Source organism: Gilliamella sp. G0441 (assembly GCF_050589305.1).
In the GTDB taxonomy this organism is placed as follows: domain Bacteria; phylum Pseudomonadota; class Gammaproteobacteria; order Enterobacterales; family Orbaceae; genus Gilliamella.
The window spans coordinates 57,672-111,320 of record NZ_JBNRJF010000009.1 but is presented as its reverse complement, the minus strand read 5'-3'; the positions used below and the strand labels follow the sequence as shown (position 1 = coordinate 111,320).

Genomic DNA, 53,649 nt, shown 5'->3' with positions numbered 1-53,649 from the left:
TAGCGCGGTGGTCCCACCTGACCCCATGCCGAACTCAGAAGTGAAACGCCGTAGTGCCGATGGTAGTGTGGGTATTACCCATGTGAGAGTAGGGTGCCGCCAGACTTTTAAATAAGTGCGAGAGCCCAGCAGAGATGCTGGGCTTTTTTGCTATCTATGGTTTAAGAAATTAAAATCAACGTAATTGTGCAGAGAGGGATATAGTAGTCTGGAAATGAGCTCATTAATCGCTTTTAATAAACCATTTAAAGCGGTATCTCATGGAATAATATCAAACAGCAGGGATCTACCTAATGCTTATTACAAATATTAATAAGTTTGTTTGATGTTAATAACATGTCTATTATCTACATTAAGTCGTCGATTACAAAATTCCATTAAATATCTATTGTTATATCAGTGTAATGTCGTAGTTCAATTTTCATAGCATAAAAAATATTAATCTGTAGATTTAACCTGCCCAATGAGTGATAAATTTGTTTGATGCTAATAACATATCTGTTATTTAGACTAGATTGTTGATTATAAAATTCCATTAAAGATTAAATGGTTAACACTTAACTGGCGAATAGCCAAGCCAAGTGCTCTCTATAATAACAATGAGTCAAATTTATGCTCTTTATTGGAAAGATATTGAATCGAAGTTAATGTCTGTAGATTAAATATTTAAAAAAAAGCATAAGCTAAGGTACTTTATTATTGACCATCCATTAATATGGAAAAGTGATCTTTAAGTAGCGTATGCTTTGATAACATTGTGTGAGTAATTGAAAGAGCTTAAAGTTTGGAGAGTTTGATTGGACAGACAAAAAGAGAAAGCAATACTCCTAATAAGGAATATTGCTTGTTTGTTAATATTAACCTAAAAGTAAGGCATCGTCGGTAACTTTTTCACCGCGTGTTTTTTCAAACATAGCTAATAAGTCATTTACTGTCATCTTATCACGTTGTTCACCAGAAACATCAAGTACGACTTGTCCCTGATGAAGCATTACGGTCCTGTTTCCGTATTCTAGAGCTTGTTTCATTGAATGTGTTACCATCATGGTTGTTAACTGGTTTTTGCCCACTATTTCATTAGTCAGATCTAGAACGAATTGAGCTGTTTTAGGATCAAGTGCAGCGGTGTGTTCATCGAGTAACAAAATTTTAGATGGCTGTAAGGTCGACATCAATAAACTTATTGCTTGTCTTTGTCCTCCTGAAAGTAACCCCATCATATCGGATAAACGATTTTCGAGACCTAAATTTAAAGTCGCAAGCTTTTCCTTAAATATGGACTGAATTTTGCGATTAAGTGCAGGGCGTAATGTAAAACAACGTCCACGATTATAAGCAATAGCAAGATTTTCTTCGATGGTTAAATTTTCACAGGTTCCCACCATCGGATCTTGAAACACTCTGGCAACCATTCCTGCTCTTTTCCAGGCAGGAACTCGTGTTACATCTTTGCCATTGATGATGACATGCCCTGAGTCACTAAGTAAATCTCCGCTAATAATATTAAGTAACGAACTTTTACCCGCACCATTACTACCAATAATCGTAACAAACTCACCTTCTTTTATATTTAAATTTAAGCCACGTAATACGTGATTTTCAATAGGTGTACCTTGGTTAAAAGTTAATTGCAATTGTTCAACGTTAAGCATGTTTATTTCCTCTTTTTTTCGAGTATTTTTTTAATTGCTTAGGTAGTACAAGAGCAAGTACAACCAATATTGCGGTAATAAGATTTAAGTCTTCTGTGCCTACGCCTATTTTGTGCAAAAACTCATTACTAAGTGCAACAGCTATGAATAAACGATAAAGAATAGCGCCTAGAATAACTGCCAGCATAATTGCCCATATACGTTTTGTTGGGAAGATACTTTCACCAATGATAATAGAAGCAAGACCAATAACGATTGTCCCCACACCGATGGTAATATCAGCACTGCCTTGGGTTTGCACAAATAATGAACCACCTAATGCGATTAAGCCATTGGAAATAGCCATACCTAAAATGGTGATGCTGCCCGTTGGGACACCTTGAGATCTAGCCATTCTTTGGTTTGTACCGGTAGCTCTCAATGCCAATCCCATTTGGGTGTTTAAAAATAAATGTAGCAATAACCAAACCACAACAACAAAGCCAAAAACCATAATGGATTGAACAATATATTGGTTACTGTAGTCTTCTGAAATAAAGGGTGAAAAAATAGTTTTAGCATCCAATAACGCAAGATTCGGTGATCCTGAATATTCAGTTGTTTCGTGAGTAATATAACGTCCAAGACCTAATATCCTTAAATTGATTGAATACAAACCTATCATGACAATAATACTGGATAATAATTGCAAAATATTGAGCTTAACATAAAGCAAGCCAGTCAAACTACCGGCGATACACCCCGCAAACATACCTAAAAGTGTGGCAATCCAAGGGTCAATACCAATATAAATACATAAACCACATACTGCGCCACCTAACGGGAAGCTAGCATCGGCTGTAAGATCCGGAAAATCGAGTAAACGGAAAGATATAAAAACACCTAAGCTCACAATGGCATAAATAAGTCCAATTCCCAGCGAGCCTATTAAAAATTCAAAAGACATGAAAAAAACCTATTAAAATTAACCGCTAAAATTAGCGGTATCGTGATAAAATTAAAAAACTATTCAACAATCTTCGTTGCTGATTTCAATACATCTTCAGATAATACGACGCCTTGTCGCTCAGCTGCTTTTTTATTGATTGTTAACTGTGTAATGCTACCTATTTGTGGCGGAATATCGCCAGGTTTTTCACCATTAAGAATGCGGATAACGATTTTACCAGCTTGGCGTCCTAAGTCATAATAACTCATTCCCAAGGCCGCGATGGCTCCGCGTTCGGCTGAGTCAGGATCGGAGGCTAACAAAGGTATTTTACTTTCATTAGCGACTTTTGCTAAAGACTCGTAAGCCGAAACGACATTGTTATCGGTAGTAGTATAAATCAGATCAACTTTACCTTTTAAACTTCTTGCTGCTGTAGAAATATCTGAAGTACGTTGAGCAGGGGCTGCGATAATTTGCATACCACGTTTTTCCAGTGCTGATTGTAATTGTTTAAGTACAATAGTTGAATTGACTTCGCTAGGACTGTAGACATAACCAATGTTTTTCGCATCTGGTTTGATTTTTAACATCATATCTATTTGCGCATCTAACGGTAGTGCATCAGAAACACCGGTCACATTGGTTTTTGACGCTTCCCAACTAGGGGTTAATCTTGCGGCAACGGGATCTGTTACAGCCGTGAAAATGATTGGAATACGTTTAGTCGTCGCTAATAAAGCTTGTGAGCTAGGTGTTGCGATTCCGACAATCACATCGGGTTTATTGGCAGCAAATTGTTTAGCGATTTGAACAGCATTAGCACTACTGCCTTGAGCGCTGGCATACTGTAATTTTAAGTTTTCACCGTTGATATAACCATTATCTTTTAATTCATCTTCCACCCCTCTTCGAACATTATCTAATGCAGGATGTTCAACAATGGCTGTAATAGCAACATACTTTTGTTCCTTTGCTGTATCAGCAAACGATGAAAAAGTAAGGGTTGATAAACAGAGTAGCATAATAAGTTTACAAATACGATTACGCATATAGGTACCTTTGTAATAATTTTTTTACAACTTAGATAAATATGTGTTTACTATAAATCATATTTAAATAATTTTCTAGGAATATCACTTTATTTAGCTGTAAATTTTTAATTACAATCTGTTATAACTAGTGATTGTAAAGCACTTTTAATCGACAAAAATTGGGTGTATTTTGCTTCTTTTATAGATAAAAAAAACGAAAATAATCATTCGTTCGAGAGTAAGCGAGTTCTGTTGATAATAGGGGTATGCTCTGCTGATTGATTCAGCAAAGCATAAATGGGATTATGTTATTCACCAATGACTTTATAAGAGGACTGAATAACTTCAGGCGATAATGTTGCGCCTTGTTTTTTCGCGGCTTCAATATTGATAACCAGTCGTAATGCTTGTCCAATTTCTGGCGCAATACTGCCGGGTTTTTCTCCATTCAAAATGCGAACAACAAGTTTGCCTGATTGACGACCAACATCATAATAACTCATGCCATAAGCCGCAACGGCGCCTCTTTCAATTGCATCAGGAAAAGATGCTAATAAAGGAATTTTGTTTTCATTAGCAAATTTCACTAATGATTCATAAGCAGATACAACATTGTTATCGGTTGTCGTATAAATCAAGTCAACTTTGCCTTTTAATGAATTTGCCGCAGTGGAAATATCCGCAGTTCGTTGTGCGGGCACTGCAACCAATGAAATATTTTGTTCTGCAAGTTGTGCTTTCAAATTTTTCATTACCACAGTGGAATTGATTTCACTTGGACTGTAGATGTATCCTACCGATTTTACATTCGGGACAATTTTTTTCATAAAGTCGATTTGAGGCCCAATCTCTTGAAAATCAGATACACCCGTAATATTAGTATTGGTTGGTTCCCAATTTTTAACTAGCTTTGCGGCAATGGGATCAGTAATTCCTGCAAATACGAGTGGGATTTGTTTAGTTACTGCGGCTGTTGCTTGTGCACTTGGTGTTGCAATAGCGACGATAACATCGGGTTTATCGGCAATAAATTGTCTGGCAATTTGTGCTGCAGTCGCGCTACTGCCTTGGGCGCTTTTGTACTTAACCGTTAAATTTTCATTTAATAGATAACCACTGCTTGTTAATTCATCTTTTACACCATCTCGGATTTGATCTAGTGATGGATGTTCAACAATTGCAGTTATGGCAACACTTTTTACCGTATTTGCTATACACATAAAAGGGGTAATTAACATCAAACAACTGAATAAAAAAAAGCGTTTCATAAAAATAAACTCGCAAACTAGTACAATAGTATTATTCTAAACTGATTCAACCAAAATGTTAAGGTGTAATTGGACTTTTCTGTCATTCTCATTTTTTAAAAGGATGAGGCATTATCTGATTAATATAAAAATACGCTAAAATTTCAAGCAAATTAAGAATATAATAATCAGATTCTTGGTTTTTTATCCTGCTTTTCATGAAAAAAAGCTAAAAATAGCTGCTAATATTGTTCAGTTACCTATTCAAGGTTAATTCTAAATTTATTCGAAGCTAAATTCTTATTGTGCAAATACAAAGGGATTGATACCACTTTTTGCAAAACCTTCTTCTTCGGTTTTGATATCAAGTATTAAAGAGGCAATATCATCAGCAATAACTTCAATATGCGGATCTTTATCCTGATCAAAGATTTTTAAATAGCTGTGGCAAGCATCACAACATTCTGTTTTAGTCGCTGATAATTCACTATCTAGCGAAAAATATTCAATATTTTTCATATTATCACAGCTGGTACATTTTACTCTTGGCACATACCATTCACTCTCACATAAACTACAATGTAAATAACGCAGTCCATTATGACCACCCAGTTGAATGACGCTGGCAACCGGCATGCTATCACATACGGGACATAGCCAATTTTTATCACTATTTTCGGATACTGCTTTACCTTTTATTTGGCTAGCTAGCTGGCTATAGTAAACAGAGAGTGCAGACCAAATAAATACGGCTTCATTGCCATCAACTGCGTGGAATTCGCCTTTAAGTAAATGCAAAGCCTTATTTTGTAATTGCTCAATACTGTTTTTATCCAGTTGTTCAATCACGATTGAAATTTGATCGGTTAAATTTGATGATGATTGTAATAACGCCTTTAAATAATCCTGCCAAGAGTAGGGTAATGAAAAGTTTTCTATACTCAGTGGTGGTAAATCATTATTTAATGGCTCGAATAGCTCTTTATTTAGTGGTTTTTGGCTAACTAAGTCTGCTTGCGTTTGCGCTAATTGAGCACAAAAACAGAGATAGTCACTAAATGGACTATTTTTTGCTAATCCTTTTAGCCTGTTAGCTCGATGCAAATAGAGCGTTGTTGGTGAAGGATAAAAAAGTAAGGGAATTTGTCTGATAACGGAATTGATATTTTGTTTTTCAAGTTGAACTTGTGGGATGATTTTTATACTCATTATTGGTTACCATTCATGATTATTTTATCCATAATCGATTTCGTGATTGAGATAATTCCGCTGATAAGTATCAGCGGATAAAATAGATATATTTTAGAAACAACTATAAAGCTGTTTTTTGTTCGACTTTTGTTGTTTGCTTCACGTCTAAAGGTTTATCTGCTTCCAGTTCCTGTTGATAGATTTTTTGCATTTCTTCTTCATACCATGAAGAGTGGTTTTTTCGAGCCCAAGCTCGAGATACATACCCTGTAATCATCCCTTTAATTGAACCTTTAACCCAGATAGCCATATAAGCATGACCAATGGCGAGTAAGATTAAGCAAATAGCTGCAAACGAGTGGAAAAAGATTGCAATACGAACAATTTCAATTGAAAAATAATCTGAAACATATCTTCGCCACATAATCATACCGGTTACGAATAACACAGTGATTAAACTCATGATACACCAAAATAAAAATTTCTGACCAACATTATATTTGCCAATGGGTATACCTTCTTCTTTGCCCATGATGACGTGTTTAAAATTCTTGATCCATAACATATCATTTTTATTAGGGATATTATGATGAGCAAGCTTTACAAACATGAACATCAGCAGTATAAAGACGATGCATCCAATTAGGGGATGTAACGCTCTAACCAGTTGAGGGGTTCCAAGAAAAAGCCCAAATAGTTTAATGGACGGAAAAAATAACGATAAACCAGATAATGCCGTTAAGATGAAAAGACACACCATACACCAATGGCAAAAACGTACAATAAGTGGTGTTCTAAGAATCATTCCTTTTTTATTCATGATGTTCCTCCTTTTGTGGTATGTCGGCACTATTATTACGACCAAAAATAGGTAATCCTAATCGTTTTCTTGCTTGTTTATCCGCTTGTTTTTCCTGTTCGATATCTTCTTCGTCTACTTCAATTGCACCGACGCCCATGTAATGGAAAAGTAATCCACCAAAAGTAGCAATAAAGGCGGCAGCTGAAAGTGGTTTCCAAGGGCCTTTCCAGAATCTAACCAGTTCACTGATATGGGGTTCATCTGGCAAACCGTGATACAGATCGGGTTGATCAGCGTGATGTAATACATACATGACATGCGTTCCATTGACCGCTTGAGGATTATAAAGCCCTGCATGTTCAAACCCCCGTTTTTTTAAATCGGCTATTCGGTGCTCAGCATGTCGAATCATATCTTGTTTAGTCCCGAAATGAATAGCACCAGTCGGGCAAGTTTTAACGCAAGCCGGCTCTTGTCCAACCGAAACACGATCAACACATAAGGTACATTTATAGGCTCGATTATCTTCGTTACTGATACGAGGAATGTTAAACGGACAACCTGCTACACAATAGCCACAACCAATACAATGTTCTGACTGAAAATCGACTATTCCGTTAGCATATTGAATGATAGCACCTTCAGAAGGGCAAGATTTTAAACAGCCAGGCTCAGAACAGTGCATACACCCATCTTTGCGAATTAGCCATTCAAATTTTCCGTTAATTTCAACTTCAGAATAGCGCATTACCGTCCATGCTTTAGGCTCCAAATCAGCGGGATTATCGTAAACACCGACCGTATTGCCTACTTCTGCTCGCAGGTCATTCCATTCGCTACAGGCGACTTGGCATGCTTTACAACCAATACAGGTGGTGACATCAATTAATTTGGCCACCTCCTGTTGATAATCACGTGCTCGCGGCGCAGGCGTTAAATCATTAGTTGCAGAACGACGAATAATATCTTGAGTTTGTAATGACATAATTAATCCTCCTGCCTATGCCACGGTGGTAACTTTTTCGATGTTAACTAAAAATGATTTATATTCTGGCGTTTGTGAATTTGCATCACCTAAATGAGGAGTTAATTCATTGACCAAAAATCCTTTCTTAGTTTGTCCAGTGAATCCCCAAACAATTGGGATTCCAATGGTTTCGATCTCTTTACCGTCTACCGTTAACGTAGGCAAGCGTTTAGTTACTACCGCTTTCGCTTTTATATAGCCTCGATACGAAGTCACTTTAACGGTGTCGCCTAATTTGATTCCTTTTTTATTGGCAAGATTTTCGCTTAGTTCGATAAATTGTTCTGGTTGCGTAATTGAGGCCAATCTTGCGTGTTGTGTCCAAAAGTGGAAATGCTCTGTAATACTGTATGTTGTTCCCACATAAGGAAATTCATCTGCTGAACCTAAACGCGCTAAATCTTCTTTAAATGCTCGAGCAACCGGATTATTGATTTGTTCTGGATGCAACGGATTATTGGTAATTGGCGTTTCAAATGGTTCGTAGTGCTCAGGGAAAGGCCCATCAACCAGACGATTTAAGCAGAATAATCCACCTAAACCATCGTTATTCATAATAAAGGCGCCTGCACCAGAACTTGGAGACAAGGTAGCGGTAAAGTCAGCAACATCATTGCCATCCCAATGAGAACCATTCCATTTTATCAATACTCGGTTTGGATCCCATGGATTGCCGTGTTCATCTGCCGATGCCCGATTATAGAGTACACGTCGATTCATTGGCCATGACCATGCCCAACCAGCATGGATACCTTTACCAGATGGATCTGTTGGATCACGTCTTGCCATTAAATTACCTTGTTCAGTCCACGAACCACAGAATATCCAGATACCTGAAGAGGTGGTACCATCATCTTTAAGCTGAGAAAAACCACTTAATAATTGACCTTTTTTCAGAATCACATTACCGTTGGTATCCGTAAGGTCAGCAAGAGCACGACCATTACACTCTTGGGCTAATTCTTCCGCTGCTGGCCCTTCTGGATCTTGGTAATCCCAAGAAAGATTATTAATTGGTTCATGATAAGCACCGCCTTCTTCAGCATAAAGTTCTTTGATTCTTAGAAAGATACGTGAAATGATTTCGGGGTCATATAGCGATTCATAAGGAGGCTTTGCTGCTGCCCAATGCCATTGCAATAAACGAGATGAATTGACAATCGTACCGTTTTCTTCAGCGAAACAGTTAGTCGGTAATCGAAAGACTTCGGTTTGAATTTTGCTTGAATCGACATCGTTTGACTCACCATGATTTTTCCAAAATTCGGCTGTTTCAGTGGGTAATGGGTCAATGCTCACCAAGAATTTGAGTTTAGATAAACCTTCACGAATACTATTTTTATCAGGTAAGGCAGCAAGTGGGTTGAATCCTTGGCAAATAAAACCATTGGCTTGACCATCACGCATCATTTTACTAAAGCGTAAGATATCGTAAGTTTTATCCCATTTAGGTAACCAATCAAATCCCCATTGATTGTCTTTAGTCGCTTTATCACCATACATCGCTTTCATAAAACTGATAAAGAATTTGGGATAGTTACCCCAGAAGTTCACCTCATTGGCGCCTAACGGTTTAGGGGTTTTTTCATCCAGATACTGTTCAAGCGAAACTTGCGAGTCTTTAGGTAAATCCAAATATGCAGGTAAACGATTGGATAAGAGTCCGACATCGGTTAAACCTTGAATATTTGAGTGTCCACGTAAGGCATTAATTCCCCCACCCATGACACCCACATTACCTAAAATAAGTTGAATCATGGCAGCAGTACGAATAATTTGGGTACCATAAGTATGTTGTGTCCAACCTAAGGCATATAAAAATGTTGCTGCTCGGTCATTGGTTTTCGTGCTGGCAAGAGATCGACAAACATGTAAAAATCCGTCTATCGGGCTTCCGGTAACTTTGTTTACCATTTCTGGTGTATATCGACTTACATGTTGTTTTAACAGATTCCAAACACATCGTGGATGCGTGAGTGTTTTATCTCGAAGCGCATAACCCTTTTCATCTTTTTGATATGTCCAGCTGGCTTGATCATATTGGCGATTATCAGCGTTATAGCCACTAAATAGACCACTATTTTCATCAAAATTAAAGTCATCACTCACAATTAAGCTAGCGTTACTGTGTGTGACTAAATATTCAAAATTAACTTCGTTATGGGTAATGAGATAATTAATAATACCTAGTAAGAAGGCAATATCCGAACCTGCACGAATCGGAACATATTTATCGGCAACCGAAGCCGTGCGGTGAAAACGAGGATCAATAGCGATAAGTTCAGCGCCATTTGTGATTTTAGCTTCAATCGCCCACTTAAAACCAACTGGATGAGCTTCAGCGGCATTTCCACCCATAACGATGACGACATTGGCATTTTTAATGTCATTCCAGTTATTTGTCATCGCACCACGCCCATACGTTGCTGCAAGACTTGATACTGACGGGCCATGACAAACCCTTGCTTGAGTTTCAAGACTTAGCATACCTAATGAGCGAGCTATTTTGAACGCTAGCCAACCCGTTTCATTACTCGCAGCTGAAGTAACCAACCAACCGGTTGATGTCCAGCGATTCACGGTTGTACCTTGTTCATTTTTCTCGATAAAGTTTTTATCTCGGTCTTCTTTCATCAATCGAGCAATACGATCAATCGCTTCATCCCAACTGATACGTTGCCATTGATCAGAGCCAGGAGCACGATATTCGGGATATTTAACACGTTGTTCACTTTTGATATAGTCTAGCACTCCAGCACCTTTTGGGCAGAGTGAGCCACGACTAACCGGATGATCAGGATCGCCTTCTACATGGAAAATGGAAGATTCGGCATTTTTAGCTCCATCACCTCGACTATAAAGTAACATTCCACAGCCAACCGAACAGTAGGTACAGTTATTGCGGGTTTCTTTCGATTTTAATAATTTGAATTGGCGAGTTTGTGCAAGCGCCACATTGGGAGCAAGTCCAAGCGTGGCAACTGTTGTTCCTGCCATGCCACCAGCGCAGATCTTAAAGAACTGTCTACGGTTAAATAGCATATGAACTCCTTAAAAGCTGACATTACATTTTAATTTATTATATTGATAGGTACTAATATCCCTATTGGATAATAATTCATAATAATCGTTTATCAATTGGAAATAAAGGAAAAAACAGATATCAATGATTAAAATTTGACATTAATCAAAAAAACAGAAGAAAAGATCCGATAATTTTTATTAAATTTTATCTAAAATTGTTAGCAGCACTTTGCAATAATTATGTAAAGCTTATCTTAACAAAACTTAAAATTATTATCAATATACAAGCTATCAAGTGAATCGATTGGTATTGTGGATTTTGCTATATTCAACAATATTGATAGAGCTTGCCACTGATAAAAGGGCAAACTCTATCGATACCAACTCGTGATTAAGGATTAATTTCCTCAATTGTTTGCAAGACTCGATGAGTAATGAGAGGTTTTAGGATGTTATTCATGTTTTCAATTTTTTGAAAACTGGCACTATCTTGATCATCCAGATAACCTTGTTCTCGTAGTGATGCAACCAGTGTTGAAAAGACCCCTTTATCAAAAAATTCTGGCGCATTGATTCCATGTAATACCGATAATCTTTCCGCAATTAATCGACCTTCTTTTTCTAAATTAGCTCGACTAATTGAAGGGTCTTTTTGCAAAAGCGAAAAAGCAATCGCGTAACGTTGTAAGGTATCTTTTGATGACGAAGCAATTAACTGTAAACCAGACATTTTTGCATAATTGAGCACTAATTTATCTGACGTACAACTAATTAAATTTAAGTCACAATAGGTGGCGATAATTTGATTTACATATTCAACTAACTGCGCTTCATTATGATATAAAAACAGTTCAGATTTAATTAATGGGAAAAGCAATTTTACCTGCTCTAAAACCGCTTCTGAGGAGATGCGATTATTCTTCACAAGAATTCTGGCAACGATTGCAGGAATGATCAGCAAATGTTGAATATTATTACGATAATAAGTCATTAAAACCGCTTGTTCAGTGGTTAAACCGACAATTTCGCCAGCCTCATCGGTTGTGATAACAAATTTACCCATCTGTTTAGCATGTTCAAATAGTTCATCTGCGCTTTGAGCGGGAATCGTTATCAAATCAGAATAAGGAATATTTTTTAATAATGTAAGAAGATAATTAATATGTTCTATGAGTTTAACTTTAGTTAATGCCCGTTGATCCGCTGCCAATAAGATAGAGCAACATAAATTCATGGCGTTAATAGCTGCTGAGGCATTGATACGCTCCATGATCTGTTTTGCCAGAACATTGGTAGTGGGTGTCAACCAATTTGGGCGAGCGGTGCCAGTTGGTTCAATTGCATCACGCCATTCTGGTATTTGTTGATTTAAAAATTGGTTCAGTGGGATAGGTTGACCAAAATTAACATAGCCAAAACCTAATTTTTTTAATTTTAAAAAGGCTTTTAGCGTACGCCATAAACTCTCTTTTTCTTTTTTTGCTCCGCGTAATTCATTGGCATAAGTCGCCACTTCTAAAACGTGTTCATAACCAATATAAACCGGTACAACGGTGATAGGTCTTGCATCGCCACGCAATAACGTTTGAATGGTCATCATGAGCATGCCTGTTTTCGGATCGAGCAATCTACCGGTACGTGAACGCCCACCTTCGATAAAATATTCAACAGCATAGCCTCGAATAAATAACTCAGCTAAATATTCACGAAAAACGGAAGTATAAAGTTTATTTCCTCTAAACGAACGACGAATAAAGAAGGCACCTAGTCGTCTAAAAATCGGACCAGCAGGCCAGAAGTTCAAGTTGATACCAGCAGCAATATGAGGTGGTACTAATCCTTGTCGATAAAGAACATAAGATAATAAAAGATAATCCATGTGACTGCGATGACACGGTGCATAAACAATTTCATGTCCATTTTGTGCCAGTTCTCGAACTGGATCGGCATTGGTTACTTTTAAACCTTGGTAAAGTCTGTTCCATGCCCAAGTTAAAACAATATCGGTAATTCTTAGCATTCGATAAGAAAAATTAGCGGCAATTTCGTTTAACATTGCCAGTGCATTTTTTTTCGCTTTATCAAGACTAATATTTTTGCTTTTGGCTTCTTCTTGAATTGCATCAGAAAGGCTAGGATTAGTTAATAATTTATTCAGCATTTGTTGCCGTACAGGCAGTTTAGGACCCACTGATGCCATTCTTTGTTTGGTAAAATGAATACGTGCAACACGAGCAAGCTTATGGGCTAAGACCGAAATATTTTGTTGATTATTGATTTCAATATCTTTTAATGACACGGTTCTTGAAAAACGGGTATAGCAATCTCGACCTGAAACAATGATTTTATATAATTTATAAGTTGCTCCCAGCACTTGTAGAGAAGGGCTTTTTTTGCCTTCTTTATCTGGACTGCGTCCGAACATCACCGAAACCGGTAACATTTGAATATCCAACTCGGGATTTTCTTGATGAGCAGAAATATATTCTCTTAAAATGTCAATTGCTTTTGTTTTTTGTTGATTAGAGGCAAAAATACCCGGGCCTTTATCAATAAAAATATATGAAGGAACCATATTACCATTAATATCGATGCCTTCTAGCGGATCAGGTAAGCCGAACTTGGAACATAAAGAACGAACAACCATAAGATCAATCTTAGAATTATAGGGCAAAACATATAATATGGGTTTATTAGTATCAAGACCTAATTCAGAAACCGGATCTGCTGGTATAGGTTTACTTTTAACAAATAATTTAATTGGGATTTGGATTAGTGAAAAAGAAACTTTAGTCCACCACGAAAACATAAAAATAAACCTCATCGTATTTCGCTAATTATAGGCTTAAATAATGAAATATACTTAATCAAGCTAATACAGAAATTAGTATTTAAATCATAATAGTGAATCTCTCTTATTGTTTAAATAAGAGAGAAAACACTAAGTATATACTTGTTATCATTTAAACGTTAGCTAATTTGCACAATCTTTCGTCGATATAGTTTGAGTTAAATAACTCTATTTATAACGATAGTTGAAAGCATTATAAAGGTTTATTGATATCAACTCCACGAATCTCTTTGTTTTTTATCCTCTCCAATCGTTGGATCAGGGTAATAACATCTCGTCCTTCACGCATGCCATCGATAAGTTTACGAGCTTGTTTACAATCGCCAATTTTATGATAAACATAGTTATTTTTAGTTGCATGTTCAGAAAAAGCTTGGCTAAAGGTGTTTTCACTTAGCATTCCTAAACAGACAAAACCATAATCGAATTCTAATTTAAATTGGTGACCATCTTTATCTTTAACTAAAAAGTGATTTTCAGCGACTTCCAGTAAAGTTGTAGAAAGATGAACATCAACCTGATTATGTTTGAGCATGGTCATCATAGAAATGCGACCAATATAATCCAAATCTTCAGCCATAGCAGGCTTCATTTCAACAATGGAAACCGCCTTGGCGTTGTTTTCAGAAAAATATTCAACGACATCCAGCCCGACAGCTCCCCCACCGATGACAACCACTTTTTTATTAGCAATATCGGTAAATTGATTGAAGTCTTCCATGATGTCAAAAATCGAAAATACTTGTCTGTTTGGTGCACTAAGCTGATCGTGTAATCCTTTAATAGGGGGTAATAAAGGTTTTGAACCGGTTGCACTAATCACTAAATCGGGTTGTAATTTTTCGATTATTTCAGGCGTTGCTCGTGTATTAAGATTGATTGTGAGATTTTTTAAACTTTTGGCACGGTTGATAAGAAATTTAGGCAAATCGGCAATACGTTGTTTATATGGAAATCGAGAAATCATCATTGACAGACCACCCAAAAAAGGCTTTTCTTCATATAATGTAACATTACATCCGACTTCTGCTGCTGTGCATGCGGCTTCAAGTCCAGCCGTTCCGCCTCCCACTACAACAACATTAAGCGGGGTTGAGATCTGATAGCGTTTATAGTCTTCATAACTGATAATATCCGGATTAACTGTACAGCGAATTGGTTTAGATCTCGCAATGCGATGATCTGCACAACCAATATTACATGAAATACATTTTCTTAATGTGTCGATTTCGTTATTTTGTACTTTTTCAACCCAATAAGGTTCGGCAATTAGCCCTCGTCCTAAAACGACAAAATCAGCAATCCCTTCTTCAATTGTTTTGGCGATGATTGATGGGTCTCGAAAGTTACCAGACGCAATGGTCGGTTTATTAAATTTATCTCGCACAGCTTTTGCCATGTAAGAACGCCAACCGTCTGGGAGATTCATCTGATCAATCTGAAATTGGATAGTATCATTTTGTGCGGCAGATACATCAAAAACATCCACACCCTCACTCAGGTGTTCTAAAATAGCTAAGGTATCGTCTAAAGTATTTCCTCCATCTACAAAATCGACCGCACTAATCCGTAAAAGGATTGGAAAGAAAGGGCCGACTTTGCTACGCATTTCATCAATAACCAAACGAATTAATCGTGCTCGGTTTTCGATACTGCCTCCAAATTCATCTGTACGGTTGTTATACAGTGGTGATAAAAATTGACTCAGCAAATATGAGTGTCCGGCATGAATTTCAACAGCATCAAAACCGGCTCTTTGGGCTCTGTGAGCTGCTAGTCCATATTGTTTAACAATATCATGAAGCTCTTCAATCGTTGCTGGTCTGGGAATATTGCCACCTGTTTTAGACGGTATATTGGATGAAGAAATAGGTTGCAAGCCATTTAAGCGACCGGGGTAAGCGGATGCGCCTGCATGATTAATTTGTACTGCGACCGATGCCCCATGCTTGTGCATACGTTCAGTAAATTTATACAATCCGGGAATGTATTGATCGTTGTCGATTCTCAGTTGTGTGGTACCGTTAGTACCATAAGGAAAATCTACGCATACGTTTTCAAGGATAATAAGCCCAGTTCCGCCTTTTGCTCGTTGTTCATAGTATTGAATATGGTCATCCACCATTTCGCCATGTAATGTGGCAAAGTTAGTCCCTATCGGTGGCATGACAATTCTGTTGCGTATAGTTGTTTTATTAATTACAAACGGTTCAAATATAGCTGAAAAATTGGGCATATTTGTCTCCTTTTTATTTAAATAATTTCTCTATCAAACATTGCAAAATAGTCTTCAAAACGTGTTAAAGTTAATAATAAATCCATTGCTAACTTATGCTGATATTTTATAGATCAAGTTTAATTTATTCATTTTACCTATAAATAGATGAAAACTAGAATGGCTCGCGTTATGTTAAGCGCGAGCCATTATGAGAATTCGTTATCTATTTAATTAGAATTTTTTCGTTTTATACCATTTTCTATCGACTAATTTATTCTCTAAGAATTGTTTAAATTCCATAAAATGAGCAGTCGTATTATGAAACTCAATGGCAGCTTGGTTTGCCCATATTTCTGAGAAAATAAAAATATGTTGGTTATTGGTATCCAGACTGAGTTCATAACGAATGCAACCAGCTTCTTTTCTGCTTTCATTCCGCACTTTTAGGGCAGCTTGTTGATATTCCTTTACCCACTCTGGTTTTACCTCATGTATTGCAATAATATTTAGCTCACACATCGATATTCCTTATGGTTATTCTCTATTTTGATTGTGGTTTTCAAATCCTAAAAAGCCAATTAACCACCATGATCACGGTCGTGAGCTATAAGCCTAATTGACTGATATTTTTTATTTGTTTGATGCTTTCGAAGCTGCATGTTGTTGTTCTGCAAATTGGCGACGACCACCCGGACGAGGAACTAAATCTCCAAGCATCACTTCGTAACCACCATCAACCACAAGCTCAGTACCATTTGAATAATCAGAACGTTTACTTGCCAAATATAAAACAGCATTAGCAATATCAATGGTTTCACCAATACGACGGCTGGCAATCATACGGGTACGACCTTGTTCAACTTCTTTATCTTCATAGAATTTTTTTGATAAAGGTGTTTTGACAAAACATGGACAGACTGCATTACTGCGAATACCAAATTGTCCCCATTCAGCAGCAAATTGTTTAGACATCATCGAAACACCAGCTTTGGTTGAACTGTAAGCACCACTGTAAGTTTCAGGCGTGTGCGACGCCACCGTTGAGATATGCACCATACGACCTGATTTTTGCTCAATCATTAAACGCCCAAAACGTTGAGACATAAGGAAATATCCTGTTAGGTTAATATTAACGGTAGTATTCCATTCATCAAGAGGAAGGTCTTCAATCGGACAAAAACGTAAAATTGCTGCAGTATTAACCAGTACATCACAACGTCCAAATTCTTGTTTTACTTTTGCGACCGCTGCATCTACTTGTGCTTCGTTAGTGGTATTACAGGCAAGACCGATTGCTTTTATACCATATTCATTACTTAACGATTTAGCGAGTTGTTGACATTTTGTTTCATCTAAATCGATAAGTACGAGATTCGCTTTTTGTTTGGCAAATTCACGGCAAATTTCGGAGCCCATGCCACCAATTGCACCTGTGATGACACAAACATCATTTTCTAATCCTAACCAACTTTGGCTCATAAAAACTCCTATTATTCAACTTGATAACTTTTATTTATACTTTCTTCGCATATCTTTATGTTTGATTAAATCTTAATGTCAAAGTAAGTACCAAATTATTTAACCTACTGTTTACTTTGATACAACACATCTAAAATATAACGTAACTGTTTGACATCTAATTGCCCCGGTGCTGAGGCATTTTTAGCTGCTCCAAATGTCATTGCTGAACCAAATGTTGTTCCTGCCACTCGGCTAATTGCCCCCAGCCCTGCCATTGACATGGTAATGATGGGTCTGGTTGCATATTTTTCATTCATTTCTGTGGTTGCCGCTAATAAGGTAAGGACGTCATCTGTGGTCTGTGGCATAACCGCAATTTTGGGAATATCAGCACCCAAATCTTGCATTTTACGTAATCGAGAAATGATATCGTTTTTCGCAGGTGTTTTTTCAAAGTCATGGTTGGATGTGACAACCAATACATTATGTTGATGCGCTACATTAATAATTTCTTTTACGTATTGATCGCCGATAAAGACTTCAACATCGATCAGGTCGACCAGTCCACTCTTAGCTATTTCTTTATTTAATTCGAGATAATCGGTTAGTGGCCACGGTTTTACTCCACCTTCATTAGCGGTACGAAAGGTAAATAAAATAGGTTTGCTCGGTAATAAGGTTGCAATTTTTTTAGCAACAGTTTTCACAGCATCAATATTATCAACTTGGGTGAAGTGATCCACTCGCCACTCCAAAACGTCAAAATCTATCGATTGTAAAAATGTCACTTCATCAAGCAGTTCGGTTTCAGTTTTACCCACAATTGGGACAATAATTTTCGGCGCACCCGATCCTATAACTAGATTTTTGGTTGTAACTGTTTTCATTTTATATCCTGTTGGTAAAAGATTATGTTTATAATGTTTAATCTTATATTGTGTGATGCAAATCAGACAATAACATAAAATAATCTGCTAACTTATTTTTAATTGGATTATTAGGTAAAAAGATTACCTATCGACTAATCATTAAATCCCATTTTTTCTTTTACATACTCAATAGGTGCATCTTCACCCGTCCAAATTTTGATTTGCGCTGCACCTTGCCAAAGCATCATGCCAATCCCATTTAAGGTTTTACAACCTTGCTGTTCTGCGATTTCAAGCAATTTGGTCTTACGTGGGCTATAAATACAGTCTGTTACGACAAGATCCGGTCTTAACATCGTTGGATCGGTAATTAAACTTTGCCTTTCTAATGGTTTCATTCCAACACCTGTAGCGTTACAAAGTACTTCACTGGTGGCAATGGCTTGACGGAGTTGCTCTTTATCAGCAAGGTCGGTCACACTGACTTTACAAGATGTGTTTTCATTTAATTTTTTTGCAATTGCTTCAATTTTTGCATAGCAGTCATCTTTCTGATTGAAGATGGCGATCTCTTTCACACCATCAAGCGCAGCTTGTACTACAATGGCTGTTGCTGCACCGCCTGCACCAAGAATCGTCATTTTTTTACCTATGACATCAATGCCTGCTTCTTTCAACATGCGCATATAGCCAATGCCGTCGGTGTTATAACCGGTTAATATGCCGTTATCATTCGAAATTGTATTGCAAGCCCCACTCATTTCAACCGCAGGTGTTAACTTATCAAGATATTGGCAAACCAATTGTTTATTGGGCATCGATACCGCACTACCTCGCAAACCTAAGGCACGAAGACCTTTTATTGCATCGGGTAATTTTTCTTGATCAACTTCAAAAGCCAAATAAACATAAGGGATATTTAGTTTTGAATAAATAGTGTTTTGCATTTGCGGTGATAAACTGTGACGTATTGGATAAGCCATTAAACCAATCAATAAATAATGGCCGTCAATATTATTTCTCATTAAAAATTCTCCACTACACGCTTTTTTTTCAATAAAGCGTTAACAATTAAGATTGTTCAGCAACACGTTTTAATAATGCACGTGTATCTTCAATATACATTTTAGCGCGTTCAATTGGGGATTTAGATAAAGCTAATTCGTCATTACAACATTCAATTGAAATCGGCATTTCAGGTAAAGCTTTCAACAAAGATACAAGGTCAATACCACCACGCCCCGGCGATAAACGATAATTACGGGCTTGATAAAGTAGTCCTTCTGTGTCTTGAGGTTTTTCTTTGGTACCATCACACAGTTGCATATAACGCCAACAATCTTTAGGTACTTTTTTCAAATCGTCAAGGGTATTTGGACCTCGATCAAAATGCAGGGGATCAATTATCATACCTTGATTGTTTTGATTCGCTTTTTTTAGCAGTTCAACACCGGCATTGACGCCAGGGATGTTCGTCCATGGCATCGGTTCGATATTGATAGCAATGCCAAGGGGAGCGGCAATGTCACAAAGCTGGGCAAAATTATCGGCTAGTCGATTTTGATCGGGATCGTTACCCGCCAAAAGTACCTGACTGGCACCTAATCTTGCGCCCGTTTCCAGTACGGGTAAAAAGTTAATGACACGGGTATCGGGTTTTAAACGGAAGATTTCTATATCTAATACCTTAATTCCTGTCTCTTTTAAACGGCGTTCAATTTCTCGAACCAATGGCGTATCGCCGACGGTCGCATATACCGGTTCAGTTGGCGTAGCCGGTATAAGCCTCAAACCGACATGAGTATAACCCGCTTCTGCTGCAACGAGGACTTGGTTAGCAGGTGAAACATCTAAGACAGTTAACGCTGCCAATCCAATTGGACGGTTAGACATATCTTTCTCCTTAATTAAAAATTTAATTCATCTAAAGCATAAAATTAGTGTAATTTTTAAATAAGCCACATTATGATTCATTATTATATTTCTATAAATATAATGATTTCTATTAAAAATATCTATTATTTAAAATAGCCATTTATTCTGTAATTAGCAAGGATAAAAAAAGGATTTTTATCAAAATGAGATCTTTATCAATAAAAAATTAATCAGACAGTTATAAAAAATATGGGGAGTTTATTGAGCAATGTGTTGATTTTGCTTTTTATTTTAATCTGTCACTTAAAATCCATTTAGACGTCAACTATTTTTAGAATAATCATGGTTAAAAGTCAGCATTTACTATCAATTGCACTTTCTATAGTCATCCACTAAAATAATTAACTTTGTTTATTTAAGAGAATATATCTATGAATACAGTTTTTGAGCTTTTATCGTCAATAAACGCTGTGGTTATTGCGGTAATTTGTATGTTAATTTTATCTCTTTGCCGTGTTCATGTGGTAATTAGCTTAATTATTGGTGCCTTTGTTGGTGGTTTATTTAGCCATTTAACGTTAAAACAAACAATTGATGCATTCAATACAGGTATTAGCAATGGTGCAAATATCGCTCTTTCTTATGCTATGCTTGGTGCTTTTGCGGTTGCAATTTCAAAATCGGGATTGCCTGAATTATTAGCTGATAAAGCGGTTAAACAGCTGACAACGAGCAGTGCTAAAAAACGCATAAAATGGTTATTAATTATTATTATTGCGTTGGTCAGTATTTCTTCACAAAATATCATACCTATCCATATTGCTTTTATTCCACTGTTAATTCCACCACTATTATATGTGATGTCTCGATTACAGTTAGATAGACGAATGATTGCCTGTATAATGACATTTGGACTCATTACACCTTATATGTTCTTACCGGTTGGTTTTGGTAATATCTTTTTAAATCAAATTTTATTAAAAAATATCACTGCATCTGGTATGGATGTTAGTCATGTGAATGTAATGCATGCTATGGCGATACCAGCGCTAGGGATGTTTGTTGGGCTACTTTGGGCAATTTTTGTCAGTTACCGTAAACCAAGAGAATATAAAATTATTCGTGAAGAGACGAATTTAGAAACGGTAAATAGTGTAAATAAGCGTTCACTTATTGTGTCTTTATTGGCGATTGTTCTCTCTTTTGCTATCCAACTTTATACAGGTTCAATGATTTTAGGGGCGCTAATTGGTTTTATTTGCTTTATTGTTTCGGGAACCATTAAATGGGGTGAAGCAGACGGCGTTTTTACTGATGGTATTAAAATGATGGCCATGATTGGTTTTGTTATGATTTCTGCCCAAGGCTTTGCCGAAGTGCTAAAACAAACAAATGATATTGAACCGTTAGTGATTAACAGTGCTGCTTTATTTGCGGGTAATAAAGTTATTGCTTCATTTATGATGATGTTAGTCGGATTGGTGATCACGTTAGGTATCGGTTCGTCATTCTCGACGGTGCCTATTATTGCGGCAATCTATGTCCCACTTTGTATTCAACTTGGCTTTTCACCTATTGCAACAGTCTGTTTAATTGGTGCTTCTGGAGCGATTGGTGATGCTGGTTCTCCGCCTTCTGATACTATTTTAGCAACGTCGGCTGGGCTTAATAGTGATGGTCAGCATGATCATATTCGTGATAGTGTTATTCCAACATTCACCCATTTTAATATCCCTTTATTTATTGCGGGTTGGGTTGGATCGTTAATTCTGTAATAACATCAATAAAGGCTGTCATTGCTTATGAATAACAAGTTATATCAAAATATCCGTGCGGTTTGTGCTCAGGCTATTTTTAATGTGTTGGAAGAAGGGCAATCGCTCAGCTCTGCATTGATGACTTTAAATCCTAAAATTGCCGATAAAGATAAAGCGTTAGTTCAAGAAATCTGTTTCGGGGTAATGCGGGTATTACCTGAACTGAATTTCTATATTCATAGCTTGATGAACAAAGTGCTTACTGGTAAAAATAGAGTTTTACACTATTTATTGTTAGTGGGTGTTTACCAAGTTCTCTATACCCGTATTCCGGAGCATGCAGCAGTAGGAGAAACAGTTAACGCGGTTAAGGAATTAAAAAAAATCGCTCTCAAAGGATTAATTAATGGTGTGTTGCGGGAATTTTTACGTCAACAAGCTGTTTTGACAAACCAATTCACGCAAGAAAGTAAACAAGACACCGCCCGAACTCTCCATCCGACGTGGTTACTAATTCGTCTTAAGCAAGCCTATCCACAGCAGTGGCAAGCAATTGTATCGGCGAATAATCAAAAACCTCCGATGTGGTTGCGAGTGAATCTTAATCACTATTCAGTGAGTGAGTACCAACAACTGCTTACCGAAGCAGGCATTGAATCGCAAGTTTTTACCGATATACCTTCTGCCATTAGGTTATTACAACCTGTTAATGTAAACAAATTGCCCTATTTTTCTGAAGGTGCGGTGACCGTACAAGACTTGTCTGCACAATATGCGGCTTATCTACTTGCCCCGCAAAATGGCGAGCAAATTTTAGATATGTGTGCAGCACCTGGTGGTAAAACTACACATATTTTAGAAGTCGCCCCAAATGCTCAAGTATTAGCGGTTGATGTTGATGCGAGTCGTGCTAAACGGATTAATGACAATTTAACGCGTTTAAAACAATGTGCTGAAGTGAAAGTTGGTGATGGATTAACGCCAGAAAAATGGTGCGCAGGGCGTCAATTTGACCGGATTTTACTTGATGCCCCATGTTCAGCTACGGGCGTTATTCGGCGTCATCCAGATATAAAATGGTTACGTCGTGATAGTGATATAGCCCAACTCACTGAGTTACAACATGCGATCTTAACGAATATTTGGCCTTATTTAAAAACAGGTGGTACTTTAGTCTATGCGACTTGTTCAATTCTTCCAGAAGAGAATAGATTGCAAATTGAGCGTTTTTTACATGAAAATAGTGATGCAAAATTGCAAGGCGAGGTTAAACAGTTTTTACCTACCGACAACGGCGGTGATGGGTTTTTTTATGCGGTTTTAACCAAACATAGCTAACAGAACGTTTAATGTGATGATGTCTGCCTCACGCTATATCATCACATTTTGTCATTAGCAGTAACTTTTTATCAATTCAGCTAATTCCTGTCCATGTTTTAAGGCTTTGGTTCTTATTTCTGTTTTATCATCAAATGGCGATACACCATATAATAATGCTGGTGGAAGATATTCCATTTGTATATACAGAGACGAAAATTTTACTGATTCAAGAAAGTGGTCAATTAAATTTTCACCGTATTCTTGGTAACTTTTTTGCCCTATTGTTAAACTCTGCAATAACTTTTTACCTTTTAATTTATCACCTTGTGAGCCATAAGCAAATTGGTAAGTCAATACTTCATCAAACCATAACTTTAATATAGCTGGCATATTAAACCAATACATAGGATATTGAAGAATAATAAGATCATGTCTTAATAACGCGGCTTGTTCTTGTTCTACATCGATTTGATAATTAGGGTAAAGTTGATGTATATTTCGGATTTCAAGATCGGTAACAGTTTGCTGTAATGTCTCAATAATTGTTTTGTTAGCAATGGATTGCGCCATATTGGGATGGCCTAAAATCATTAATGTCATAGTAATTTCCTTTCCTTTTATGTAAAAAATGCACGTTACTCAATTGTATAAACTATATACTAGTATAAAAATAATACTAGTATAAACTAAATTATAGGTTAATTATTGGTCGCTTGGACAATTTTTAGTAGATGTGGTAAATTCTCGGTTTATTTTGTGTTATAAAGATATTTGTAATGGCTTATACTCTCACCTATAGTGATCTCCCCGAAAATATTCAAAACTGGCAAGGTTTACCATTATCTTTGAATGGTTGTGAAGTGGTTCCGCTTGACTATAATGCAGGTAAAACAGGTTGGATCATCTATGGTAAAAAATTAAATAAAACGATACTGTCAAAATTCCAAAATCAGTTGGCGATGCCAATGGTGATAGTTTCTTCTTGGAAAATTAAAACTTACCAAATTGTCCGTATTGCTGGTGTTATGCCTAAAAAGGCAAAATCTATTTCCCTAGCATTAGGCATTGATGTATCACCTATTGATAATTTACCAACCTTACACTCACCAGGTTTGCTTGTTATGGATATGGATTCCACGGCGATTAAAATTGAATGCATCGATGAACTTGCCAAATTATATGGTGTTGGACATCAGGTAGCGGCTGTCACCGAGCAAGCTATGCGGGGCGAGTTAGACTTTGCGACCAGCTTACGTAAGCGAGTTGCAACCTTGAAAGGAGCTCCTCAAGAACTCTTACAGCAAGTGAAAAATGATTTACCTTTGACTTCGGGACTGACTTATCTAGTTAAAGAATTACAAAAAAGAAATTGGTATGTCGCTATCGCATCAGGGGGATTTACCTATTTTGCCGACCATTTAAAACAAAAATTAAAATTGGTCGATGCTTATGCAAATGAGTTAGAAATCAAAAATGATAAATTAACCGGTAAAGTAACGGGTCAAATAGTCGATGCCAAATTTAAAGCTCGAACATTACAGAATTTAGCTGCATCGTTAGATATACCCATTGAACAAACGGTTGCTATTGGCGATGGTGCGAATGATTTAATGATGATTCGAATTGCAGGTCTTGGTGTGGCTTATCATGGTAAACCTAAAGTGGTTGAAAAGGCACGAATTAGCATTAATTATGCAGATTTAACTGGATTATGGTGTATCTTATCGACCAGTTTATTAAGTGAAGGTTAGGAGATTAAGTTGGCAAAAACCGTTAAACGTGCTTTTGTTTGTAATGATTGTGGTGCAGATTATCCTCGTTGGCAAGGTCAATGTAGTGCATGTCATGCTTGGAATACCATTACCGAAGTTAGGCTGGCAAGTGCATCATCACGCAATGATCGGTTAACCGGTTATGCAGGTAGTGGCGTTGGACAGGCAAAAATTCAAAAACTGTCTGAAATCAGTTTAGAAGCGTTGCCTAGATTCTCTACCGGCTTTTCCGAATTTGACCGAGTGTTAGGGGGTGGTGTTGTCCCTGGTAGTGCTATTCTCATTGGGGGTAATCCGGGTGCCGGTAAAAGTACCCTGTTATTACAAACCATGAGTAAGCTTTCAACGCAAATGAACACCCTTTATGTGACGGGCGAAGAGTCCTTACAGCAAGTGGCTATGCGTGCTCATCGCTTAGGACTACCAACCGATAATATTAATATGCTGTCAGAAACCAGTATTGAGCAGATCTGTTTGCTGGCTGAACAATCACAACCTAAACTCATGGTTATTGATTCCATCCAAGTTATGCATCTTGCTGATATTCAATCATCGCCGGGGAGTGTCGCTCAAGTGCGGGAAACCGCTGCTTATTTAACTCGTTTTGCTAAGACCAAAGGCATAGCCATTATTATGGTTGGACATGTTACTAAAGATGGGTCACTTGCCGGTCCTAAAGTCCTTGAACACTGCATCGATTGTTCAATTTTATTAGATGGTGATGCGGATTCCAGATTTAGGACGTTGCGTAGCCATAAAAACCGGTTTGGTGCAGTGAATGAATTAGGTGTTTTTGCCATGACCGAGCAAGGATTGAAAGAAGTCAGTAATCCATCAGCGATTTTTTTAAGTCGTGGGGATGAAATGCTACCCGGTAGCTCGGTGATGGTGTTATGGGAAGGGACACGTCCATTATTGGTTGAGATTCAAGCGCTGGTAGACCATTCAATGTATGGGAATCCAAGACGCGTAACAGTTGGGCTTGATCAGAATCGATTAGCCCTTTTACTGGCTGTCTTGCATCGGCATGGTGGATTACAAATGGCTGACCAAGACATTTTCGTTAATGTCGTCGGAGGTGTAAAAGTTACTGAAACCAGTGCCGATTTAGCATTGATTGCCGCCTTAGTATCAAGTTTTCGAAATCGTCCACTGCCACAAGATGTGGTTATTTTTGGCGAGATTGGCTTAGGTGGCGAGATTCGCCCTGTGCCAAGTGGTCAAGAGCGGATTTCTGAAGCGGCAAAACATGGCTTTAAAAAAGCGATAGTACCGATTGCCAATATGCCGAAAAAGAGACCTGAAAATATGCAAGTTTTTGGTGTCAAAAAAGTTTCTGAAGCTTTAGATATTTTGAATGATTTATAGCTAATTGGTTGATGCGTCTGTTATTTTGCCGATAAAAAATACCGGCAAAATAACAGTTAAACAAGCTATTTTAGATGATGTGTTAATAACAGATCTCATAACAAGGTTGATAAGCCGTTCCACCCGGTAATTTCATCCGATCTTGTTTAACAAAGCTACGTAATAAATCATCCAACTGTTTCATTATTTCCTTATCGCCTTGTAACTTATAAGGGCCTCGTTCAGCAATTTGTTTCATACCAAACTCCTTCACATTACCGGCAACAATTCCCGAAAATGCACGACGTAAATCAGCGGCTAATAATTCCACTGGCTGATCTTTGTGTAAATTCAATGAAGCCATATTCTCATGAATGGGTTCAAAAGGTTGTTGTAACGAACCATCAATTTTAAGGAGCCAGTTAAAACCGTAAGCATCACCTGTTTTTAAGCGTGAGGATTTTACATGTTTAACCCCTTTTTTCATAATACGCGCAACTTGTTCTGGGGAATCAATAATAATTTGATAAAGCTTGGTGGCTTCTTCGCCTAAGGTTTGACGAATAAAGTCATCGATGGCAGCAAAATAGCCTTCGCATTCTTTAGGGCCAGTTAAGATAAGTGGCAATGTTTGATCTTTATTTGCTGGGTTTAACATAATGCCTAAAATATAGAGCAGTTCCTCAGCAGTACCCGGACCACCAGGGAAGATAATAATACCGTGTGCCATACGGACAAAAGCTTCAAGCCGTTTTTCAATATCTGGCATGATGATAAGCTCATTGACCAAGGCATTAGGTGGTTCAGCGGCAATAATTGAAGGTTCAGTCATCCCAATAAAACGGCTATCTTTATAGCGTTGCTGAGCATGACCAACAGCGGCGCCTTTCATGGGAGCTTCCATAATGCCGGGGCCACAGCCAGTGCAGATATTAAGCTCACGTAGCCCTAACTGCATACCGACTTGACGGGCATAATAATATTCGTTTTCATTAATTGAGTGACCACCCCAGCAAACCACAAGATTAGGCTCTTCGCCGACATGTAGCGCATTAGCATTACGTAAAATCGAAAAAACCAAATTAGTAATATAATAGGAATGATCTTTATCAAGGTTGACATTCGACACTAATTGCTTAACAGCACTGATTTGACTATTTAAAAAAAGAATATCGCGCAACACCGCAAAAAGGTTAGCTTGAATTGAACGGATAATGCGTTTATCCACAAAAGCACTTTCCGGCGCATCGATAAGTTCTAGCTTAACGCCTCGTTCTTTACTAATCACATTAATTTCGAACGATTGAAACCTATCTAATAACTCTTTCGTATTATCGGTTTTACTGCCCGCATTAAGTGTTGCTAATGAGCAATTTCGAAATAATTGATATAATTCACTATTTGCTGATCTTTTCAGAATATCCACTTCAGCTTGAGCAAGTAAATCCATAGATCCTAATGGGCTTATATGGGTGGTAATCATCACAACCTCCATTTGACGGTTTTATCGACAAAGGAGTTATTATATACTCAAACAGATTGAATAAGTAAAGTTTATAAAATGAACTTTTTTCAATTTTATCGTAATTATCCTAAATTGAGAGCTATAAAGTAGAGTAGAATTATTTTTTGATATTGATTATCATGATAGCGAAAAAATAAAGGAATATTTTCAAATGAAAAATGAGTTTTATTTATTAAAAGGAACCGTTAGCCATTTAAGGAAAGGAGAAAAAGATATAGTTGCTTTTCCGTTAATTTGTTCAATAATTGCTTTTTTCTGTTATTTATTTGGATGGTGCCCACAATTAAATGGGAAATATTTTTTTTGTTTTGTTGGCAATAAGCAAGTTGATGGTCGGCTGACAAAGATTGCTTTTAATGATGGTGATTATGTCGAAATAATAGTTAAACCAACGCAAGATGATACCTACCAGGCTTATGCTGTCCGAATACCTCAACAGCATGCAATTATCTTCCCTCATCCTCTTGGAGCTTCAACTTTGGAACTGTTAGAACTCAGTTTTATTATGGTTTCAATATTTATTGTTCCTATATTTTTACTGTTATTAATTGTCGGATTATGTGATGACGCTTCATTTGCTTATTATTTTAGTGTGATTAAAAATAGTTTTTGGGGATGGAGTATTGCAATAATTCTTTTCTTTTTTTGGGGAGGAGGGGGATACTCTTTTTTTTCTAATAAGATTTTTTCATGTTTAGGATATCTTGAGCCTTGGCGATATAGTGCTGAAAAGGAAACAAAGAGATTCAAAAAATTACACTATCGTCAAGATTCGGAAATATTTAACGATCCACAAACACCTGATTTTCAACGATTAAAAATATTTAAAGGAAAGGTTAACTACTATTGTAGAACGCCAATATTACCAGATTGGCTTAAGGTGATTGATGAAAGATCAATAACCAATAAAAATAAAACCTGATAACTTTTTAATTTCAATGAAGTAATTTACGGATAGATGACAAAAATAAAAAATTAAGGAAATATTATGACTCAAAGCACGACAATAAATTCAGAATGAGCATTCAGATAATGACTTAATTGAAGATATTCTGTTAAAACAGTTTTTGAAAGAACAGTCACAAGGTGCATATTGGCTTGCATTATATCCAAAAAAATATGATATACCGAAAGAGGTAATTGTTATTCAGACTGATAAAAATGATGAATCAACTTAACCTTTGAATTTTATTCAGGATGTTTGAATTGATTAATTGATTATAGTCAAAAAATATTGTCTATGTTAGACTAAACCAAACTCTGAAGCTTTTTCACCTAAGTGTTGCCTTGGCCTGTTTCATATGGTGAATTAGCCGCGGTATAGCGCAGAAATGGCTATGCTTCCCGATTTGGATAAGGTGTTTTTTTTATATGCAATTAGTGGATAATTATCAGCGTCGATTTCAATATCTGCGCTTGTCGATTACCGAACTATGTAATTTTAAATGTCAGTATTGTTTACCCAATGGTTATCATCCTAATAAGCCTCACCATTTTTTATCGCTTAATGAAATTGATAATATTGTGTCAACATTTACTGAGCTTGGTGTTCATAAAATTCGAGTTACTGGTGGTGAGCCGACATTGCGCCGAGATTTTACCGAAATTTTGTCGGTTATTTCGGCTTATCCCAGTATTCGTGAGCTTGCAATCACGACCAATGGCACACGGTTATTAAAAAATATCAACTATTGGCATCAAGCCGGTCTAAATTCAATCAATATTAGTATAGATAGTTTTTCCCCTCATATATTCAAACTGATCACAGGTCAAGATAAGCTGAAAGAGCTGATTGCTGGCGTTGAAAAAACGTTAGAAATTGGCATACCGAAAGTGAAGATTAATACTGTTTTAATGAAAGATCTCAATAGCCATTTATCTGATTATTTATCTTGGATTAAATACAGACCAGTTGAGTTGCGTTTTATCGAGCTTATGGAAACCAATGAAAGCCGTAATTTATTTCATCGTTATCACTTAGCTGGTCAATCAATTGAACGTCAATTAATTGAGCAAGGTTGGCAGTTACAACCGAAGCAAGCTCTATCAGGGCCGGCAAAAGTTTATGCGCATGATGATTATCAAGGTAAAATTGGTCTTATCATGCCATATTCAAAAGATTTTTGTAAAAGTTGCAATCGATTGCGAGTGTCATCAATTGGGCAGTTACACTATTGTCTGTTTGGTGATTCGGCGATTGATTTACGTGATTTACTGGTCAGTGCAGACCAAAAAGCACAACTTAAATCACGCATTCTTGCTTCATTGGTAGTCAAACCAGAAAAACATCGATTACACGATAATCTAGTGGGTATGATGCCTAACTTATCTTACATTGGTGGTTAATACTGCATTTTGTTTCGGGATAGTTGAAAGCTGCCAATGTGCTATTGCCCAATCTAACAATTGTTGTTGGGTTGCATCTTGCCAATCTTGTGGTATCTGTTGTCCTAAAAATTGCAGAGCTTGAATGGTTAGCGAGGTTGGATTATCCAATTCGATTGGTTTAGCATGATTTTGTTTCGACAGCTTATTACCATTATGATCTAAGACCAGTGGTAAATGGCAATAGGTTGGAACGGTAAAGCCTAACTGTTGATAAAGTGATATCTGTTTTGCGGTAACCGGTAGCAAATCAGCGCCACGAACAATTTCGGTAATGCCTTGCTGATGATCATCCAGAACGACGACCAAATTATAAGCAAATAGTCCATCTTTTCGGTGAATAATAAAATCTTCTTGCGCACTTGCTGGTTCAACTGTTTGTAATCCAAGAATGTTATCTTCAAATTCAAAGATTGGATGGGTTTGCTTTAACCGAATGGCTAAATGCTGCTGGTGGTTCGGGGTTAAATTTCGCTGACGGCAAAAGCCATCATAAATATGATTGGTAAGATGATGGATTCGTTGTCTCGAACAGTCGCAATAGTAGGCTTGCTGTTTGGATAGTAATGATTGCAATACCGATTGATAACGTTCACTACATGTTGATTGGTATAGAACATCATCATCCCAAAACAGATTGAATATTTCTAATGTTTTTAAAATGAGTGAGGATGCACCTTTGACTTCGCGTGGTGGATCGATATCTTCAATACGGACTAACCATTTACCTTGATAAGCTTTAGCTTGTAAATAGCTACCGAGAGCCGTCACCAACGAACCAAAATGTAATGGTCCGGATGGTGAGGGAGCAAAACGACCAATATAGCACATGGGCTTATCTGGTAGTGTAATGTTTGAGGAAAGTAATTAAAATTACATTCCCATTTGTTTTTCGCGAAGTTCCGCTAACGTTTTACAATCGATACATAGATCCGCCGTAGGTCTAGCTTCAAGGCGACGAATACCAATCTCAACGCCACAAGATTCACAAAAACCAAAATCATCAGTTTCAATTTTCTTTAATGTCTTTTCAATTTTTTTGATCAGTTTACGTTCTCTATCGCGTGCTCTTAACTCTAGACTGAACTCCTCTTCTTGAGTTGCTCGGTCAGCTGGATCTGGAAAATTTGCAGCCTCATCTTGCATGTGCGAGACTGTTTTGCCCATTTCGCCTTGTAATTGCGCAAGCCATGCTTCTAAGATAAGTTTGAAATGTTTCAATTGCTTAGGGTTCATATACTCCTCGCCTTTCGCCTCTTTATAAGGCTCAAGCCCAGCAATTGAAAGCAGGCTAAGAGAAGATGTATTAACTTTTTGTTCCTTTTTCACAGCAATCCCCTTAAGTACAGATTATTTGCAAGCGCTAAACTATAGCAATAAATTAGCCATTGGCAAAATTTTTTTATGATTTTTTTTACATAATTAGAGCAAATTAACATAACTATATGTATTAATGTATATAATTATGCTATCCACTGTTTCATGTCATTTTTAGGACACTTAGCAACAAGATCTGACAATTTGTCATTATCGGGAAAGACGAGTTCTGGCTCAATATCAAAGAGTGGATAAAGGACAAACTCTCGGTTTTTCATGTGGTAATGCGGTATGGTTAATCGTTCACTATTGATAATCAAATCATCATATAAAAGAATATCCAAATCTAAAGTTCTTGCTCCCCAACGATTATCTTTGCGAACTCGCCCTTGTGATTTTTCAATCGATTGTAAGGCATCTAATAATTCAATTGGTGAAAGGCTTGTTATTAACTTAATCACTGCATTGAGATAATCATTTTGATCTTGTGGCCCTAAAGGTTTACTGCGGTAAAAAGGCGAGACTTCAATCAGTTGAGTATGAGGCAATTGAGTTAAAGCGGCTATTGCTCGATTTGCTTGAGCAAAAGGATCGTCAAGGTTACTTCCTAACGCGATATAACAAGTTGACATAATTAGATAAGTGAAATTTTAGGTTAATCATTTGTCATCTATATTAGCATACTAATGATGAGTCAAAAATAGTTATATGAAGGGAAAAAGACGACTGCTTGATGCAATAGTATTAAGTTTAGTTATTAAAATATAACTAGATAATCTTTAACTTAACGCTGATTTTACGCTATTTTGGTCAAGTCTATTTATGATAGTTTGATGAGTGAATATATGATGAACTTGAACCAACAATTATGCTTGTTAATTAAAAATACGCCTATTCTTAGTGATTCGACTGTTATTAATAATGCGATTAATGGCATCGTCGATTATTTTGCATGTTGTTTACAAGCTCGTCAGGATATGAATGTTCAAAGATTACTCGCTTGGATAAAAGAAGAAGGCGGGCATGAGCGGTCTTGGCTGATTGGTCAAAAAAAGTTAGCTACACCACGTCAAGCGGCATTATTCAATGGCTTTCAAGCCCACTGTTTAGATTATGATGATGTTCATTCAGATATACGAGGCCATCCTTCAGCGGTGATTTTATCGGCACTGTTCGCCAGTATTCGATTAGATCATATGCCATTCAAGATTGATGGACGGCGATTTTTAACGGCTTATGTTATTGGTATTGAAGTCATGGCGTTGCTGGGTAAAAGCGTCAATCCACAACATTATGAAAAAGGATGGCATGCCACTATTACGCTTGGTGGCATAGCAGCCACAGCTGCAATTTGTTATTTGTATAATGAACCTTTTTTATCGCAAGCATTAGCACTTGCAGCAACCCAAGCTTCGGGTATGCGCTTGTTAATGGGCACACCCATAAAATTTTTACATGCAGGACTGGCTGCGCAACATGCCATCCAAACTGTTGATTGGTTAAGAGCAGGACTACAAGCAGATCAAAATTTTTTAGATGAAAATTTAGGATTTCTCGCCATGTATGGACAAGGGAATACGGCGTTGAATTTAACCAGTTGGGCAAAGCCTTGGAAGATAATTGACCCTGGATTGTGGTTTAAAACTTATAGTTTTTGTTCCGCTGGAGCCTATATCGCGGATGCAGGACAATTACTTTCTCAACATCCGCAATTTCGTGTTGAGAATGTGGCTAACATTACCCTTTACTTTGCGCCACCCAAGAGTGATGCTGCATTAATTTATCAACAGCCAACCCTTGCTGAGCAAGGGCGCTTTTCTGCTGAATATATTTTGGCCTTAATTTTATTAGGTTTACCCACTGATTTTAAGGCATTTTCGGCAACGCCAATCGCTGACAACATTAAACAACTGATGCAAAAAATGCAACGCAGTTATCACATCACCCTAGCACCACATCCTCAAGCTTATAACGGTCGTTATGTGGTTGTTGAAATATTACTTAATAACGGTCAAAAAATCAGTCAACGCATCGACCTTCCCAAAGGATCACCAAAGAATCCATACAATCAAAATGAAATGACAGCAAAACTCGTAAACGCTATTGATGATCAATCAACTGCAATAGCGCTAAGCCAAGATATCCAAGCATTTGCAAAAGGGTTAGATGTCAGCGATTTTATAAAGCGTTATATTGTTCAGCTATAGTAGAAAAGTCTGGATTCACTTAAAAGAATGAAAGTTGAAGCTTGTTAATAAGGTGATTTTTTAATTTTGCGTGAATTCTAAATAGGGGGGAACGATGCAAAATCCCCCAATTTCTTGTCTTGATATAAGCATTTAATGAGCGAACGATTTTTTCTTTATTAAATTTCGAAATTAATATCATCGGTTAGCTGACGCAAAAAACGTTGAGTTAACTCGTTTTGTGGATGATCGATAAGAGTTTTAGCATAGCCTTCTTCTACAATGACGCCATTTGCCATAAAGATAATTCGGTCAGCAACATATTTAGCAAATTCCATTTCGTGAGTAACAATGATCATCGTGATATTTTCTTTAGCAAGCTGTAACATGACTTGCAGCACCTCGTGTACACGCTCTGGATCGAGTGCCGATGTCGGTTCATCAAATAATAGAACTTTAGGTCTAACCGCTAATGCTCTGGCAATAGCCACCCGTTGTTGTTGCCCACCGGATAAAGTTATGGGGTATTGGTCAGCATAAGGTAACATGCCCACCCGCTTTAATAGCATTAATCCTTGTTGTTTGGCTTCGCTTTTATTGATTTTTTTACCCAGAATCAAAGGATAAGTAATGTTCTCTAACGCCGTTTTGTTTTTAAATAAATTATAGTGTTGAAATACCATCGCTGATTGTTTGCGTAATTGTACTTCTTCTTTATGACGATAATGTTCACTATCCAGAATGACATCACCTATTCGAATTGTACCCGTATTGGGTTTTTCTAATAAATTCAAACAACGTAATAACGTGGATTTACCTGAGCCTGAAGGTCCAATAATGGCGACAACTTCACCTTGTTTTACATGAAGGTTTATCTCTTTTAATACTTGATGATGACCAAACCGTTTAGACAGATGTGATACAGAAATCATGAGCTTGCTCCTTAACGGTAATACGGTTTGCTTAATTTATGTTCTAACTGTTTTTGTAGCCATGAATAAGCAACAACCGTTAGCCAATAAACAATGCCGACCGCTAAATAGGTTTCAAAATAGAGAAAGGAGCTCGCCGTTAGCATTTTGCCTGCTGCTAGCAGTTCTTGTACGCCAACAAAAAAAGCGACAGACGAGTCTTTGAGTAATGAAATAAACATGTTACCGGTATTAGGCAAAGCATTGACCAATGCTTGTGGCAAAATAATGTTTCGGTAAACCTGAATCGTGCTTAGTCCCGAGGTTAGTCCTGCCTCTTTTTGTCCTGGGTCGACTGACGCCAGACCAGCACGGAAAATTTCGGCTAGATAAGCAGAATATTTTAAGCTAAAGCAGACAATAGCGGCGGTTGTTGCACCCATGTGCTTTAATACAGGAAAGATCTGCGGTAAACCGTAATAAATAATAAAGAGCAATACCACCGAGGGAATCCCACGAAATAGCGAAATAAACAGCGAAAAAATTGCGTCAACAATGATGATTTTATTGTTACGTAACAATGCGATAGTCAGACCTAACACCATAGCAAATAAAATTGACACAACTGCAATAAAAAGTGTGACCGGTAGATACGGTAATATCTGAGGAAACACACTTAAAAAATAGTTTACATTAAAGTTCATGAGGTAATATCTTCACCAAAATATTTAATCGAAAGATTTTTTAACGTGCCGTTATTGCGTAACTTGTCCAAAGCTTGATTAAACTTTTGACGTAATGCTTGACCTTTTTCATCTTTACTAAATGGAAAAGCAACTTGCTCAATCGTTATTGGCTCGCCTACTAATTTAAATGGAAGATTTTTACGTTTGATTTCAGCCAGTAAGATGGGTTTTGAATTAACATAACCTTCAACCCGTTGATATTCGGTATCATACATGGCTCCGTCACGGGTTTCATAAGTTTTAATTGTCACTTCATTATTTGGAAAGGCTTTTTTCAAATTATTGATATGATTTGAACCTAACACGCCAGCAATGGTTTTACCTTTAAAATCAGATAACGTATTAATATCGTTATTTTCTTGATGGGTAACGATCTGGCTACCGTAAAAACTATATGGCTGAGAAAAATCATACTTAGCTTGGCGAGCAGGTGTGATTGCAACGGCATTGGCAATGGTATCTAAACGTCCAGAATCAAACTGTCCCATTAATCCTCCAAATTCAGCGACCACCCATTCGACTTGATAACCCAGTTCATTGGCAATGGCTTCTGTCAGTTCAACATCAAATCCGATTAATTTATCTTGTTGTTTATATCCATTTGGATAACTTTGACCGGTTGAACCGACTCTTATGATCGGCTGCTTTGTGGTCGAATCTTGGCTATTTGTATCGCATCCGAATAATAATGTTAAACTGGCGAGTAGTATCGCAGAGAAAATAGTTCTGATTGTTTTCATTGTTTGTGATTCCTTTTTTTCCATTCAGTGTAGTTTTTATAATTAAAAATTTTTTCAAAATAGAGTGTGGTGTGATCAGGGGTTAAATCGGCTTGCCCAATAGGTTTATAACCTTTGTTGATATAAAGTGTGGCTAACCATGGATGATTTGCGGCTGTTCCTAATGTCGCCGCAGGAAGTCTTAATTGTTTAATTAAGATTTGTTGTTCAACAAAATCCCATAACGCATGACCATAGCCTTGACCTTTATATTGTGGGTCAGTGGCAAACCAACCTAAATGCGGTAATCCATAAGGCCCGGGATTATTGCCCCATGGAAAACGAATCGTTAATGTTGAAATTAATTTACTCTGTTTTTCATAGAGATAAACAGCATTTGATTCAATATGATCGGCAATTTGTTTTTGATTAACTGTCGCAGCAGCAAAATGGATACCAAGTTGTAGGGTTGCTTGATAAGCATTATGCAATAGCGTTTGATAAGCTGGGATATCATTTTGCGTCATTAGGCGGAACGTCATACTAAGACTCCACTTTGATCAGCATACCGGATTACTTGTTCCACTTTTTCAGGTGCTAAACCAACATAATTAACAGGTTCTAACCAACTATCGAGTTCATCTTCGGTAAACTCTTTATTCAATATAGGATCAGCTAATAACACTGCTTTAAAGGTTTTATTTTGCTCAAAAGCTTGCATGGCGCTTTGATAAACCAAACGGTGAGCGGTCTGTTTGCCTAATCGCTTGCCTATTTCAAACATCACTTTTTCAGACAGTAGTAAACCATTTTGTAAGGTTAAGTTAGTTAACATGCGTTCAGCATTGACTTTTACCCCTTGTAGTACAGCTAATGCCGTTTGTAGTTGTGAAGAAAGGTAGAGATTAATTTCAGGAAGTGCTATCCATTCCGCTCGCCAACTCATGGCGTCTCGCTCATGTTCAACTTTCATGGATTCATGAATTAAAGCGACACTTTTTAATAATGGTGCGGTTAAGCTAGCTAAACCTTCTAACGCGGCGGGATTTCGTTTATGAGGCATAGTGGTTGAACCGATTTTTCCGTCAGAAAAGGGCTCTTCAACTTCGTTAATTTCAGTGCGCATTAAATTATAAAACTCATTACCCATTTTACCCAGCGTTCCACTGATTAATGCAATGACGGATGCATATTCGGAAAACCGATCACGTGCAGCTTGCCAACCAATGTTGGGTGTATTGAGGTCTAATAAAGTTAATGTTCTGGCTTCAACTTGTACCCCTAATTTGCCCATGGCGGCATAAGTACAAATTGCACCACTGATATTACCCACTAAAACCCGCTGTTTAATTTCACTTAGCCGTTGTAAATGGCGAACAAACTCATCTAACCAAACGGCAAGTTTAAACCCAAAAGTAGTAGGAAGTGCCTGCATACCATGAGTACGTCCAACCATAGGTAAATATTGATACTGTTTAGCTAACTTTTTTAATTCACATGCCACCAGTTTGGTATCACGTTCAATAATGGCAAATGATTGCTTAAGTTGTAAAACGGTTGCCGTATCGACAATATCTTGCGTGGTTGCACCATAATGAATAAATTGACCAGCATCGCCAACTTGATCTTGTAGCGCATTGATCGTTGACATTAAAGAGTGCTTGGCTTCTGCAGCTTGTTTGGCAATTTGTTCAATGGACAGTTTCGAAGCATCGGCCTTAGCAACGATTGCATCAGCGGCATCGCAAGGAATGACACCTAGTTCACCTTGTGCTTTTGCTAGTGCGACTTCTACAGCAACTTGCTTTTCTAAGCGATTTTGTTCTGACCATATCGCTCGCATTTCACTGGTACTAAAATTATTACCTAAAATCAAATAATCAATAATATGTGACGCCACCGAAATATCCTCAAAGATTAATTAATGTTTTATTATTCAATTATTAAAGATTATTCAAACAGCGTCTAATATCCTCTTGGACTATGGATATAACTAAAAAGAATTAAGGTTGTTGGGTTTTGATCACGGGTGATAGAGGAAGTTAATTGTTGAATGTTTATTTCGTTTTGATGAATAGACTCAACTAGGGGAATTTTTTCAAAATTTCTTATTTTTTATTCGTATTATGCACGATACTTGATCTCTTTAATGTTATCATCGTGGGGACAACGTGAGCCTGCTTAATAAAAAGGAATAAATAGTGATGAATAATGAATTATTTAAATTAGTCTGCTTAGGCTCTTTTTTAACCTCTTTTGCCTATGGCGTGATGTTAACGCTGCCGTTATTTTTAACCGACACTTTAAAGCTTTCGTTGGTGATGTCGAGTGAAATTATTTCAATGGGGATCATTGGGGTGGTGGCGTCGATTTTGTCGATTCCTTATCTGTTGAAATCTGTTTCTACTAATGTGATTGCTGCAATGGGGGCGTTAATTTATGCCTTTGCTATCGCATTGATTTTGTATACAGGTGGTGTTTTTCTTTATATTGCAGGTTTGTTGCTTGGTGCAGGGTGGGGGATTATTTATACGTTGGGGCCGATTATGGTGTCGTCAACCAGTAATACTGCCGAATTAAGTCGTCATTTTATGTTTATTTCGGCATTTAATATGTTAGGTGCCGGATTATCGCCAGTGATAGTCAAAACACTGCTCGATTATAATATTGCTATTGAATATATGTTTATGTTTGCTGTGTTGTTGAGTTTGTTAGCCGGTGGGTTATTTTTTAATGTAACCTTATCCAATAAGCAAAATAGCAGTAAATTATCGATTTTGCCAGTAATGAAAACCATTGTTACTTCAAATGCGGTCATTCCGTTGATAATGGTTTTTTTAGGCGCCTGTATTTACATTTCAATGATGAACTTTCAATTTGTGTTTGCTAAAGAGAAGAATTTAAACTTTTCGATATTTTATATTTCTTATACTTTTTCATTATTATTTGCCCGATTCTATCTGGCTAAATTTATTTTAAAACTGTCACAGCAGTTAGCCATGATCGGCTTGTTATTCATTATGTTGATCGCTTTGTGTCTGTTTTTGGTTACGACAAATAATATTTTTTATATTGTACCGTCGTCATTATTAGGCATAAGTTATGGTTTGGTTTATCCGTTAATTCAAACTCAAATGGTTAAAGATATCGATGCTGAAAAGCGAAGTATTTATTTAACTATTTTTAGTTTAAGCTACTTTATTGGCGTGTTTGGCTATCCGTATCTGTTTAGTTTAGGATTAGATTCAAGCGGTGTTTTAGGCTCATTTTTAGTGCTGATTTCACTGTGTGTGTTAGATATTGTATTTGCCTGTTTATTATTTAAAAAATTTACCAGATAAGTCGTGATATCCTTAATATGCAGAGGGATTGATTATCAATCCCTCATGCTGTCATTATCAAAGTAACACAACAGTTAATCAACAATAATGCCTAAAAATTGACTTCATAAAATAGGCTTATAACACCTCAACTATCGATTCACACAGGCGTGACATATTATCAAGGGTCATGCCAGCGACATTGATTCTTCCCGAGTTCACAATGTAAATACCGTAGTCGTTACGCAGTTTCAGTACTTGTTGTTCTGTTAATCCACTGAAAGAAAACATGCCGTTTTGTTTAGCGATGAAGCTAAAATCTTGATTTGCACCTTTATCTTGTAATGTTTTGACAAATAATTGGCGCATACGATGAATACGTTGACGCATACTTGTCAATTCATCGATCCACTCTTCTTTTAATTCCTTGTTATTTAAAATATAAGATACAATTTTGGCGCCGTGAGCGGGTGGATTAGAATAATTGGCACGAATAATGGTTTTAACTTGGCTAAAAGCCCGATCCGCAATCTCCGTATCAGCAGCGATTAAGGTAAAAGCACCAACTCGTTCATTATATAGCCCAAAGTTTTTAGAGTATGAGCTAGCAATTAATAATTCTGGGTGATGATCGGTGAATAGTCGTAATCCATACACATCTTCTTCTATACCTTGACCCAATCCTTGATAAGCTAAATCAAACAACGGTAACCAACCATTTTTTAGGGCTAAATCTGAAATGGCTTGCCATTGTTCAGGAGTTGGATCGATACCGGTTGGATTGTGACAGCAACCGTGAAAAAGTACCGCCTCACCTGCTGCAATTTTACTTAAATCTTGCATCAGTCCATCAAAGTCCAAGCTATGGGTTTGTGCATCATAATAACGGTATTCTCGCACTTCAAGACCAGCAGTTTGGAAGACACTTCGATGATTTGGCCATGAAGGATTACTGACCCAAATACGTTTTACTTTGGTTCGGCGAGCTAAAAAATCGGCCATGATTCGTAAAGCGCCGGTGCCTCCTGGTGCTTGTGCCGTTTTGGCTCGTTCATTTTCGTTACCAAATAATAAGATTTGTGTGGCGATATTAAATTCTTTAATTCCGTCAATGGTTAAGTAACTTTTTGTGGTTTCGTTATTTAATAAAAATTGTTCGGCTTTTTTGACGCTTTCTAAAATAGGTGTTTGGGTGGTTTCATCTTTATAGACACCGACACTTAAATTAATCTTACTGGTGCGTTCATCTTTATTATAAAGATCGGCTAATCCAAGTATCGGGTCGGCCGGTGCTGCTGTTAAACTTTCAAACATAATTCACCTATTTCGTCTAATCACTTTCATCGCATTATATACATAATATTTTATAATACACAATTTCGATACAGACAATTTGTGAATAAATGTTTAGACGATAATCTTGTTAATTTTTATGAATTATTTTTTTACATTAAATTGAAAGATTATTAAAAAATGATGTTAAATTTTCAGCTAATATCGTCAGTTCTCCACTAATGAGATCTTCTTTAACCACTTCGCCAGTTAAATTATTTATGGCGATAATTTCGGTACTTTCATCGGTAGAGGCAATAAAAATAGTTGGTATTCGTTTTAATTTTTTTTGTTGCGACAAATGGGCAATTAAGTTCTGCTCTAAATTTGAGAAATCGTCATCATTCCATGCTTGTAGTAATACTAAATGAGTATCAGCAAAGTTTGCGCTTATATTTCCGGCATATTGTGTGCCATAAAAAACATGAGCACTTTGACACAGATTGATGTTAACGACTTGTTCTACAATAGTTAGATCTCTTGCCGGCTCTAATAAAAAAGGTTGCCAATATACTGCAAGTTGCGCTGTTTTTAGTATACAAGGTGAAGGAATGGCATGTAATTCTTCACTTTTAGGGGCATAATCAAATTGAGTCATCCAACGAGAAGTAAAATCAAGTAAGGCTGTTTTTTCGGGTGATTTCATAAATAAGTTAAGTCTCTTTTTTGAATTTGTTTTATATTTTTCTTCTATTATACAAATTAAGTCTCTTTATGTTCTACTAAGTAAGTTCCAAATTTTTATTTTTCAAATAATGCGTAAAAAAATGTAAAGCAATTTTGGCTTTTTAGTGTGGTTAATATAAATTTTTAATATATCTAATATGATTTTATTGAAATGATAAATATTATTTGTAAATAACTCAAAATATTAATCTAACTATCGATGAAATATGAAGTTTAATTTTCTTGCTATCCTTTGCCGAAACGTGAATAATAAGGGGGGATATTTTTATCCTTGTAATGCAGCAATGGCGTTAGACATTACAGTTTGTCAAAACAAAATAGCGTAAGTAGAATCAAGATAATTAGATAATATGTTTATTTTAAACAATCATATAAAGATTTAGTTTATTTGCTAGAACCAATAAAATGAAGGTTTGCAAATTAACCATTGAAATAATATCAATAAATTATATATTTAGGAATAATTCGGCGTGTCATTTGTACTTTTGAATTTAGCGGTTATCTCCCTAAAATATTATTTTAATGTAGTCAATGTGAAATCGGTGTCACATAAAATAATAACAAAAATAACACAAATAAAATAATGCACACTGTATAGAAATATCGAATTAAGTACTTTTTTTATCATTGTTAAAATAAGCATTTATCAATAATACGATTCTACCTACAATTAATTAAGATTAATGAAGAGTGTAGAATAATGAAAAGAATGCTAATCAATGCAACCCAGCAAGAAGAGCTGCGAGTTGCGCTTGTTGATGGCCAACGCTTATATGATTTAGATATCGAAAGTCTTGGGCATGAGCAGAAAAAGGCCAATATCTATAAAGGTAAAATTACTAAAATCAATCCAAGTTTAGAGGCGGCTTTTGTTTCATATGGTGGAGAGCGAGATGGTTTTTTACCATTAAAAGAGATTGCCGATAGTTATTTTCCATCCAATATGACCGGTCGTCGCACCATTAAACATCTTGAAGAAGGTCAAGAAGTTCTCATTCAAATTGAAAAAGAGATTCGAGGCAAAAAAGGTGCTGCGTTAACGACTTATATTAGTCTTGCTGGTAGTTATTTAGTTTTAATGCCCAATGATCCACGTGCTGGTGGTGTGTCTCGCCGAATTGAAGGTGAAGATCGTGCAGATTTAAAACGTATTATTGACGCTATTGAAAAGCCTAAAGGCATGGGCGTAATTGCCAGAACGGCGGGTGTTGGTAAAAGCCAAGAAGAGTTACAACAAGATTTAGATGCGTTAGTCAATTATTGGGCAGCGATTCAAAATGAAGCTAAGAATCATCCAGCACCAAGTTTAATCCACAAGGAAAGTGATATTATTACCCGAGCATTTCGTGATTATTTACGTGATGATGTGGGTGATATATTAATCGATAATCCGAAAGTCCTTGAGATCGCTAAAAAACGATTAGTTGATTTGGGGCGTGTTGAATACGTTAATCGACTAAAACTTTATGAGGGGGATGTACCTCTATTCAACCATTTTCAGATTGAAGGTCAAATTGAATCTGCGTTTCAACGTGAAGTGCGTTTACCTTCCGGCGGTTCTATTGTAATTGATGCGACCGAAGCATTAACAGCAATCGATATTAACTCCGCTAAATCGATACGGGGCAGTGACATTGAAGAAACGGCCTTTAACACTAATCTTGAGGCAGCTGAAGAAATTGCTCGTCAACTACGTTTACGTGACTTAGGTGGTCTGATTGTTATCGATTTTATCGATATGACACCAATTCGTAACCAACGTGAAGTTGAAAATCGCTTAAAAGAGGCGATGAAAACAGACCGAGCACGCATTCAAACAACACGAATTTCTCGATTTGGTCTGCTTGAAATGTCACGCCAACGATTAAGTCCGTCTTTGCGTGAAGCGACTCATCACATTTGTCCACGTTGTCAAGGAACGGGAACGATTCGTGATAATAATTCATTATCGCTTTCTATTCTTCGATTAATTCAAGAAGAAGCGATGAAAGATAACACAGTCCAAATTGATGTTATCGTGCCAGTGCCAATTGCCAGCTATTTATTAAATGAAAAACGTCGCGCGATTAATAATATCGAAAGAATGCACCCTGATGTAAAAATTGTCATCGTGGGTGATGAAGAGATGGAAACGCCACTTTATAAAGTGATTCGTAAACGTGTTGGCGAAGAGACTGATGTTCTGAGTTATAACTTACCGAAATTAATCCGAGAATTGGAAGAAGAGGAAGAAGACGCAGCGGCTGAAATCATCGTTGAACAAGCGGTATTATCAGGGCCAAAAGTCGAAGCGAACACGACATCGAAAGAAAAGAGCGAGCCTAAAGTTGAAAAATCTGGGGGCTTGTTCAGTGGATTATTCAGTAAGTTACGCAAATTATTTGTTGCTGAAAAAAGTGAACCTGAACCAGAAGTTAAACCAAAACCGACTAAAAGACGTGAAAATAATCGATCGAATAGTCGCCGTCAGCGTAATAGTCGTAATAGCAATGGTGCAAATGCCAATAGCAGCGCAGCAACAGAAGATGTGAAAGAGACAACTCGTAGTAACAGTCGTCGTACTAAGCAAAATAATAGTCATTCGGCGAATGCGGTAAACGCGACTAAAGCTGAAAAAACAGCGAATAGTAATGAAGTGGTCACACCGAAACAAAAAGAAGTGAAACCAAGACGTCAACAACGTTCATTGACAAAAAGCGTACGTGTGAAAAATAGTGAAGTACCGATTCAAGTCAATGAAGAGCGTGTTGTTATTCCATCGTTATTATTACCGGTGATAGTGCCTGAACAGGCTGAGACAACACCTGTTTTAGAGTCACAACCAAAACGTCAACGACGCACTTCCAGACATCTACGTATGAATGGACAACGTAATAAACGACGGGTACGAAGTGGCGATCTTAAAAAATCACCTATGCCGTTACAATTTGCTGCTGCATCTCTTGAATTGGCATTAGGTCGGGTTGCGATTGATTATAGTCAAATCACACAAGATGAACCAAGTAATGTGGTTCCTGTTATTCCTTCACTTTTATTACCTGTTATCGTTAAAAATGAAGTGACAGAAGCCCGTTCTGAACCGACAATTCACACAGCTGATTTGAATGATGTATCCATCAATTCTGAATCAACTCAAGATCATGATGCTGCAAAAGACAGTGAACAAGAAAGTCATGATAGCGATGTGAATACTGATGTGTCTCAAGCTACGGGTCACGCTTCGTCAGTAATGACTAAAGCCCCTGCACCAGAGTATGTAGATTCTGAAATTGGTTTCAAACTACGGGAAGAATCAGACTATCACTTTGAAGGGAAAGGAGAAGCGGGCGGTTTAAGCTCTCAAAACCATGCCTTTGCTAAAGCAAGTAAACCTTCCTATCCTTCAGAATAATAGTTTCAAAACTGATATTTATAAACAGAGTGGTCATCAGACCACTTCTGTTCCTACTTAGACAAATAAAAGCGATAAGATAAACATGATTATTTATATTTTGAAAAAAATAGTCACTTTTGTATTAATTATCTGCATTTTGGCTCAGATCAGCTTTTGCCTTGTCTATTTTTCGCCTCATTCTATGTTTAATCATCTTCATATTGTTGATGCTTACAGTTCTTTCTTTAGGCAATTATTGCAAGGACAATTCACATTAACCTCAGGGGAAAAGGTCTCGTTTCTTTATACTTTATCCGCGACGATTGAACTGTGTATTCTAGCCTTAGCAGTAGCACTAATTGTTGGTTTACCATTAGGTATCTTTTTAGGGCTAAGTAATATTAATTGGTTAAATAGCACGATTCGGTTAGGGTGCTTATTACTATATTCATGTCCTATTGTGATGCTAATTGTGATTGTTATGTTTTGGGTCTCTCCAAATTGGTCTGTATCAATACATTTTGATACCTCTTCCTCCGCTATTGGTACATCGTTATTAGAGATTTTACTGTCTGACAAACAGAATAAAATAGATTTATTGATTGAGCAGTTTCAATATTTGAAACTGCCGATAATCATTCTCGCGATACAGCCTAGCATTATGACTATTCAGCTTATTAGCCAAAATGTCAAAAATACCTCACGCCAGAACTACATAAAAATGGCTGCAATTCGAGAAAGGTCACCTTTAAAAATTTTACGTCGACATTTATTGCCCAATACCATTCCGGCAACTATTCCTCAATTGACTTATAATACGACTACATTGTTGTTTTCAACAATGATTGTCGGAATATTATTTAACCGTGTTGGATTAGGGCAATGGGTCATGGGTGCTTATCATCATCATAGTTATTTTATTATCTCAATTGCTATTTTTGCTTGTGGAACGGTGATAAGCTTTTTAACACTATTGGGCGAAATTACCGCTGTGGCTATTTATCCATTACGTCATAAGGAACATCATGTCTAAGGTAAAAAGGTTATTAAATAGTGTGGCATTATGTTTTAATAAGCTACATAGTAATCTTTATTCAATTGTTGGCTTTTATGGCATTATGGCAATTGTCTTTGTTGCTGTTTCAACAAAGTGGTTTTTTCATGCTCATTTAGATCCTATTTATGCAAGTTCCTTACCGCCAGCATGGTTTATAAATGGCGATATTAATCACATTTTAGGCACCAATGCTAAAGGACAAGATATTTTTGATTACTTATTAATTGGTTATCGCTCAACCTTATCGATGACACTAAAAGCGGTATTTTATGTTGTTGTGATTGCAGGATTAATTAATTATTTAATGTTCTTTATTCCATTTCTACGATCTTTTATTTTATTGATTTTCCGATTTTTTATGGTCGTACCACCTTTATTGGGGGTTATCGTTGTCAGTATGTTATTTGAAGATGACATAACCAATATGTTGTTAATCATTGGGTTATCTTATTCACCACGATTTATATACAATATCCATCAACGAGTGATTAAGGAGTGGAATAAAACTTATATCACGGCTTATCGGCTTGATGGTTTATCCAAAATAACGATTTTAAATCACTATATTTTGCCTAATATTCTGCCGGTCTATTTAACTGAAATTGTATCGTTATTTAGCTCAATTATCTTAGCCATTACCAGCATCACCTTTTTAGGATTTGCTAACGATACCTCCAGACCCGATTTAGGCATGATGATGTTTAAAATGAAAGACATTATTGGTACCAATTACTTGGCCTTTTTATCCCCCGGAATTGCGGTTTCAGCTACCATTATCTTTGTTTATTTATTAAACTTTGGATTAAATGGTCGACGAGCAGGGCATTAATCATGGCATTGTTAGATATTCGTAATTTAACGATTGAGTTTATTACTCCTGACGGTCTGTTACGTGCTATCGACCGGGTTAACCTTAGATTATCAGAAGGTGAAATTCGAGGATTAGTAGGCGAATCCGGTTCTGGTAAAAGCTTAATTGCCAAAGCGATTTTAGGGATCACCAATCACAATTGGAAAATTTCGGCAGATCGCTTTCATTTTAATAATATTGATTTATTAAAACTTACGCCTAAACAACGCCGTAAAGTTATTAGTGCGAATATTTCCATGATATTCCAAGAACCACAATCATGTTTAGATCCATCAATGAAAATTGGGCAACAACTGATTGAGGCAATACCTAGACGCACCTTTAAAGGTCATTGGTGGCAACGGCTATTTTGGCGTAAAAATCGTGCGATTGAACTATTGCATCGGGTTGGAATCAAAGAGCATAAAGAAATATTAAAGTCTTATCCGTTTGAACTGACAGAAGGTGAATGTCAAAAAGTCATGATAGCCATTGCATTGGCCAATCAACCTAAATTACTCATTGCCGATGAGCCGACTAATGCTATGGAAGCCACGACAGAAGCCCAAATTTTTAGGCTACTGGCTAGCATGAATCAAAATATGGGCACCACGATTTTACTTATTAGCCATGATTTGCAAATGATTACAAGGTGGACAGATCGAATTAATGTATTGTATTGTGGACAGACGGTTGAAGTGGCGGATAGCGAAGATTTAATAAAATCGCCTTATCACCCTTATACACAGGCGCTCATTTACGCCATTCCAGATTTTGGTAAGGCAATGCCACATAAAAGCCCGTTAAATACTTTACCGGGTGTTATTCCGTCACTTGAACATTTACCTATTGGCTGTCGATTGGGCCCACGTTGTCCTTATGCACAAAAAAAATGTATTCAAGCACCCGAATTAATCCAAATTAAAGATCACTTTGTTGCTTGTCATTTTCCTTTAAATACTGATGAGTAAAATTATCAATACCAGGACTAAACCATGAACCCAATTTTAAAAGTGCGTAATTTGTCAAAGCAATTTAAAATTCCTAAAGGATTTTTGGGGCATCTATACATTGATGCTGTTAAACCGATATCTTTTTCGATCAATGAAGGAAAAACCTTGGCAATTATTGGTCAGAATGGATCGGGCAAATCAACATTAGCTAAAATGTTAGTTGGAATGGTCAAACCGGATAGTGGTGATATTTGGATTGATGGCACAAAAGTCGAATATGGCGATTATAGTTACCGTTGTCAACTTATTCGCATGATTTTTCAACATGTAGAAAGCTCTTTTGATCCAAGACTTCGCATTGGTCAATTGCTTGAAATTCCACTCAAACACAATACACATTACGATGCGTTTGAACGTGAAAAAATGATAAGCGACGTATTAAAGCAAGTTGGGTTACTGCCTGAACATGCTTCTTATTATCCAGCGGTAATGGCATCGGGGCAAAAACAACGGGTCGCCCTAGCGAGAGCATTAATTCTAAAACCTAAAGTTATTATTTTAGACGAAGCGTTAGCCGCATTAGATATCTCGATGCGTTCACAGATTGTTAATTTGATGTTGTCATTACAAGCCGAGCATAACATCTCTTATATTTATGTGACTCAAGATATAGGGATGATGAAGCATATTAGTGATCAAATCTTAGTGATGCACAAAGGCGAACTTGTTGAATACGGGAATACCGCCGAAGTGTTAGCCTCGCCACTTAGTGATATCACGCAAAAACTCGTTAATAGCTATTTTGGCGAAGCGTTAACCGCTGACTCATGGCGCACCGATACACGGGCTTTTTAACTCTTTCCTTACTTTTGTCAATTATCCAATCTAAAAAAGACCAATGCGAATTTAACGTTATTCGTATATAGTAGTATCATGATTTTCTTTGAGATATTGGATTTAGCTAATCAAAATAAAAACCTCGACAAATAATCTAAAACATCTTATATTTAGCTATACAGATTTCTAGACGTCTATTTTAAGTTTTAAAAGATTGTTGATTATTAGGAGTTTTTGCTATGCCTATTTGTATTCCTGATTCATTACCAGCCGTTGATGTACTTCGTAAAGAAAATATTTTTATCATGACATCTTCTCGTGCAAATACACAAGAAATTCGTCCGCTAAAACTGCTCTTTCTTAATCTTATGCCTAAAAAAATAGAGACAGAAAACCAATTTTTACGACTACTTTCTAACTCATCATTACAAGTCGATATTCAACTATTACGTATTGATCAGCGTGAATCGAAAAATACACCAGTCGAGCATTTAAATAGTTTCTATTGTGATTTTGACGATATACGTGAACAAAATTTTGATGGGCTTATTATCACTGGCGCACCGTTAGGAAAAGTGGCCTTTACGGATGTAGTCTATTGGTCAAAATTAGTTGAAATTATCACATGGGCAAAAGAACATGTCACCTCAACCATGTTTGTGTGTTGGGCAGTACAAGCCGCATTGAATGTATTATATGATTTACCAAAATTTACACGATCACATAAATTATCTGGGGTTTATCAGCATCAAATTTTGGAACCTAATGCCATTTTAACCCGAGGATTCGATGACTCTTTTTTAGCACCGCATTCACGGTATGCAGATTTTCCGATTGAAAAAATAAAAAATTATACTGATCTCTTAATACTGGCAGATTCAGATATCACTGGGCCTTATTTAATGGCAACAGCAGATAAACGGATGGCATTTGTTACCGGGCATCCTGAATATGATTCATTTACTTTAGCCAACGAATATTTTCGTGATCTTAAAGCTGGCATTCAGCCTACTATCCCTGAAAATTATTTTCCTCATAATAATCCAGACTTAACTCCTAAAGCCACATGGCGTAGTCACGCTTATCTATTGTTCAGCAATTGGCTTAACTATTATGTCTATCAATTAACACCATTTGATTTAACGACGCGTAATTTAACAATTGATGAATAAATAAAACAGAAAAACGATATTTCAATTATCAAAAAAATAGAAAATAGGCTAATGCTTATTATCAAAACTGAATTTTATATATGGTGTCTCCTTATTCACGCCTATAACACCACAGTTTATGAATTAGTAAGCTTATCTATACTACTTACTTTATTTAAGAAAAAGATAAAAGATCCTTATCTTGCATCATTTTAGGCATAGTTATATTATGGATAGAGTGCTTTATTATTTAAGGAATGAGTTATGTTAAAATCAATTGATCCAACTACCACTTCATCTTGGAAATCCCTTCAAGCAAGTTATCAAAAGCATCACAATAAGACCATTGCGCAGATTTTAAAAGAAGAGCCAAAACGAGTTGAAAAACTCAGTATTCCGTTTGAGGATGAGTTTTTGGTTGATCTTTCTAAAAATCGTATTACGCAAGAGACTTTAGCAATACTTCATAAGCTTGCTGATGAATGTGATCTTAAAGGTGCAATTTCAGCTATGTATAGCGGTGAAAAAATTAATCGCACCGAAGATCGTGCTGTTTTACATGTTGCTTTACGTAATGTATCGAATACCCCTATTTATGTTGATGGCAAAAATGTGATGGATGATGTCAATGCGGTATTAGCAAAAATGGAATCATTCAGTAATAGAGTCATTAGCGGTGAGTGGAAAGGGTACACCGGTAAAGCGATAACTGATGTGGTAAATATCGGAATTGGAGGTTCAGATCTTGGGCCTGTCATGATTACCGAAGCGTTGCGTCCTTATAAAAATCATTTAAACATGCATTTTGTTTCAAATGTTGACGGTACTCATATTGTTGAAGCATTAAAGGGCTTAAATCCTGAAACAACCCTGTTTTTAGTAGCATCAAAAACGTTTACCACACAAGAAACCATGACTAATGCACAAACGGCTCGTTCTTGGTTACTTGATGCGGCTAAAGATGATAAAGCTGTTGCTTTGCATTTTGTTGCGTTATCCACTAATGCCAAAGAAGTTGAAAAATTTGGTATTGATACAGCGAATATGTTTGAATTTTGGGATTGGGTAGGCGGTCGTTACTCTTCTTGGTCTGCGATAGGTTTATCGATCGTTTTATCTATTGGATTTGATAATTTTAAACAATTTTTGGCTGGTGGTCATGCAATGGATAAACACTTCCAAAATACACCAATTGATAAAAATATTCCTGCATTATTAGCCTTAATTGGGATTTGGTATAATAATTTTTATGGTGCTGAGACAGAAGCCATTTTACCTTATGATCAGTATATGCATCGATTTGCTGCCTATTTTCAACAAGGCAATATGGAATCAAACGGTAAGAGTGTCGATCGTAATGGTCATAAAACAACTTATACTACTGGCCCAATCATTTGGGGTGAACCGGGTACCAATGGTCAACATGCATTTTATCAATTAATTCATCAAGGAACCAAACTTATTCCGTGTGATTTTATTGCGCCTGCAATTAGCCATAATCCGGTTAGTGATCATCATCCTAAATTGTTATCTAACTTTTTTGCTCAAACGGAGGCATTAGCATTTGGTAAAACCAAAGAACAAGTTGAACAAGAATTTATGGCTGCTGGAAGAACGCTTGATGAAGTTAAAGCAATTGTTCCGTTTAAAGTGTTTGAAGGAAATAAACCGACCAATTCAATTTTAGTTAAGAAAATTACCCCGTATAGCTTGGGTGCATTAGTTGCGATGTATGAGCATAAAATCTTTACTCAAGGTATTATTTTGAATATATTCAGTTTTGACCAATGGGGTGTTGAGTTAGGTAAGCAATTAGCTGGTCGAATTTTACCTGAATTAGCGAGTGATACGCCAGTAACTTCACATGATGATTCTACAAATAATTTGATTAATCAATATAAAAAGTGGCGTTAGTAGATTAAACTAGACAGTTAATGAATTGAGCAGAAAAACCTTCAGTAAAACTGAAGGTTTTTTTTATGATTATTTTTTCACGCGCATAACAGGTGTTTTACCTGCTTCTACGGTACCAGATAGTTTTGTCAGCTCGACAATACTATCCATATTAGAAATGACAACAGGTGTTAACACTGATTTTGCTTTACTTTCAAGTAGTGGTAAATCAAATTCAATAATAGTATCACCAACTTTTACTTGTTGACCTTCTTCAGCAATACGGGTAAAACCTTCGCCTTTTAATTCAACAGTGTCAATTCCAAAGTGTACAAATAGCTCAATACCATCATCTGATTCAATAGCAAATGCATGATTAGTTTCAAAAATTTTGCCAATTCTACCGTTTAATGGCGCAACAATTTTATTACCAGCAGGTTTAATTGCAATACCATCACCAACGACTTTCTCTGCAAAAACGACATCTGGCACATCTTCGATTTTAACGATTTCGCCACTCAGAGGTGCAATAATTTCGATGCTATCATGGCTATCATCAGATTTGATGAATTGCTTCATGAATTGCTTCAATTTATCGAATAACCCCATTATTTTCTCCTAACAAATTTGCTTTTCAGCGTTATATTTTTCGATTAAATCCATAATTTCTTTAGAAGTTGCTTTTTCAAGCGCATTGTCGGCAAGTTTTTTCGCTTCTTCAAAATGTGTATTACGAATTAATTTTTTGATTTTAGGAATTGATACCGCACTCATGCTGAATTCATCAAGTCCCATACCTAGTAATAAAATCGTTGCTCGTTCATCACCAGCAAGCTCACCACACATTCCTGTCCATTTACCTTCTTTGTGAGAAGCATCAATGACTTTCTTAATGAGTGTTAAAACAGATGGTGAAAGTGGGTTATAAAGATGAGAAATTAATTCGTTACCACGATCAACCGCTAATGTGTATTGTGTTAGATCGTTGGTTCCAATACTAAAGAAATCAACTTCTTTCGCTAAATGATGAGCAATGACGGCAGCAGCAGGCGTTTCAATCATTACACCAACTTCGATGTTTTTATCAAACGCTTTACCTTCGGCAGTAAGCTGTTCTTTAAGAATATTAATTTCAGATTTTAAGATACGGATTTCTTCAACCGATATGATCATCGGGAACATGATACGTAATTTACCAAATGCTGATGCGCGTAATATTGCGCGTAATTGTGCATGGAGTATTTCTTTGCGATCTAAACAGATACGAATTGCACGCCAACCTAAGAATGGGTTTTCTTCTTTCGGTAAATGCATATAAGGTACATCTTTATCGCCGCCAATATCCATTGTTCTGACAATAACAGATAAACCATTCGTTGATTCGGCTACCTCTTTGTAAGCTTTGAATTGTTCGTCTTCGTTAGGATAGGCATCACGATCCATAAATAAAAATTCAGTACGATAAAGACCGACACCTTCATAACCATTGCGATCCGCACCGGCGATATCACGAACCGTACCAATATTTGCACAAATTTCAACTTGGTGACCATCAAGCGTAACGGCTGGTAAGTCTTTTAATTTTGCCAACTCTTCTTTATCGGCAATATATTTAGCTTGAACTTGTTTGAGTTTCTCTTGAGTAGCGTGATCTGGATTGATATAAATGGCATTATTTATGGCATCCAAAATAACAAAATCACCTTGTTTTATTGCTTGCGTTGCGTTTGATGTACCAACAATAGCTGGAATTTCTAGTGAACGAGCCATAATTGAGGTGTGAGATGTACGACCACCAGCATCTGTGATAAAACCTAATACCATATCTAGATTTAATTGTGCTGTTTCAGATGGAGTAAGATCTGTTGCAACTAAAATACAAGGTTGGTTAATTGCACTTAAATCAACGATTTCAATCCCTAAAATATTTTTAAGTAAACGTTTGCCAATATCACGAATATCAGCAGCACGCTCTTTTAAGTATTCATCGTCTAAGTTTTCAAGTTCTTTAGCTTGAGTTTCAAATACTGAT

44 protein-coding genes, 1 rRNA gene and 1 riboswitch (1 of these 46 cut by a window edge) are annotated in these 53,649 nt (G+C 36.8%); of the genes, 16 read left to right on the top strand and 29 right to left on the bottom strand.

The window, feature by feature from the left end; translation table 11 throughout:
- Positions 1-105: ribosomal RNA gene (gene rrf / locus ACKJXD_RS08965) — 5S ribosomal RNA — on the top strand; the annotation flags it as partial.
- Between the two features lie 752 nt (positions 106-857).
- Here rrf and ACKJXD_RS08960 read toward each other — a convergent pair.
- The 15 genes from ACKJXD_RS08960 to ACKJXD_RS08890 form a co-directional block, all read right to left on the bottom strand.
- On the bottom strand, positions 858-1,652 hold the full coding sequence (locus ACKJXD_RS08960) for an ABC transporter ATP-binding protein (RefSeq protein WP_220216044.1): 795 nt from the start codon (positions 1,650-1,652) through the stop codon (positions 858-860).
- Positions 1,645-2,598 (bottom strand): ABC transporter permease, encoded by a 954-nt coding sequence (locus ACKJXD_RS08955; RefSeq protein WP_430876102.1) that lies wholly within the window; start codon positions 2,596-2,598, stop codon positions 1,645-1,647. The genes ACKJXD_RS08960 and ACKJXD_RS08955 overlap by 8 nt, the downstream gene beginning before the upstream one ends.
- A 59-nt stretch (positions 2,599-2,657) precedes the next feature.
- Complete coding sequence (locus ACKJXD_RS08950; protein ID WP_267349559.1) at positions 2,658-3,632, bottom strand: ABC transporter substrate-binding protein; 975 nt, start codon at positions 3,630-3,632, stop codon at positions 2,658-2,660.
- A 290-nt stretch (positions 3,633-3,922) separates the two neighbouring features.
- Entirely contained in the window at positions 3,923-4,882 is a 960-nt protein-coding gene (locus ACKJXD_RS08945; protein ID WP_430876101.1) for an ABC transporter substrate-binding protein, read from the bottom strand.
- Positions 4,883-5,161: 279 nt separating this feature from the next.
- Positions 5,162-6,070 carry a formate dehydrogenase accessory protein FdhE gene (fdhE, locus tag ACKJXD_RS08940; protein ID WP_430876100.1) on the bottom strand — a complete coding sequence of 303 codons (909 nt, stop codon included), beginning with the start codon at positions 6,068-6,070 and terminating at the stop codon, positions 5,162-5,164.
- 103 nt (positions 6,071-6,173) lie between these two features.
- Positions 6,174-6,872 (bottom strand): formate dehydrogenase subunit gamma, encoded by a 699-nt coding sequence (locus tag ACKJXD_RS08935; protein WP_430876099.1) that lies wholly within the window; start codon positions 6,870-6,872, stop codon positions 6,174-6,176.
- Positions 6,865-7,839 (bottom strand): formate dehydrogenase subunit beta, encoded by a 975-nt coding sequence (fdxH, locus tag ACKJXD_RS08930; protein ID WP_430876098.1) that lies wholly within the window; start codon positions 7,837-7,839, stop codon positions 6,865-6,867. The genes ACKJXD_RS08935 and fdxH overlap by 8 nt, the downstream gene beginning before the upstream one ends.
- Positions 7,840-7,854: 15 nt before the next feature.
- Positions 7,855-10,923, bottom strand: a complete 3,069-nt coding sequence (fdnG, locus tag ACKJXD_RS08925) for a formate dehydrogenase-N subunit alpha (protein WP_267349567.1) — start codon at positions 10,921-10,923, stop codon at positions 7,855-7,857.
- Between the two features lie 373 nt (positions 10,924-11,296).
- On the bottom strand, positions 11,297-13,729 hold the full coding sequence (plsB, locus tag ACKJXD_RS08920) for a glycerol-3-phosphate 1-O-acyltransferase PlsB (protein ID WP_220216036.1): 2,433 nt from the start codon (positions 13,727-13,729) through the stop codon (positions 11,297-11,299).
- A 220-nt stretch (positions 13,730-13,949) separates the two neighbouring features.
- Positions 13,950-15,992, bottom strand: coding sequence for an FAD-dependent oxidoreductase (locus ACKJXD_RS08915; RefSeq protein ID WP_294825769.1), 2,043 nt, complete (start codon positions 15,990-15,992; stop codon positions 13,950-13,952).
- Positions 15,993-16,205: 213 nt separating this feature from the next.
- Complete coding sequence (locus ACKJXD_RS08910) at positions 16,206-16,493, bottom strand: putative quinol monooxygenase (RefSeq protein WP_267349572.1); 288 nt, start codon at positions 16,491-16,493, stop codon at positions 16,206-16,208.
- Between the two features lie 111 nt (positions 16,494-16,604).
- Positions 16,605-17,453: an SDR family NAD(P)-dependent oxidoreductase gene (locus tag ACKJXD_RS08905; RefSeq protein WP_220216033.1), complete on the bottom strand. Its 849-nt coding sequence runs from the start codon at positions 17,451-17,453 to the stop codon at positions 16,605-16,607.
- A gap of 104 nt (positions 17,454-17,557) precedes the next feature.
- Complete coding sequence (aroD, locus tag ACKJXD_RS08900; RefSeq protein WP_411597414.1) at positions 17,558-18,322, bottom strand: type I 3-dehydroquinate dehydratase; 765 nt, start codon at positions 18,320-18,322, stop codon at positions 17,558-17,560.
- Positions 18,323-18,456: 134 nt separating this feature from the next.
- Complete coding sequence (locus ACKJXD_RS08895; protein ID WP_430876097.1) at positions 18,457-19,329, bottom strand: shikimate dehydrogenase; 873 nt, start codon at positions 19,327-19,329, stop codon at positions 18,457-18,459.
- A gap of 46 nt (positions 19,330-19,375) precedes the next feature.
- The gene (locus ACKJXD_RS08890; RefSeq protein ID WP_220216030.1) at positions 19,376-20,197 is read right to left on the bottom strand and encodes a sugar phosphate isomerase/epimerase family protein; all 822 of its coding nucleotides are present in this window, start codon (positions 20,195-20,197) and stop codon (positions 19,376-19,378) included.
- 413 nt (positions 20,198-20,610) lie between these two features.
- Here ACKJXD_RS08890 and ACKJXD_RS08885 point away from each other — a divergent pair, with 413 nt between their 5' ends.
- Positions 20,611-21,954, top strand: coding sequence for a Na+/H+ antiporter family protein (locus ACKJXD_RS08885; RefSeq protein WP_220216029.1), 1,344 nt, complete (start codon positions 20,611-20,613; stop codon positions 21,952-21,954).
- Positions 21,955-21,981: 27 nt separating this feature from the next.
- On the top strand, positions 21,982-23,274 hold the full coding sequence (gene rsmB, locus ACKJXD_RS08880) for a 16S rRNA (cytosine(967)-C(5))-methyltransferase RsmB (RefSeq protein ID WP_430876096.1): 1,293 nt from the start codon (positions 21,982-21,984) through the stop codon (positions 23,272-23,274).
- Between the two features lie 54 nt (positions 23,275-23,328).
- Here rsmB and ACKJXD_RS08875 read toward each other — a convergent pair whose 3' ends face one another.
- Positions 23,329-23,856: an NAD(P)H-dependent oxidoreductase gene (locus tag ACKJXD_RS08875; protein ID WP_220216027.1), complete on the bottom strand. Its 528-nt coding sequence runs from the start codon at positions 23,854-23,856 to the stop codon at positions 23,329-23,331.
- A 176-nt stretch (positions 23,857-24,032) separates the two neighbouring features.
- Here ACKJXD_RS08875 and serB point away from each other — a divergent pair, with 176 nt between their 5' ends.
- Positions 24,033-25,007, top strand: a complete 975-nt coding sequence (gene serB / locus ACKJXD_RS08870) for a phosphoserine phosphatase (protein WP_430876095.1) — start codon at positions 24,033-24,035, stop codon at positions 25,005-25,007.
- Positions 25,008-25,016: 9 nt separating this feature from the next.
- On the top strand, positions 25,017-26,396 hold the full coding sequence (radA, locus tag ACKJXD_RS08865) for a DNA repair protein RadA (RefSeq protein ID WP_267349586.1): 1,380 nt from the start codon (positions 25,017-25,019) through the stop codon (positions 26,394-26,396).
- A gap of 82 nt (positions 26,397-26,478) precedes the next feature.
- On the opposite strand, the gene ppnN is transcribed toward radA, so the two are convergent.
- Complete coding sequence (gene ppnN, locus ACKJXD_RS08860; protein ID WP_220217316.1) at positions 26,479-27,855, bottom strand: nucleotide 5'-monophosphate nucleosidase PpnN; 1,377 nt, start codon at positions 27,853-27,855, stop codon at positions 26,479-26,481.
- Between the two features lie 196 nt (positions 27,856-28,051).
- Between ppnN and ACKJXD_RS08855 the strand changes: the two genes are divergently transcribed.
- Positions 28,052-28,822 carry a hypothetical protein gene (locus ACKJXD_RS08855; protein ID WP_430876094.1) on the top strand — a complete coding sequence of 257 codons (771 nt, stop codon included), beginning with the start codon at positions 28,052-28,054 and terminating at the stop codon, positions 28,820-28,822.
- A gap of 324 nt (positions 28,823-29,146) precedes the next feature.
- Positions 29,147-29,277: riboswitch (molybdenum cofactor riboswitch) on the top strand.
- Positions 29,272-30,246, top strand: a complete 975-nt coding sequence (gene moaA, locus ACKJXD_RS08850; RefSeq protein ID WP_430876093.1) for a GTP 3',8-cyclase MoaA — start codon at positions 29,272-29,274, stop codon at positions 30,244-30,246. Its footprint overlaps the riboswitch before it by 6 nt.
- Here the strand turns inward: moaA and gluQRS are convergent.
- The 3 genes from gluQRS to folK all read right to left on the bottom strand — a co-directional run bounded on the left by gluQRS (position 30,226) and on the right by folK (position 32,234).
- Positions 30,226-31,116: a tRNA glutamyl-Q(34) synthetase GluQRS gene (gluQRS, locus tag ACKJXD_RS08845; RefSeq protein WP_220216023.1), complete on the bottom strand. Its 891-nt coding sequence runs from the start codon at positions 31,114-31,116 to the stop codon at positions 30,226-30,228. The genes moaA and gluQRS overlap by 21 nt on opposite strands.
- Positions 31,117-31,158: 42 nt before the next feature.
- Positions 31,159-31,614, bottom strand: a complete 456-nt coding sequence (gene dksA / locus ACKJXD_RS08840) for an RNA polymerase-binding protein DksA (RefSeq protein ID WP_065559802.1) — start codon at positions 31,612-31,614, stop codon at positions 31,159-31,161.
- 134 nt (positions 31,615-31,748) lie between these two features.
- Positions 31,749-32,234, bottom strand: coding sequence for a 2-amino-4-hydroxy-6-hydroxymethyldihydropteridine diphosphokinase (folK, locus tag ACKJXD_RS08835; RefSeq protein ID WP_267360689.1), 486 nt, complete (start codon positions 32,232-32,234; stop codon positions 31,749-31,751).
- Between the two features lie 213 nt (positions 32,235-32,447).
- Between folK and ACKJXD_RS08830 the strand changes: the two genes are divergently transcribed.
- Positions 32,448-33,809 carry an MmgE/PrpD family protein gene (locus tag ACKJXD_RS08830; protein ID WP_430876092.1) on the top strand — a complete coding sequence of 454 codons (1,362 nt, stop codon included), beginning with the start codon at positions 32,448-32,450 and terminating at the stop codon, positions 33,807-33,809.
- Positions 33,810-33,967: 158 nt separating this feature from the next.
- Here the strand turns inward: ACKJXD_RS08830 and ACKJXD_RS08825 are convergent, their stop codons facing one another.
- From ACKJXD_RS08825 to purB, 5 genes are read right to left on the bottom strand one after another with little or no spacing between them, the layout of a single operon-like run.
- Positions 33,968-34,720, bottom strand: a complete 753-nt coding sequence (locus ACKJXD_RS08825; protein ID WP_294825745.1) for an amino acid ABC transporter ATP-binding protein — start codon at positions 34,718-34,720, stop codon at positions 33,968-33,970.
- An 11-nt stretch (positions 34,721-34,731) separates the two neighbouring features.
- Positions 34,732-35,403: an amino acid ABC transporter permease gene (locus ACKJXD_RS08820; RefSeq protein WP_430876091.1), complete on the bottom strand. Its 672-nt coding sequence runs from the start codon at positions 35,401-35,403 to the stop codon at positions 34,732-34,734.
- Positions 35,400-36,185: an amino acid ABC transporter substrate-binding protein gene (locus tag ACKJXD_RS08815; protein WP_411590902.1), complete on the bottom strand. Its 786-nt coding sequence runs from the start codon at positions 36,183-36,185 to the stop codon at positions 35,400-35,402. Before ACKJXD_RS08815 ends, ACKJXD_RS08820 begins: the two co-directional genes overlap by 4 nt.
- On the bottom strand, positions 36,182-36,706 hold the full coding sequence (locus ACKJXD_RS08810; RefSeq protein WP_430876090.1) for a GNAT family N-acetyltransferase: 525 nt from the start codon (positions 36,704-36,706) through the stop codon (positions 36,182-36,184). The genes ACKJXD_RS08815 and ACKJXD_RS08810 overlap by 4 nt, the downstream gene beginning before the upstream one ends.
- Positions 36,703-38,064 carry an adenylosuccinate lyase gene (gene purB / locus ACKJXD_RS08805; protein WP_430876089.1) on the bottom strand — a complete coding sequence of 454 codons (1,362 nt, stop codon included), beginning with the start codon at positions 38,062-38,064 and terminating at the stop codon, positions 36,703-36,705. The genes ACKJXD_RS08810 and purB overlap by 4 nt, the downstream gene beginning before the upstream one ends.
- 304 nt (positions 38,065-38,368) lie before the next feature.
- On the opposite strand from purB, the gene ACKJXD_RS08800 reads away from it, so the two are divergent.
- The gene (locus tag ACKJXD_RS08800; protein ID WP_430876088.1) at positions 38,369-39,505 is read left to right on the top strand and encodes an MFS transporter; all 1,137 of its coding nucleotides are present in this window, start codon (positions 38,369-38,371) and stop codon (positions 39,503-39,505) included.
- Positions 39,506-39,622: 117 nt separating this feature from the next.
- Here ACKJXD_RS08800 and ACKJXD_RS08795 read toward each other — a convergent pair whose 3' ends face one another.
- Both ACKJXD_RS08795 and syd read right to left on the bottom strand, forming a co-directional pair.
- Positions 39,623-40,798 (bottom strand): aromatic amino acid transaminase, encoded by a 1,176-nt coding sequence (locus ACKJXD_RS08795; protein WP_411590904.1) that lies wholly within the window; start codon positions 40,796-40,798, stop codon positions 39,623-39,625.
- Between the two features lie 136 nt (positions 40,799-40,934).
- The gene (gene syd, locus ACKJXD_RS08790) at positions 40,935-41,462 is read right to left on the bottom strand and encodes a SecY-interacting protein (protein ID WP_430876087.1); all 528 of its coding nucleotides are present in this window, start codon (positions 41,460-41,462) and stop codon (positions 40,935-40,937) included.
- Between the two features lie 741 nt (positions 41,463-42,203).
- Here syd and rne point away from each other — a divergent pair.
- The 7 genes from rne to pgi all read left to right on the top strand — a co-directional run bounded on the left by rne (position 42,204) and on the right by pgi (position 51,638).
- Complete coding sequence (rne, locus tag ACKJXD_RS08785; RefSeq protein WP_430876086.1) at positions 42,204-44,894, top strand: ribonuclease E; 2,691 nt, start codon at positions 42,204-42,206, stop codon at positions 44,892-44,894.
- An 85-nt stretch (positions 44,895-44,979) separates the two neighbouring features.
- The gene (locus tag ACKJXD_RS08780; protein ID WP_267360668.1) at positions 44,980-45,909 is read left to right on the top strand and encodes an ABC transporter permease subunit; all 930 of its coding nucleotides are present in this window, start codon (positions 44,980-44,982) and stop codon (positions 45,907-45,909) included.
- Positions 45,902-46,762, top strand: coding sequence for an ABC transporter permease subunit (locus tag ACKJXD_RS08775; protein ID WP_411599546.1), 861 nt, complete (start codon positions 45,902-45,904; stop codon positions 46,760-46,762). Before ACKJXD_RS08780 ends, ACKJXD_RS08775 begins: the two co-directional genes overlap by 8 nt.
- Before the next feature lie 2 nt (positions 46,763-46,764).
- Positions 46,765-47,754 (top strand): putrescine export ABC transporter ATP-binding protein SapD, encoded by a 990-nt coding sequence (gene sapD / locus ACKJXD_RS08770; RefSeq protein ID WP_065559789.1) that lies wholly within the window; start codon positions 46,765-46,767, stop codon positions 47,752-47,754.
- A gap of 24 nt (positions 47,755-47,778) precedes the next feature.
- Complete coding sequence (locus tag ACKJXD_RS08765; protein WP_220216008.1) at positions 47,779-48,591, top strand: peptide ABC transporter ATP-binding protein; 813 nt, start codon at positions 47,779-47,781, stop codon at positions 48,589-48,591.
- A gap of 221 nt (positions 48,592-48,812) precedes the next feature.
- Complete coding sequence (gene metA, locus ACKJXD_RS08760) at positions 48,813-49,745, top strand: homoserine O-succinyltransferase MetA (RefSeq protein ID WP_430876085.1); 933 nt, start codon at positions 48,813-48,815, stop codon at positions 49,743-49,745.
- Positions 49,746-49,988: 243 nt separating this feature from the next.
- Positions 49,989-51,638, top strand: a complete 1,650-nt coding sequence (gene pgi, locus ACKJXD_RS08755; RefSeq protein WP_430876084.1) for a glucose-6-phosphate isomerase — start codon at positions 49,989-49,991, stop codon at positions 51,636-51,638.
- Between the two features lie 69 nt (positions 51,639-51,707).
- Here pgi and crr read toward each other — a convergent pair whose 3' ends face one another.
- The gene (crr, locus tag ACKJXD_RS08750; RefSeq protein WP_220216005.1) at positions 51,708-52,226 is read right to left on the bottom strand and encodes a PTS glucose transporter subunit IIA; all 519 of its coding nucleotides are present in this window, start codon (positions 52,224-52,226) and stop codon (positions 51,708-51,710) included.
- Positions 52,227-52,235: 9 nt separating this feature from the next.
- A protein-coding gene (ptsI, locus tag ACKJXD_RS08745; RefSeq protein ID WP_430876083.1) for a phosphoenolpyruvate-protein phosphotransferase PtsI crosses the window boundary here: on the bottom strand, positions 52,236-53,649 show its 3' portion. The gene runs 314 nt beyond the window's last position; the window shows 1,414 of its 1,728 coding nt (coding positions 315-1,728); its start codon lies beyond the right edge, outside the window — the gene reads right to left on this strand; it ends in the stop codon at positions 52,236-52,238.

What these genes read in the sequence shown, in the direction of transcription:
- ACKJXD_RS08960 (WP_220216044.1), bottom strand. Translation starts at nt 1,652, where the DNA reads ATGCTTAACGTTGAACAATTGCAATTAACTTTTAACCAAGGTACACCT.
- ACKJXD_RS08955 (WP_430876102.1), bottom strand. Translation starts at nt 2,598, where the DNA reads ATGTCTTTTGAATTTTTAATAGGCTCGCTGGGAATTGGACTTATTTAT.
- ACKJXD_RS08950 (WP_267349559.1), bottom strand. Translation starts at nt 3,632, where the DNA reads ATGCGTAATCGTATTTGTAAACTTATTATGCTACTCTGTTTATCAACC.
- ACKJXD_RS08945 (WP_430876101.1), bottom strand. Translation starts at nt 4,882, where the DNA reads ATGAAACGCTTTTTTTTATTCAGTTGTTTGATGTTAATTACCCCTTTT.
- fdhE (WP_430876100.1), bottom strand. Translation starts at nt 6,070, where the DNA reads ATGAGTATAAAAATCATCCCACAAGTTCAACTTGAAAAACAAAATATC.
- ACKJXD_RS08935 (WP_430876099.1), bottom strand. Translation starts at nt 6,872, where the DNA reads ATGAATAAAAAAGGAATGATTCTTAGAACACCACTTATTGTACGTTTT.
- fdxH (WP_430876098.1), bottom strand. Translation starts at nt 7,839, where the DNA reads ATGTCATTACAAACTCAAGATATTATTCGTCGTTCTGCAACTAATGAT.
- fdnG (WP_267349567.1), bottom strand. Translation starts at nt 10,923, where the DNA reads ATGCTATTTAACCGTAGACAGTTCTTTAAGATCTGCGCTGGTGGCATG.
- plsB (WP_220216036.1), bottom strand. Translation starts at nt 13,729, where the DNA reads ATGAGGTTTATTTTTATGTTTTCGTGGTGGACTAAAGTTTCTTTTTCA.
- ACKJXD_RS08915 (WP_294825769.1), bottom strand. Translation starts at nt 15,992, where the DNA reads ATGCCCAATTTTTCAGCTATATTTGAACCGTTTGTAATTAATAAAACA.
- ACKJXD_RS08910 (WP_267349572.1), bottom strand. Translation starts at nt 16,493, where the DNA reads ATGTGTGAGCTAAATATTATTGCAATACATGAGGTAAAACCAGAGTGG.
- ACKJXD_RS08905 (WP_220216033.1), bottom strand. Translation starts at nt 17,453, where the DNA reads ATGAGCCAAAGTTGGTTAGGATTAGAAAATGATGTTTGTGTCATCACA.
- aroD (WP_411597414.1), bottom strand. Translation starts at nt 18,322, where the DNA reads ATGAAAACAGTTACAACCAAAAATCTAGTTATAGGATCGGGTGCGCCG.
- ACKJXD_RS08895 (WP_430876097.1), bottom strand. Translation starts at nt 19,329, where the DNA reads ATGAGAAATAATATTGACGGCCATTATTTATTGATTGGTTTAATGGCT.
- ACKJXD_RS08890 (WP_220216030.1), bottom strand. Translation starts at nt 20,197, where the DNA reads ATGTCTAACCGTCCAATTGGATTGGCAGCGTTAACTGTCTTAGATGTT.
- ACKJXD_RS08885 (WP_220216029.1), top strand. Translation starts at nt 20,611, where the DNA reads ATGAATACAGTTTTTGAGCTTTTATCGTCAATAAACGCTGTGGTTATT.
- rsmB (WP_430876096.1), top strand. Translation starts at nt 21,982, where the DNA reads ATGAATAACAAGTTATATCAAAATATCCGTGCGGTTTGTGCTCAGGCT.
- ACKJXD_RS08875 (WP_220216027.1), bottom strand. Translation starts at nt 23,856, where the DNA reads ATGACATTAATGATTTTAGGCCATCCCAATATGGCGCAATCCATTGCT.
- serB (WP_430876095.1), top strand. Translation starts at nt 24,033, where the DNA reads ATGGCTTATACTCTCACCTATAGTGATCTCCCCGAAAATATTCAAAAC.
- ACKJXD_RS08855 (WP_430876094.1), top strand. Translation starts at nt 28,052, where the DNA reads ATGAAAAATGAGTTTTATTTATTAAAAGGAACCGTTAGCCATTTAAGG.
- moaA (WP_430876093.1), top strand. Translation starts at nt 29,272, where the DNA reads ATGCAATTAGTGGATAATTATCAGCGTCGATTTCAATATCTGCGCTTG.
- gluQRS (WP_220216023.1), bottom strand. Translation starts at nt 31,116, where the DNA reads ATGTGCTATATTGGTCGTTTTGCTCCCTCACCATCCGGACCATTACAT.
- folK (WP_267360689.1), bottom strand. Translation starts at nt 32,234, where the DNA reads ATGTCAACTTGTTATATCGCGTTAGGAAGTAACCTTGACGATCCTTTT.
- ACKJXD_RS08830 (WP_430876092.1), top strand. Translation starts at nt 32,448, where the DNA reads ATGATGAACTTGAACCAACAATTATGCTTGTTAATTAAAAATACGCCT.
- ACKJXD_RS08825 (WP_294825745.1), bottom strand. Translation starts at nt 34,720, where the DNA reads ATGATTTCTGTATCACATCTGTCTAAACGGTTTGGTCATCATCAAGTA.
- ACKJXD_RS08820 (WP_430876091.1), bottom strand. Translation starts at nt 35,403, where the DNA reads ATGAACTTTAATGTAAACTATTTTTTAAGTGTGTTTCCTCAGATATTA.
- ACKJXD_RS08815 (WP_411590902.1), bottom strand. Translation starts at nt 36,185, where the DNA reads ATGAAAACAATCAGAACTATTTTCTCTGCGATACTACTCGCCAGTTTA.
- ACKJXD_RS08810 (WP_430876090.1), bottom strand. Translation starts at nt 36,706, where the DNA reads ATGACGTTCCGCCTAATGACGCAAAATGATATCCCAGCTTATCAAACG.
- ACKJXD_RS08800 (WP_430876088.1), top strand. Translation starts at nt 38,369, where the DNA reads ATGAATAATGAATTATTTAAATTAGTCTGCTTAGGCTCTTTTTTAACC.
- ACKJXD_RS08795 (WP_411590904.1), bottom strand. Translation starts at nt 40,798, where the DNA reads ATGTTTGAAAGTTTAACAGCAGCACCGGCCGACCCGATACTTGGATTA.
- syd (WP_430876087.1), bottom strand. Translation starts at nt 41,462, where the DNA reads ATGAAATCACCCGAAAAAACAGCCTTACTTGATTTTACTTCTCGTTGG.
- rne (WP_430876086.1), top strand. Translation starts at nt 42,204, where the DNA reads ATGAAAAGAATGCTAATCAATGCAACCCAGCAAGAAGAGCTGCGAGTT.
- ACKJXD_RS08780 (WP_267360668.1), top strand. Translation starts at nt 44,980, where the DNA reads ATGATTATTTATATTTTGAAAAAAATAGTCACTTTTGTATTAATTATC.
- ACKJXD_RS08775 (WP_411599546.1), top strand. Translation starts at nt 45,902, where the DNA reads ATGTCTAAGGTAAAAAGGTTATTAAATAGTGTGGCATTATGTTTTAAT.
- sapD (WP_065559789.1), top strand. Translation starts at nt 46,765, where the DNA reads ATGGCATTGTTAGATATTCGTAATTTAACGATTGAGTTTATTACTCCT.
- ACKJXD_RS08765 (WP_220216008.1), top strand. Translation starts at nt 47,779, where the DNA reads ATGAACCCAATTTTAAAAGTGCGTAATTTGTCAAAGCAATTTAAAATT.
- metA (WP_430876085.1), top strand. Translation starts at nt 48,813, where the DNA reads ATGCCTATTTGTATTCCTGATTCATTACCAGCCGTTGATGTACTTCGT.
- pgi (WP_430876084.1), top strand. Translation starts at nt 49,989, where the DNA reads ATGTTAAAATCAATTGATCCAACTACCACTTCATCTTGGAAATCCCTT.
- crr (WP_220216005.1), bottom strand. Translation starts at nt 52,226, where the DNA reads ATGGGGTTATTCGATAAATTGAAGCAATTCATGAAGCAATTCATCAAA.